The organism is Vagococcus sp. AM17-17 (assembly GCF_003471765.1).
GTDB lineage: Bacteria > Bacillota > Bacilli > Lactobacillales > Vagococcaceae > Vagococcus > Vagococcus teuberi.
The window spans coordinates 115,343-156,990 of the sequence record NZ_QRJY01000004.1 but is presented as its reverse complement, the minus strand read 5'-3'; the positions used below and the strand labels follow the sequence as shown (position 1 = coordinate 156,990).

The following is a 41,648-nucleotide window of genomic DNA, read 5'->3' as shown; positions in this document are numbered from 1 at the left end:
CACATTTGGTTTGTCTTACTTTGTTCAGTTTTCAAAGGTCTAAAATTTGTTGCATCAGCAACTTTTATATCATAACAACTATCGAAACGTTTGTCAACAACTTTTTTAAAAAAGTTTTTTAAAGGTTTGTTTCAATAATTTAGTATCGCTCGTAGCGACATGAATTAATATAACAATTATATCGCAATTCGTCAACAATTTATTTACAATTTTTTATAATTAATATTAACCTATCCTTTTTTAATAAAAAGTGGTAATTCAATCGCTTCATACATTTGTTTATCAAGTGTTGTTACCGTTACACCTACCAATCTAACATTAATAGTTTGCCAATTTAATTCTTCCCATAGCTGAGTTGCATAAAAGAATATATCTTCAGATTGATAAATATAATGATTAATTGTTATGCGTTTTGTTACTGTTTCATATAAATTATTTCTAATCTTCAATACTATTGTTTGAGCTTTTAATTCATTAGCAATTAGCTTCTTACTCACTTCTTCAGCCATTTCTCTAATATTTTTCAAAACATCTTGTTCTTGCATTAGCGTTTTAGAGAAAGTCCTCTCTCTACCAATTGATTTTCTCTCACGATTATTTTCTACTGGATCATTATGGATTCCTCTAACTTTACGATATAAGCTGTAGCCTTTTTTTCCAAACAAATCAATCAAGGTCATTTCTGGAATGTTATATAAATCTTTCCCTGTATATACCCCTAGATCATGCATTAACGGAATGGTTTTCTTTCCAATGCCATAAAATTTTTCTATTGGTAACTCAAACAAAAACTCTTGTGCTTGTTCTGGCAGGATAAGTGTTAATCCTTTTGGTTTTTCAAAATCTGATGCTATCTTGGCTAAAAATTTATTATAGCTTACACCAGCAGAACTAGTTAATTGGACTTTTTCATATATATCGGATTGAATCATTCTAGCGATTTTTATCGCACTTTTAATTCCTTTTTTATTATGTGTCACATCTAAGTATGCTTCATCTAAAGATAAAGGTTCAATAATATCAGTATATTCTTTAAATACTTCATGTATTTGTTTCGATATTTCCGAATAGTACTCTCTATTGCCTGCTACAAATGTGGCATGTGGACATAATTCATAAGCTTTCTTGGCACTCATAGCTGAATGAATCCCATATTTTCTTGCTTCATAATTTGCTGTTGTCACCACCCCTCGACCGTTTGTATCTTTGGGGTGTTTTGCGATGACTAATGGTTTTCCTTTGAGCTTTGGGTTATCTCTTTCTTCTATAGAAGCATAAAAAGCGTCCATATCAATATGAATAATTTTTCTTGATAAATCATTTATTAACGGAAATTTCAATCCATTTGACATTATTTGCCCTCCTAATAGAATGTGCGTTCGCTTTATTATATCATGAAGACACAAAAAAACCACCAAAGCCGTCGCTCTAGTGGAAATGAAGGTTGTAAATGATTCTATCTAAACTTAAATAGAAGTCAAAAACCAATTCGGGATAATTGGTATGCCATCCATCATACGACTTAAGACTTAAATAAATCTGACTATATGGTATCAATACACTAAAAAAAGAATGAGAATAATCTCATTCTTTAGAAATTCGTCCAAATCTCATCATCTTCTTCCACAACATCTTCTAAAAATTTCCCTTTAGATAAATCATCATAGAAAGCTGCTTTTGTTGCATTTATATATGGGTTTATCCATAAGAAACCTATCCCTACTGTCAACAAACCTAGAAGATACCAACCTAAAAAACTAACATCTAGCCAAAATAATCTTTCTTTATGACCATTCATTAAGTCACGGCTTTCAGTAATAAATGATGTTGCTCCCATACTACGAGTATCTCTTGTAGCTGCTAAGTCTTTATAAATAAAATTAGCTTGTGAATATGAATAAGCCTTGACAATACCTGGAATAATAAACAGTAATAACCATAAATATCGGAAAATATAAGTCAAAACGTTAATTAATAAAACTGGTACAAAGTCATGACCATTAAACAATCGAAAAGATTGTCTAAATGACAGCTCTGCTTCTTTACCTTTTCGAATAACATCAAGAAACGTAAAAGAAATACCAATTGTTAAAAAAGTCATGACAAAACTCATAATTGGACTAGCAAAGGGGATAGATGTTACTGAAGCAAAGACCTCTGAAACATTTGAACTAAAAGAATCATCATCATATTCATCTTCCCATGTGTATTCTTGTTGCGTGCTAAGATAATTACTATCGACTACATCTCTATTATCCGTCGCCATCAACCCAATAAATATCGTGATTCCTATTACCAGAAGCATCGAAATTATTTGAATAATGGATGGAATCAAATTTAATGCAACGGCTTCTTTCCAACGCCCTCTTAACGATTCCCTCGCCTGTTGTTTTAGCTCTTTAGATGACTTATACATCCTATCGCACCCTTCTCCTTTTTAATTTAAAATTTATTTTATCACTTTTTTAAATAAATGAACATCTTTTATATCATTTCTATAATATCTCCACTATTCAATAGTATTAAGTTAGATGACGTAACGGGGCGTTGGTAGATTTCTTCTAGAGCTAATTTATAAAGTGTCATCTGACCTTTATACCTGTCTTTTAATTTCTCTAAATCCTTTTGTGTACGTTGTTTAGGAACATAGTCTGTTTTAAAATCATATAAAATAAGCTCGTCATTAGTTAAAATAAAACCATCTATAATCCCGTGAATCAACACTTTATCATTTTTCTTTGTCACATAATTTTGATACAACTCTTTAGCTGGTAATAATAAAGAGAAAGGTTGCTCTCGCCTAATGACCTTATGATGATCAATCATGTATTGACCAAAATCTGATTTAAAAAACGTCTCAATAAGTTTTATAGGTAACCTGCTAGCTAATTCTTTTGTAAACACATCTTCATCAACGAAGTGCTGAACTAATTCTTCTAGTTCACTCATCGTGGGCTGTTTATCTAAAGGTAGCATTTGTAATAGTAAATGAATAGCCGATCCGATGTCTGTTGACTTAATAGCAACATCGCCTTGCATGAACTCTGGTTTTGCCATCTCTTTTACAACTTCACGATGAGCTTTTATTTGTCGTTCTTTCGAAAAATCAAGTGTTGGTAAATTTTTCATATCCGGATCTTCAAATAATCGTTTTACTTCTGATACTGATTGATAACTTGTTGTCATTGTGGCATCTTTTTCTGGATAAGAATAATTCAGTCGATCAACCACTTCTTTAAGTAACTGCACATTTGGTTCAATATCAGATTGTTTATACTCGATTTGTTCATCTTGTTGTAGTGTGTGATTAGCTAGAATAGCATCTTCCTCATAAAAATGAATGGAAAAATTACCGGGATGTTTTTTTAGTCCTGGTAGAACAGAAATTTCACTATCTGGAAAGAATTCTGCAAACCTTGGATGTCTAACTAGCGTCATCCCAACCCAATCCATTAAAGTGTCACTTGATTGTCTTGTTGCTGTTGGTAACACCATATGGTCTGTTTGTGCGGTTGTTTGCCATTTTTTGTAGGCTGAATCCATACTTTTATAGGAACCAACTAGATATAATTTGTCTTCGGCACGAGTTAAGGCCACATATAATTTACGCATCTCTTCAGCTAATAGCTTTTGTTTTTTATGCTCTCTAATCACACTAAATGGAAAGGTATCATATTCTAAACGTTTGGTTACATCTTTATACTTTATTCCCACACCAAGTTCTTCATCAAATACAAATTTTCGTTGTCTTACATCCATTAGATTAAATTGTTTGGTCATATCTAGTAAAAAGACAACAGGAAATTCTAATCCCTTGCTAGCATGAACAGTCATAACTCTCACCGCATCAGCTTCTTCATTAATATTAGATGCTTCAGCTAAGTCTTTGTTCTTTTGCTGCATTTTTTCAATGAAGCGAATAAATTGGAAAAGTCCTTTAAAACTCATCTCTTCATAACTAGATGCACGATGATACAACGCATGTAGATTGGCTTTTCTTTGTGCCCCTGAAGGTAGGCCAGCTACATAATCAAGTAAATCTGTGTCTTTATAGATACGCCATATCAATTCAACTAAGCGTTTCCTTCTTGCTAGTTCACGCCATTCGTTAAATTGTTGATTAAAGGTCTCAATTATCTGATATAACTCAGTTGTTGAGTCAGATTCTTTCAAAAATTGTTTCAGAGCATCATAATAATAGCCTTGCATATCATAACTTTTAATTAAAACCATATCGTTTTCCCCGATACCAACAATTGGTGAACGTAATATTGCCGCTAATGCGATATCTTGATATGGGTTATCTATCAATTGTAAAAGTGAAATCATGATTTTGATTTCAGTCGCTTGAAAATAGTTTTGTGTGTCATTAACCATCAATGGAATATCGTATTCTTTAAAAATATCAAGAATATCTAAATTATTTTTCTTAGTTGGTGTCAGTAACACAATATCTTTATAAGAAATCGGACGAGTCACTTTTTCTTTTTTATCAAACAATGGGAACTTTCCATCTATTAGTTCACGGATTTTTAGTGCAACTAAACGCAGTTCGCCTTCTGTTTTTCCGTCTAATTGAAATTCTAAAGAGTCTTCTACCTTATCTTCAGATTCCGTTTGATAAATCAATAATTCCGTATCATAATCCTGACTTTCTGGATAAGATTTATTTCCAACAATTAATTCAGCACTAGAATCATAATCTAACTGACCAAGTTCTTTATCCATTAATTGAGTAAAAACTAAATTGGTAAAATCTAGCACGTTACTTCGCGAACGGAAGTTTTCAGCCAAAATAATTCTACGACCATCATCTTCTGTAGCAAACTGCTCATATTTTTCTATAAAAAGAGTTGGGTCAGCTAAACGGAAACCATAAATTGATTGTTTTACGTCCCCTACCATAAACAAGTTTCCTTCATTCTTTGTAGGACGGCGTAACCAATATAAAATCGTTTCTTGTAGTCGGTTAATATCTTGGTACTCATCAACTAATATCTCGTTAAATTTATGACGGTAATAAGTCGATGCTTCCGACTCGACCCATTTACCGTCTTCAAATTTACGTAAAATAGCCAGTGTCAAATGTTCCAAATCATTAAAGTCGAGCACATGCCGTGTGTCTTTTTCTTTTGTAAATCGTTCAATAAACTGTTTGGTTACATGGATTAACTCGTGAATCAATGGTAGTGAAACTTCTAGTATCTCTAACATCTCTTTTGGACTTTGCTTAAAGTATTGTTTACGTATTTTTGAGATACTATCTTTCACTTCATCACGAGTTGATTTTATCTCTTGGTACTCCTCCATCACTTCTTCAGAGGCTGTTTTTTTAGATGGTGCTTTAATTCGTGAGAAAGATATGCTAGCTAGATACTCATAAAACTCATCCAATCGATCATCAGAGAATAAAGATAACAGTGTATCGATCATTTCTTTATCACTCATCATTGTTTCGAGAGTTTTTTTCAATTCTTCATCACCTTGACAACGATTAACTAGCTCATCAACAGTCGCTTGACTTAACACAAGCTGGTTCATCAGCTGAGGTTTCATATAGTCTTGATACAGTGATGACGCCACTAAACTATCACTTAACTGATAATTAATGAGTAAGCCATCCAACCATTTTTGTGGCTCTGAGTTGGCTTGAGCGAAAAGATGTAGAGAAAAAATGAGTTCCATAACCCCATTATCATTGCGATCATTTGAAAAATTCTCTGTTAATTGATAAAAAATTTCTCTTTCCTCACCATATAATTCTTCTCTTAATTCATCCCAAACATCTTCTTTTAACAAGAGATTTTCTGTTTCATCGGTTAGTAATCGAAAAACTGGATCAATATGAATCAAATAATAATATTTTTGAATGACTCGTAAACAAAAAGCATGCAATGTGCTAATCGTAGCTGTAGGTAATAAACCTAATTGTTTGACCAAATGTTCTTTTTGCTTGGTATCGACTTCTTCGGTAATGGCTGATTGGATTGCCACTTTTATTCGCTGTTTCATCTCTTTTGCTGCTGCTTCAGTGTACGTTACAATTAATAACTCATCGGCATTGACACCAGATTTTATTTTTTGAATCACACGTTCTACTAACACCGTTGTTTTACCAGAACCAGCAGAAGCAGAAATCAACAAATTATCCCCAGAATCATAAACAGCTTGCCACTGCTTGTCTGTAAAATGACTACTTTCGGGTTTTAACGGGATATTCACTTTACTCATTTGTCTCCTCCTTTAGCTCTGTTTGTATTTTTTCGATAATTATTTCTTTGTCTAGTGACTCTAAACGATGATAATTATTTTCTGGTAGCATCACATCAAACTGACAGACACTACGATAAGGACAAAATCCACATGCTATCCTCTTTTGTTCTTTATAAGCTGGGTTTAATTTTGTACTACCTTCGTATATTTTTTCGCCTGCTTCTTTAAAGTTTTCACGGTTATGCGTGACTAAACTAGATAAGTCGTCAGACGAAATAAAACTTGTCGACTTCATTTTGCCGCTCTTTAGTTGCTGATAAGGATACACTAATGATTTAACTTGTGGGTCTATGGTTTTATCTAAGTTTTCTAAAATCAACTCATCTTCAACCAATAAACCATTGTACTTGTATTCCTCCAATAACCTTTCATCTAAGGTATCAAGTGAAAATTTTTCGTCAACACTGATGACAGGATTTTTGATATGCATATATAATGCCCCAGCAGGTTTTGCCGTTTGTCCAACTAATTCAACAGCATTGGTTAAGGCAACATCAAGATACGTAATCATCTGCATAGCTAAACCGTAATAAGCGTCAACAAAATCAAAATTATGTTTACTTGATTTATAATCCACAACACTCAAATAAATATCATCTTCCAAGACCATTTTATCTAAACGGTCGATTTTCCCTCTAACTTTGACTTTCTTTTTATTATTTAAAACAATTTCTAAACTATTTAATCCAGCTTGTTTCAAAGACTCTCCAAATAAAACTTCTGTTTGAATTGGTGTCATATTACTTCTTTTTGCTTGTTCTTTTAACGATAAGCAAACTCGCTGAATTGTTTTTTCAAGCTGATAAGACACATATTTCATACGATTGGTCGTTGATAAAATAGAAAAACGCTTATCTCCCAGCACTTCTTGTAACACTGTTTGTGCCAAACGATTGACCTCGTCATCCGTCATATTTGTCAGTTGTACTTTTTGTTTAATCAATTCCTTAAAGAATAAATCTAGTGCTTCATGGTAAAATTCTCCCGCCGCAGCTGGTGATAACTCAAACTGCTCTCTTTCCTGTAAACCAAGACCATAACGTAAGAAGTATTTGTACTGACACTGGTAAAAATTCTCGATTTTAGAAACAGACGCATAAATCGTGTCACCATATAGTGTATCAACTGAATGATTATCCAATGTTTCTGGAATATTTTTATGTGTCAGACTAGCAAACAATCGTTTTGACGCCACTGGTAATTCTTTGTGAACACGTTTTTCTAATTGTAAGAATAACCACGGTACACATTCTTTATTTTCTTCATACGTTCTATACGCCCCTATTAAATCACTTAGTAGGATTTTATCTGTAGAAATAGAGTCTATTAATGTTTCATCAGCTACTAATCCTGCTTCTCTATGCTCGATTGGTATAGCAAAATGACGACTTAATTGCTCAACATATGGTGAGACTTTGACATCTTTTACTTGATCGCGATTTTTCGGTGCACTTAGCACAATTTTTTCTGTCGCTGATAATAAAGCTAAGTAAAAAATGAACGGCTCGTTTGCCATGGATTCAGTTAAACTATTATTTAAAAAGCTATCTGCTCTTAGTAATTGTGAAAAGACATCTCTTTCTTCATTACTTAACAATGTTTTATTATCAATTTTTTTAGGTAGCACTTGATCTGTGGCACCAAAAATAAACGTCGTACGATATTTTTTAGCACGTACTCTATCAAGAGATGTTACCACGACTTCATCAATCGAAGTTGGGACTTTACTATAGCTAACCCCTTCTAACCCACTAAGTAAGATTTCTTTAAATATCTCAAATTCAAAAACATCTTCACCTAATACATTATAATATTCATCCATTAAATCCATTAATGCTTGCCATGTTTGTTCGTGATTTTTTGCTTCGGTTAAATTACCACGTTCTATTTCTTGTTGTTGCATCGCTTGTAATTGTCTATCTACCCCAATAGCTAATAAAAACTGATAAAACAATACGATAGCTTCTTTATTGATTGTTGCTTGTTTGATTTCTTTGAAAAAATTTGGCAAGTAATCACGAATTAAATGCCTAATATCATTGGATTGCTCTTGAATGATTTGCTCGTTGTCTAAAGATTCTTCATCCGTATCGTATTGATATGTCACATATTCCCAATCTGATTTTTTTATCCAGTCAGATCCACTATAGCCATAAGCTAAGACCACATTTTCAGTGTAGTCAACCGCTTGTCTAAAGGCTTGCATCTTTTCTTCCCACGTTTCAAAATCTTTTGTCAATTCAACATCAGGAAAACACAGCTCTGTTCTTAAAAAACGCATGACATCTTTGTATTGATAAAACGACTCATCCATTTTAAAGAGTGAACGTAGCCATTCTACTAACGGGTGATTTACCATGTCTTCTTCCTCATTAATGTAATAAGGAATGTCCATATCACCAAATACTGACATAATTTCAGACGTGTACGTGTCGATATCTCGACTAATTAAGGCAATTTCTTCGTAACGATATCCTTCAGTAGAAACTAGTTCTCTAATTTTTGTTCCGATTGCTTTCACTTCTTGATATGTATCTGTGCAACTCCATAATGATAATACGTTCGTTACAAGATTGTCTTCTAATTTTTTAGGGACTAATTCTTGGAGGTTTTGCCATTCACTTGCAAGTTGTCTCATTGGTGTCATATTGGCTACTTTTTTTCGGTAATCAAACATCACAGGAATACTATTTTCTCTTGCTACATGATAAAGGCCTTGATACATTCTTGATGTATTATAAAATAATTGATAACTATCTAGTGTATTGTCCTTTGGTGCCTGATCTAGAACAAAATTCATTTTCACCTCACCAGCAACACGCATTAAAGTCTCGATTAGTTGTTTTTCAATCGCTGTAAAGTTAGTAAATCCTGATACAATAAATTGAACATGTGATAAATCTTTATCTTGTAAAAATAAAGCGAGTTCCGTCAATAAATCTTTATCAGCAATATGATGTGATATCAACATATCTTGATATGTTTGATAGATTAACTGAATATCCACTAATTTTGTGACATAGTCTTCTTGATTCGTTGACTCAAGAGTATCCACACTTTCTATTACCTCTTTTAATTCAAACGGGGAAATATTGCCTTGTTGCAATTCATTAAACAAATCTAATAACTGCTGAATAAATCCTGGACGATCTACTTCACGTTTAAATAAGGCTAGATCATCTTTACATGTGATCAAACTTTTTCTAATCAACATAAACTTCCCTGAATCACTTAGTCTAGTTGCTTGATAACTTTTTGTTTGCTGCATATAATACCACGCAAGCCTAGAAAAACTAAACACTTGTAGTCTCATGCTTGCCATATATTGTTGTGTACTGAATTTAGGTAGCGTATGCATTTTTTTCAGCACGTTAATCTCTGTTTCAAATTTGACATGGTTAGGCACTAAATAAAATACCTCATGATGCATAGATTTATCTAGCCATTCACCTGACATGGTTAGTAAGTCTTCTACAATGTCTTCATCTGCTGTATTTAATACAAACTGGAGACTCAATATAAACACCTCAATCCCTTTATTTATCTCCTTAATTTTAACATATCTCATCATTTAAAACTCTCTCATTACTTCTTTATAATTCATGAAATTTTCATTGAATTAATTGTTATTTATGATATATTGCTAATATTGAAATGGAGGTTTTATTATCGACGAGAAAAAACAATATGGTCTTTGGACCGCAATTGCGATGATTATCGGTATTTGTGTAGGGTCTGGAATCTTTTTTAAGGTAGGAAACATCCTAGCTTTTACCGGAGGTAACATTTTCTTAGGTGTGTTAGTTTTTATCATTGGGGCATTATGTATTATATTTGGTAGCCTATCTTTGACAAACCTAGCTGAACGCACCACTAAAAACGGTGGAATGGTTGCTTATTTTGAAGAATTCTTTTCAGAACCAGTAGCTAGTGCTTTTGGTTGGTATCAAACATTTTTATACTTTCCAACTATTGGTGTCGTGGTTTCATGGGCCGCTGGAACTTATACAACACTATTACTGAACTTGCCACAAACTCTTCCCTATCAAATGGGTATTGGATTTTGCTATATGGTTTTTTTCTATCTATTAAATATCGTATCTAGTCAATTTGCTGGATGGTTTCAAATTATTTCAACCATCACGAAACTAATTCCTTTAATTGGTATTGGATTAATCGCTATTTTCTGGACAAAAGATGTTCCCACTGTCCCTACTACTGCCACACTTATTGAGCCAACAGATGTTGGACTTGGTTGGTTAGCCGCCTTAGCTCCAATGGCTTTTTCATACGATGGTTGGCCTATTGCTCTATCTATTTCTCACGAAGTAAAAGGTGGTAGTCAAACGATGAAAAAAGCGTTGTGTTTTGGACCAGTTATTGTATTGGTCGTTTATCTGTCTTACTTTTTAGGATTGACACATATATTAGGACCAGAATATATTTTATCAATGGGTGAAGGTGCTGTCATGGAAATTGGTGAAATGCTATTTGGTCATATTGGCCAAAAAGTGATTTTACTCTTTATCTTAGTTGCGCTATTTGGTGTCATTAATGGCGTAACCTTAGGACATATTCGTATGCCTTATGCTTTAGCAACAAAAAATATGTTACCAAACAGTCAAAAAATTATAAACAATTATCATCATAAAAAATTTGTTAGTACTTCAGCTATTATTGCCCTATTAACTGGATGTGGTTGGTTTATCATTCACTACATCACACAAGCGTTCCAACTAATGGGACTAGGTGATATTGGGGAAATTGCCATTGTTTTTGGTTACATGTGGTATATGGCTCTTTACTTTAAAGTCATTCAACTTTATTTAGATAAAGACATCCAAGAAACCTTCACAGGACTTATTTCTCCTATCTTAGCTATTGTTGGTGGATTAATTATTCTGTTTGGTGGTTTCTATGAAAATCCTATATTTGAATTTGTATCATTTGGTATTTGCTTTTTATTTTGTTTAATGGGCTACATCACCTTTAAGAAAAATAGACAAAATTTGTTAAATAAATAAAAAACACTCTATTTAGTTTAGCAGCTAAATAGAGTGTTTTTCGTTATTTCATTAACCCTTCATGAATGGTATCTAAATTCCATTTCAACATCTCATAATAAGTATCTCCTGTTTCACCTTTTTTTGCTAATGAATCAGTAAATATCGTATCATAAATTGGAATACCTGTTTCTCGCGAGACAGTCTCCATACTGCGAGCATCCACACTTTGTTCAACAAATAGATTAGGCACTTTTGTTTGTTTAATCTTATCAATAATCTGACTCATCTGATCAGGTGTCCCTTGGTTTTCTGTGTTGATTTCCCAAATATACGCTGCATTTACCCCGTATGCTTTAGAGAAATATTTAAATGCGCCCTCACTCGTTACAAGCAGATTTTTATCTTTTGGAATATCTGCAAATCGACTGGTATTTTCATTGTGTAACGCTTCTAATTTTTCTGTATAGTCTTTGGCATTTTTTTCATAATCTTCTTTGTGCTTCTCATCTTTTTCCACTAGGACATCTTTAATATTATTCACATAGATAATCCCATTTTTTAATGATAGCCAGGCATGAGGATCTTGTTCGCTTTCTTGACCTTCACTTGTTAGATACATTGGCTCAACATTTTTACTGACAACAAAATAATCTTCATTTTCTTTTTTCTTACTGGTTTGCATTAACTTTAAAAACCAACCATTGCCACCTGTTTCAAGATTCAATCCATTATAAAAAATAACATCCGCATCGGTTGATTTTGAGATATCTTCAGGAAGTGGCTCATATTCATGTGGGTCTGTACCCCTTGAAACAATACTGTGAACTTCAACATGTTCCCCACCAACATTTTCAACCATATCTGCAATAATCGAATTCGTTGCAACGACTTTTAATTTATCGTTATCTACATTTTTTTCTGTAGAGGAACTTCCTGTTGAGCAACCAGCTAAAAATAATACCATTAAACCGGCAAGAATACTTGATAAAATAAGACTAGACTTCTTCAATGACAACTTCCTCTTTTCTTTTAAAAATAAATCCTTGTTTTGGTGAAAATATAAACGTAATGATAAAAAATACAACCGTGGTCAGAACAATAGTGGCTCCTGAAGCTAAGTTATAGGAATAGCTAAAGAATAAGCCAATCACGGCACTAATAGCACCTAAACTACTAGCAATTAAAATCATCGTTGATAGCTTATCCGTTAACAGATAAGCTGTAGCAGCAGGTGTCACAAGCATAGCAACTACTAAAATAGTTCCTACTGTTTGTAGAGATGACACTGCAACAAGTGTTAAGAAAAACATTAAAGCATAATGAATGACTTGAACTTTTAGTCCATAGGCTTGTGCCATGACTGGATCAAACGAGCTGACTAATAATTCTTTATAAAATAAAACCACAAATAAAATGACTGCAACTGCAACAGCTAATGTTGTGTACATATCACTTGGTCTAACTGCTAAAACATTTCCAAATAAAATATGATATAAATCGGTCGAGCTTTCGGCAAATGAGATTAAAATAATCCCTAAAGCAAAAAATGAACTAAAGACAATCCCGATAGCTGTATCATTTTTTAATTTACTTTTTTGTGTCACAAAGCCAATCAATCCTGCTGCCATTATTCCAAAAATTGATGCTCCTATCATGTAGCTACCACCAAGCATATAAGACACCGCAACTCCAGGTAATACTGCATGAGAAATCGCATCTCCCATCAGAGACATTCCTCTCAAAATAATAAAGCTCCCAATCACACCTGATACAACACCTACAATGACAGACGTGATTAAAGCGTTTTGTAGAAAATCATATTTTACTAAACCTTCAATAAAATGTTGTATCATTAGTCATTCACTCCTTTAATTACAATTTCACCCATTGTTTCCCCGTAAGCTTGTTGGATTGTTGAAGTCGTAAATGTTTTTGATACTGGACCACTGGCGATTAACTTTTTATTTAAAATAATTAAGTTGTCAAAGTACTCTTTGGTTTTATGTAAATCATGATGAACAATCACAATTGTTTTCCCTTCATCTCTCAACTCTTGTAATAGTTCAACAATTAATTTTTCACTCACCATGTCAATCCCTACAAATGGTTCGTCTAAAAAGATAATATCTGCATCTTGTGCTAAAGCTCTTGCAATAAACACGCGTTGTAATTGTCCACCTGATAGGTTTCCTATTTGTCGTTTTGCAAAGTTCTCCATTTTTACTTTTTCAAGCGACTCTTTTACTTTTTCTCGATCCTCTTTTTTAGGTCGACGGAATAATCCTAAATTAGGATATGTGCCTAACATGACCGTTTCATCAACTTTTATTGGAAAAGTTAAATCAATGGCACTTCGTTGTTCAACATAAGCCACTTTCTTTCTGATTAAATCAATGGACTGCCCACCTATCGTGACACGACCACTATCTGTTTTAATCAGTCCGATAATACTTTTTAAAAAAGTCGACTTGCCTGCACCATTAGGTCCGATAATCCCTGTGATTTTTCCAGGCTCAATGGATAAACTGATATCTTCTAAAGCTACTTTAGCTTGATATGATACTGATATATGTTGTACATCTATTGGCTCATGAGTTAAATACTCATAAGACATTGCCAATGCTTCTTCTTGCATTTCTTTCACCTCTTCTATTTTTTGGATTAATTTAAATATTTTTTAGGTTAACCTAAACTCAAAATCATTATAGCAAATGAGAATCGTTTTCACAACTCAATTGTTTATAAAAATACATAAAAAAATAGGCGACTATAACATACAGTCGCCTCAATAGATGTTTATTCAATTAAAAGAACCGCTTATATAAAAGAAATATATTCCTATCATAATAAAAATAATACTTATTATATATTGTTTAACCATGCTTGTATCTCTAAATAATAATAACCTAGTTTTAACCCACGATTGAGCTAATATACCAAAAATAATACCAATTATAATCGCAATAAAACCTATTAGACGATACATTTCTTCCATGATGCTTACACCTTTCTTAACTAATTAACTTAACAATCACTAAAAATAAACTAGATAAAATAGCTGTACTATTAAACAATAAATGGGCAATAACTGGTACCCAAATATTTTTTGATAGCAAATACATTAAACCAAATACCAAACCAGCGAAAGCATACGGCATACTAGCTATAAAACTGCCACCAAAATTATAGTAATGAGAAAAACCAAATAATATACTAGATAAAATTAACATGATAGATACTAACATCTTATTAGATTTGTATACATACATACCTTCATAGCGATAAGTTATTTCTTCAACAAAGGCTACAATTAAATCAACTATACCAGCTAATACAGAAAACAAAAGTCCTAATGCTGTATTAATATCATAAGCATAACTATACACCGGATTTTTTGGAATAAATTGATTAAAAAACGGTCTAGTGATTTGAATAATAAATGAAGCTAAAATTAATGTGATCACAACGTATAATATATGGCGCCATTTCATCTTTTTAAAGTCTTTCCATTGATGTGATAACATTTCTTTTTTTGTGTTAATATCTCTTAAAAATAAACCAATAAACCAAAATACTGAAATAAAAAAATAGATATAACCATTTGTCCCTGCTATCGTTCTTGACAAGGTTAATATTAGCAATGTTCCTATAAAAATAATGATGACTGATATAAAAGATTTTCTCATACTACTGTCTTTCATTGTTCATTTCTCCCTTCAAAAAACAACAAGTAAACCTAACTCACATAGTGTATCTAGGTTTGCTTATTATTTCAAGTATTTACTTTTAGATATAGAAAAGATTTTCTGATGAAAAGACTGGGTCACTGGTCACATTCATGCCCAATTTTTTAAGAACCTGTTCATCATCTTTGTTCAGCATAACGGTTGAGTGTGCTTCAACTCCGTCAAGATTAGCCAATTGTTCATAAGCTAGTTGAGCTGTTGGGTTCGTTACAGCGCTTATTGATAACGCAATTAGGACTTCATTGGCGTTTAAAGCAGTCATTTTATTGCCTAATTCGTCCACTTTCATTTTTTGGATGGTTTCTAAAATAACAGGAGACAATAATAAAATGTCATCTGAAATATTAGCTAAACGTTTAATTGAGTTTAAGATAGCAGCAGCTGAGGCATCCATCAAATCTGATGTACGACCTGTTACAATTTCTCCAGTTGATAATTCAAACGCCATAACTGACATTGGGTTAACAGCCTCTTCACCTTCAGTCATTTCTTTCAACTTGTCAGCATACTCTCTTGCAGGAAGTACTGGACGACGATCTTGTTTTTTAAGTTCCATCTCTTCCATAATAAGTTGAATACGATTAACCACGTCCTCGTCAACCATTCCACGTTTATAAAAACACTCTGTATCAAAGCAACGACGAATAATTTCTTCTTTTGAAGCTTCTTTAACCACATCATCATCAATTATACCAAAGCCAACTCGGTTTACACCCATATCTGTCGGTGATTTAAAGACTGACTCTTGGTTAGTGATTCGTTCAATAATTCGCTTAATAACTGGGAATGTTTCGATATCACGATTATAGTTAACTGCAACCTCACCATAGGCTTCAAAATGGAATGAATCAATCATATTCACATCTTTCAAATCCACAGTTGCCGCTTCATAAGCGATATTTAACGGGTGTTTTAATGGGATATTCCAAACTGGAAATGTTTCAAATTTTGAGTACCCTGCCACTCGTCCTAAACGATTTTCATGATAAATTTGGCTTAAACTTGTTGCCAATTTCCCACTACCAGCTCCTGGAGCCGTAATAACCACGATTGGTTTTGTTGTTGGAATATATGGATTTTTTCCAAAGCCTTCATCACTGACTATTTGGTCAATGTTATATGGGTAACCGTCAATTGCTTCATGCGTATAAACTTTAATATTTCGTTTTTCTAATTTGTTAATAAAGATTTTCGTTGAAGGTTGGCCACTGTAACGTGTGATTAACACACTGTTAACAGATAAGCCATACTCATTAAACTCATCAATTGATTTTAAGATATCCATGTCATATGTGATGTTGTAATCACCGCGAATTTTATTGCGCTCAATATCTCCAGCATACACACAAATAATGACTTCTGCTTTATCTTTTAATTTTTGTAGTATTTTGATTTTTGAGTCTTCATCAAAACCTGGCAACACACGTTTTGCATGTTTATCGCCGATTAATTTACCACCAAACTCTAAATATAATTTATCATAATTATTTACACGTTCTAAAATAAATTTTGATTGCTCTTCAATGTATTTCTGAGAATCAAATCCTAGCTTTTTCATGGTTTTCCTCCTTAAAAGTTAGGATAAATGGTAAAGTTGCAACCAACAATGATTAACACTTAACTTAACTTTTTCTCTAATTTTTTTAACATACCTTGTGTCGTTTATCTGGATCATAAAAAATGACAAATTTTTACTATTCTTTAGTACAATGTTAATCCTACTGCCCTTTTAATAATTTATCCCTAAACTAATCATTAATATAATACATACATTATCATACTCATTTTTTATAATCTAAGTATATCATGATAATATGTATTTTTTATTAACGTTCTAGTTATTTAAGCTAGCTCTAATAAATCCATTAAATAACGGATGACTTCTGTTTGGACGTGATTTGAACTCTGGGTGAAATTGACTTGCAACAAAGAAATCATTTGCTGGAATTTCAACTATTTCAACTAAACGATTGTCTGGTGAAACACCTGAAAAGACCATCCCCGCTTGTTCAAATGACTCGCGAAACGCATTATTAAATTCATAACGGTGGCGATGACGTTCACTGATTAACTCTTCACCATTATATAAGTCACGTGTTTTAGTGTCTGGTTTCAACTCGCATGGATAAGCTCCTAGACGTAACGTTCCTCCCATATCTTCTACACCTTCTTGATCTAACATTAAATCAATGATGTTATAAGGCGTTTCTGGTGCAGTTTCTTTTGAATCTGCTCCTTCAAGCATCAAGACGTTTCTTGCAAATTCAACACAGGCCATTTGCATACCCAAACAAATACCTAAGAATGGAATATTATTTTCTCTTGCAAAACGAATCGCTTCGATTTTTCCTTCAATTCCTCGGTCGCCAAATCCACCTGGCACAAGAACACCGTCTACTGTTGATAAATAATCAGAGACATTTTCTTTTGTGACATTTTCTGATTGAATCCACTCAATTTCGATGTTTGTATCATGTTCATATCCAGCATGTTTTAGTGCTTCCACAACTGATAAATAAGCATCAGGTAACTCAACATATTTCCCAACTAATGCAATACGTGTACTGTGTTTTAAGTTTAGCACGTGTTTTGCCATTTCTTGCCACTCTGTCATATCTGCTTTAGGCGCTTCAATCCCTAAATGATCACACACAATATCATCCAATCCTTGTGCTTCTAAATTTAGTGGAATATCGTACAATGTTTTCACATCTTTTGATTCAATAACTGCTTCTTCAGGCACATCGCAAAATTGTGCTAACTTTTGTTTCATTTCTTGTGGTACTTCTTCTTCTGTTCTAACAACTAGAATATCTGGTTGAATCCCAAGACTACGTAATTCTTTCACACTATGTTGTGTCGGTTTGGTTTTCATTTCCCCTGCTGCTCTTAAATAAGGAATCAATGTTGTGTGGATATATAATACATTATCTTTACCAACATCTGCTTTCATCTGTCTTAGTGCTTCTAAAAATGGTAAAGACTCAATATCCCCAACTGTTCCACCGACTTCAGTGATAATCACATCTGCTTCATTTGTATCAGCTGCTGCCATCATTTTTTCTTTGATTTCATTGGTAATATGTGGGATTACTTGGACTGTCGCACCAAGATATTCTCCTTTTCTTTCTTTTCTGATTACCTCAGAATAAACTTTTCCTGTGGTCACATTTGAGTGTTGATTTAAATTAATATCTATAAATCGCTCATAATGACCTAAATCTAAATCTGTTTCTGCCCCATCTTCAGTGACGAATACTTCACCATGTTGGTAAGGACTCATTGTTCCAGGATCAATGTTAATATAGGGATCAAATTTTTGAATAGTTACATTCAATCCACGATTTTTTAATAATCGACCTAACGATGCTGCTACAATCCCTTTTCCAATTGAAGATACCACTCCACCTGTTACAAAAATGTACTTTGTCATAACATTCGCCTCTTTTCATATATTTCTTGGGGAAGATACTTTTATAAAAAACAAAGAAAAGCCCCCTATTCGTATGAATAAGGGAGCTTTAATTTAAGTCTATCTGCCTCTATTTCTCAAGAGTGCCCAAAAAGTATGATACAAGGTTTTTGATGTTTCGTCAAGAATTTAATTATGAAATCCATCTAATTTTCATATCTTCCCCAACTTTTTCATAACCATCACTATCTAAATTAACCCCTTCTTTCTATGAACTGGTGTTGTTCTATTTCTAATATATTAATTATAGTATGATAATCATAAACACAACGGGTTTCACATAATGCTCTTGCAAAATCAATAGATAATAACAAAACAAACTCTTTAGTTTTTTAGTTTTTCTCTCTGTGATATAAAAATTATGATGAGTTCTCATTGCCTTTTTACTATTTTTTATTTAATTTTGTCAATAATATAAGTAATCCATTTAATACGACACCACACAAAATCCCAATTGCTAAGTTTCCTGTGTAAACAATAACAACGACAGTGACTACCATCGCAGTACTTTCAATCATTTCCCATGATTTTACTAACTGTAAACTTTTCCAATCAAATGTATCCCCTGCAACTGTTATCATAATCCCGATCAAAGCTGCCGTTGGAATCACCATCATGAGTGAGTTTAATACAAAAATAAACAGTAATAGTGTCGTACCTGATACAAATGTTGACAAACGTGTCCGTCCACCTGATTTAACATTTATGACAGCTTGCCCTATCATCGCACATCCAGCTTGGCCACCAAATAATCCCGTAATAAAATTAGCCAGTCCTTGTGCTTTCACTTCACGTTTACTATCACTAGTTGAGTTTGTCATCTCATCTACTATAGGAACTGTTAATAGTGTTTCCATTAGTCCGATAAACGTTAATGAAATGGCTGTTGGTAAGATTATCCACAGTGTTTCTAAACTCATTGGTACAAGTGGTAAGCCAAACGATACATCGAGTGAGGACATATCTCCTAAATCACCAACAGTAAAGAAACTTCCTTTAAAAACAAATGATAAGATAGTCATGACCGTAATAATAATAAGGGCTGGTGGCACAACTTTAATCACTTTGGGTAGTAAATATATAGCTAATATACTAACAATAACCATGACATAGCCAATCACATTTTGTTCAGGCAATTGTTGAACTTGTGCTAAAAAAATTGAAATCGCTAATCCATTAACAAAACCTATCATGACACTTTTAGGTATGTATTTCATGACTTTATGAATATTCAAATAACCTAAAATAAATTGAAATATACCTGTTAATATGGTAGCAGCAATCATATAGTTTAGCCCATGCGACTGTACTAATCCTGCAATTACTAAAGCCATCGATCCGGCTGCAGCAGATACCATAGCAGGTCTACCACCAGTTAACGTAATGACTAATAAGGTAATAGCTGAAGCAAATAATGCCGACATTGGATGCACTCCTGCTATAATGGCAAACCCTATTACTTCAGGTAAAATTGCGACCGATGACACTAATCCAGCAAAAATATTTTCACGTGGGTTCCCTACCCACTCATTCTTTTTTATACTAAGTAACACCTTTTTCTCTCCCTTAATTCTTTTCCAAGAAAATTATCATAACATATACTTTTGAATAATACACGTTTTAAAAATAAAAAAGCACCTCTGAAAAGAGATGCTTTATACGTCCGAACAAACAATGCTTTATTTAAAATTACATGTGAATTGGCATACCTAATGCTAACTCAGCTGTATCCATAACAGCTTCAGATAATGATGGATGTGAATGGATAGTTAAAGCGATATCTTCAGCATTCATTCCAGCTTCAACAGCTAAACCAATTTCTGCAATAATATCACTAGCACTAATACCAGCAACTTGTCCACCAACAATCACGTTGTCTTCTTTAGTTGTAACTAAACGTACAAATCCTTCAGTTTGGTTTAATGATAACGCACGACCATTTCCACCTAATGAGAATTTAGATGCTTTCACGTTTAACCCAGCTTCTTTTGCTTCTTTTTCTGTCATACCAACAGTTGCCAATTCAGGATCTGTAAAGGCCACAGCTGGCATTGCACGATAATCAACTGCTACTGGTTCACCCGCAATGGCTTCTGCAGCAATTTTAGCTTCATAACTTGCTTTGTGAGCAAGTGCAGCTCCAGGAACGATGTCACCAATTGCGAAAATACTTTTCACGTTAGTGCGTCCTTGGTTATCAACTTTTACTAATCCACGATCAGTCATCTCAACGCCTAAGATTTCTAAACCTAAATCATCAGTGTTTGGACGACGACCTACAGTTACCATAACGTAATCTGCTTCAACTTTTTCTTCTTTACCGTCAACTTCATAAGTTACAGTCACGCTATCGCCATTGTCAACAGCTTCTTTAGCCATTGCTTTTGTTACAACTTTGATACCTTTGTTGTCAAATTCTTTTTCAACAAGTTTAACCATATCTTTTTCAAATGTTGGTAAAATTTGTGGAGAACCTTCTAAAATTGTTACTTCAGCACCTAGGTTAGCATATGCTCCACCTAATTCAGCACCGATAACGCCACCACCGACGATCACTAATTTTTTAGGAACTTCAGTTAAGCTTAATCCACCAGTTGAATCAATAATACGTCCACCAAATTTAAAACCTTTAATTTCGATTGGACGACTACCAGTTGCAACGATAGCATGATTAAATGAATAAGTTTGTGCATGGTCACCATCGATAACACGTAGAGTGTTTTCATCAACAAAGAATGCTTCCCCACGGATAATTTCAACTTTATTTTTCTTAAGTAAGAATTCAACACCACCAGTTAATTTTGCAACTACTTGGTTGTTTTTCCATTCTTGAGTTTTAGAAAAATCAAGTGATACATTATCAGCAGTTACACCAAAGATAGCTGAATGCATTGCTTCTTGATATTTGTGTCCTGCACTAATTAGTGCTTTTGATGGAATACATCCGACGTTTAAACAAACGCCGCCGATGTATTCTCTTTCAATAATTGCTACTTTTTGGCCCATTTGTGCTGCACGAATTGCGGCAACATATCCACCAGGTCCTGCACCAATTACTACTGTATCTAATTCTAATGCGAAATCTCCTACAACCATTAACTATTCACCTTATCCTTCCATTAATAATAATTCTGGATCAGCTAATAAACGTTTAATATTGTTCATTGCTTTTTGTGCTGTTGCTCCATCAACGATACGGTGGTCAAAGCTTAATGATAATTTCATCATTCTTCCAACAACAATTTCTCCATCTTCGTTTACGACAGGTTGTTGTGTAATAGTACCAACACCTAAGATAGCAACTTCTGGGTAGTTAATAACTGGTGTAAACCACCCGCCACCAACAGAACCAATGTTACTAATTGTTACAGTACCATCACGCATATCAGCTGCAGTTAATTTACCTTCAATAGCTAAAGCTGCTTTTTCGTTAATTTCATCTGCAATATCAAACATGCTCTTAGTGTTAGCTTGTTTAACGTTTGGTACATATAAACCATGATCAGTATCAGTTGCGATACCAATGTTATAGTAATGTTTGTAAACAATTTCGTTTGTTGCGTCATCAATTGATGCGTTTAATGTTGGGAATTTTTGCATAGTTGCAGTTAATGCTTTAACAACATATGGCAAGAAAGTTAATTTAGTATTTCTTGTTGCTGCAACAGCTTTAAATTTCTTACGGTGATCCCATAATTTAGATACTTCAACATCATCATGTAATGTTACATGAGGAGCTGTATGTTTGCTGTTTACCATCGCTTTAGCAATTGCTTTACGTGTTGGAGTCATTTTTTCACGAACTTCAACTTCAGGCATACCAACAAATGGTGCTGCTGGTTTAGATGCTTCAGCTGCTGGTGCAACAGAAACTTTCTCTTCAGATACAGCAACTTTTTCAACTGATTGAGCGACTGGAGCTGAACCAAAGTTATCAATATCAGATTTAACCACACGTCCACCTTTACCTGTTGGTGTTACTAACGTAATATCAACACCTTTAGCACGAGCATATTGACGTACTGATGGCATTGCTAATACACGAGCACTTGGTTTACCAGTTGGCTCACTTGATGCTGCTGGTGTACTTGCAGTTGGAGCTGCAGCTGCTGGCGTTTCAGTAGCTGTTGCACTTGTTGCAGGAGCATCGTTATGTCCTGGTGCATCAATTTCTACCAATACATCACCAACATTTGCTACTGTTCCTTCAGGTACTAATACGTTAACTACTTTACCTGTTACAGGAGAAGGAATTTCTTCTACTGATTTATCATTTTGTACTTCTAATAATGTATCGTCTTCATTGATTGTATCTCCAGCAGAAACAAACCATTTTACGATTTCCCCTTCTGCGATACCTTCACCGATATCTGGTAATTTGAATTGGAATACTCCGCCTGTACTAGCTGCAGGAGCACTTGCCGCTGGTGCAGTTGCTTCTTCAGCTGGAGCGACTGTTTCTTCCTCATCTTCATGTCCTGGTGCGTCGATTTCAACTAATACGTCACCAACGTTTGCTACTGTTCCTTCTGAAACAAGAACTTTTAGTACTTTACCTGTTACAGGAGAAGGAATTTCTTCTACTGATTTATCATTTTGTACTTCTAATAACGTATCGTCTTCGTTGATTGTATCGCCTTCTTTAACAAACAATTTAACGATTTCGCCTTCTGCGATACCTTCACCAATGTCTGGTAATTTAAATTTAAAAGCCATCTGTTATTTCTCTCCTTCTGTTGTGCATTCAGTTAATTTCGATTAATTAGAATGAATGAATTTCTCTTACTTTTGCTTCGATATCTGATGCATTTGGTAACCATGCACCTTCTGCTTGACCAAATGGATAAACTGTATCAGGTGCTGACACACGTCCAATTGGTGCTTCTAAAGAAAGAACCGCTCTTTCTGAAATTTCTGAAACAACTTGAGCGCCAACTCCGGCTTGTCTTTGAGCTTCTTGAACGACTACAACACGTCCTGTTTTCTCAACAGAGGCAATAATTGTATCTACATCTAATGGTGCAACTGTTCTTAAGTCGATGATTTCAACAGAGATGCCATCTTTTTCTAACGCTTCTGCTGCTTTGATTGCTTCGCGAACCATTGCGCCGTAAGTAATAATTGAAACATCTGTCCCTTCACGAGTTACCGCTGCTTTATCTAAAGGAACTGTGTAAGCTTCTTCTGGAACTTCTTCACGGAATGAACGGTATAATTTCATGTGCTCTAAGAAAACAACTGGATCGTTGTCACGAATAGATGAAATTAATAATCCTTTTGCGTCATATGGATTACTTGGGATAACCACACGTACACCTGGTGATTGAGCGATTAAACCTTCTAAGTTATCCGCATGCATTTCAGGAGTATGAACCCCACCACCAAATGGTGCGCGGATTGTAACTGGAATATTACGAGTACCACTCATACGGTAACGAGTACGAGCCATTTGTCCGATAATTTCATCCATTACTTCAAATACGAAACCAAAGAATTGGATTTCTGCTACTGGACGGAAGTTTTCTAAAGCTAAACCGAATGCTAAACCACCGATACCTGATTCAGCTAATGGTGTATCAAATACACGATCTACACCAAATTTTTCTTGTAATCCTTCAGTGGCACGGAATACCCCACCGTTATTACCAACATCTTCACCAAATACTAATACATCTGGATTTGCTTCAAGTTCTATTGCTAAAGCATCTGTAATTGCTTGAATCATTGTTTTTTGTGCCATGATTTAGTTCGACTCCTTTGCTTCAAATGTGTCAATTTGTTCTTGGATTAATTTAGGTGTTACTTCAAACATGTTTTTCAAGAAATCTGAAACTTTTTGTTTTGGTGCGGCATCAGCTGCTTTGATAGCTGTTTTGATTTCCTCTTTAGTTTGTTCAATAATTTGTTCTTCTTTTTCTTCAGACCATAAACCTTTTTCTGTTAAGTAAATTCTGAAACGAGTTAATGGATCTTTTGCATGCCACTCATCTTCAACTTCTTGAGTACGGTATCTTGTTGGGTCGTCCCCTGATAATGTATGTGGTCCATAGCGGAATGTTAATGTTTCAATTAAAACTGGTCCGTTTCCTGCTGCTGCCCATTCACGAGCTGCTTTAGTTACTTTATATACTGCTAATGCATCCATACCATCTACTTGAATACTTGGAATACCAGCTGCAATACCTTTTTGAGCTAATGTATTAGCTGCTGTTTGTAATTCACGTGGAGTTGAGATTGCATAGCCATTGTTTTGAATAAAGAATACAGCGTTTGCTTTGTAAGCTCCTGCAAAGTTGATTCCTTCATAGAAGTCACCTTGTGAAGAACCACCATCACCCGTATAAGTAAATGCAACGTTTGGTTTGTTGCGTTTTTTAAGACCTAAAGCCACACCAGCTGCTTGCACATATTGTGCTCCGATAATGATTTGTGGTGGTAAAGCTTTTAAGCTTTCAGCATATTCACTACCTGCTGCATGTCCTCTTGACCATAAAAATGCATTTCTAAGTGGTAAACCATGTTGAATTAATTGTGGAACATCACGGTATCCTGGTAATAACACATCTTCTTTATCCATAGCAAATTGACTTGCTAATTGACTTGCTTCTTGACCAGCTGTTGGTGCGTAGAATCCTAAACGTCCTTGACGGTTTAATGCAGTTGAACGTTGATCTAAAACTCTTGCCCATACCATTCTTGTCATTAATTCTACTAATTCTTCATCTGATAAATCAGGTAATAAATCTTTATTAACAACCTTACCCTCTTTATCTAACACTTGAATCGTTGGAAAATCTGCGTTAATGTCTTCCATCAATGCTGCAAAATCAAGTGGGTTTACTTTTTTCTTAGCCATATTGTTACACATTCCTCTCTTTTTTTACGTAATCATATTGGTTTCTCAAACAGGAAAAAAAACTGTATTACTTTTTTTCAATTTGACAAATTCAATTTAACATGACTTTATTCACATTGCAAGCAATCCGCTTGAATTATTTTGCTTTATTAACTTAATGAATGACGCACCGAAAACATAGTGAAAAATATCACTTTCTAGTTTTATTTTAGTTCATTCTTTTTATCCTATGTTAAAACAGTCAAAACTGTATTACTTAATATGAAAATCTGTTATATATCACCTTTTGTAAAAACGCTATCTTATCTAGCTTTATTTTCTAAACTAAAAAACAAACGCATAAAATCATGGAGATATAAAAAAGAACTCCTAACACGTAAGAGTTCTTTTTTATTAGAAAACATTATTGTTTTTTTAAAAGAAAGTGATTTTTTTCACGTTATATCCATTCATGATATTTTTTAATGTATATTTTTTTGATTAATTGTTGTAAAACAAGATATGAAAAACTAATTCCTATTAACCATATCCAGTATTCACTAGGTAGTGCTCCAAAATCAAATGCTTGTCTGAGTGGTTCAAATAAAATAATAAATAATCCTGAACCAATTGCTAAACTACTCATAATTAACATAGGCGGACTGGCTATACTTTGAATGAATGGAATTTTTTCCGTACGAATGACATGCACAACCAGTGTTTGCGTAAATAATCCAACTAAGAACCAACCAGATTGGAAAACACTTTGCTGTGCAACTGTATTAGCTCCAATCACAAACCACATTACAGCAAACGTGATAATATCAAAAATACTACTGATTGGGCCAATAAAAAGAGTGAAATGCAACAGATTTTTTATATCAAATCTTACTGGTTTCATAATTTGCTCTTCATCGACATTATCCCACGGCATAGCAAGTTGTGAAATATCATAAACTAAATTCTGTATTAATAATTGAATTGATAACATTGGTAAGAATGGTAAAAAAGCACTCGCAACTAAAACAGAAAAGACATTCCCAAAGTTTGAACTAATCGTAATCATGATGTATTTCATCATATTTTTAAATACTTTACGTCCTTCTAACACACCATCTTCCAATACAACTAAACTTTTTTCAAGAAGAATGATGGAACTTGCTTCTTTTGTAATATCAGCCGCAGTATCAACTGAAATCCCAACATCTGCCGCTCTTAACGCTGGAGCATCATTAATCCCATCTCCCATAAACCCGACTGTTTCACCTTGATCTTTTAACGTATTAATAATTCGTGCTTTTTGCATGGGGTTTAACTTCGCAAATAGTTGCACTTCATTCACTGCTTGTTTTAATTCGTCATCATCCATAGTGTCTATGTCTGTTCCAATATATGATTTATCAACTTCAATGCCAACATCACGACACACTTTTCGAGACACAATTTCATTGTCTCCGGTTAAGACTTTTACATTGACTCCATGTTGATGCAATGAAGAAATCGCTGTAACTGCTGATTGTTTTGCTGGGTCTAAGAATCCAACAAACCCAACCAGTATCATATCTGACTCATCACTAACAGCATAAGTTGGCGTGTTATGGACATCTCGTTTATAAGCAACAGTAATCACACGCATCCCTTGTTCATTCATTCGTCTGTTTACATCTGACATTTGTTCAATCAACTCATCAGTGAGCGGAACAATTTCATCATCAATTTCAACAGATGAACAAATTGCCGCCATCTCTTCAACGGCTCCTTTTGTTATCATCAGTTGATGGCCGTCTCTTTTTAGCGCAACTGTCAAACGACGTCTAGAAAAATCAAATGGAATCTCATCTATTTTTTCAATTTTATCTGTTATCATTTTATCTGGATTGGTTTCATAATAATTAATAATGGCGTGATCCATTAAGTTTTTCCAACCTGTTTGATAGTTTGAATTGAGATAGGCCATATCTAATACTTTTTGATTTGAATCACCTAAAGGACTAACATGTTCTACTAATACCACTCTATCTTCTGTAATAGTTCCTGTCTTATCAGTACAAAGAACGGTCATAGACCCTAAGTTTTGAATAGCATTTAATTCTTTTACAATTACTTTTTTCTTAGCTAGTGTTTGTGACCCTTTAGCTAAGTTACTAGTCACAATCATTGGCAACATTTCTGGTGTTAACCCAACTGCAACTGCTATCGCAAAGAAGAACGCTTGTGTCCAATCCCCTTTCGATAAACCATTTATCAAAAATACGACCGGGAACAATACTGTGACCATCTTTAGTAATAATTTACTGATACGATTTAAATCACGGTCAAAACTTGTTAACGCACGGGCTGTACTAGCAGATTTCGCAATATCCCCAAAGAATGTATCTTGACCTGTTCTTAAAATAATGACTTCACCTTGACCACTCAAGATATCTGTCCCCATAAATACTAAATTATTTAAATCAATCGCTGAAGTATCTTCATCAACTTTTACATCGACTTTATCTGACTCAAATTTTTCAACTGGCATTGACTCCCCTGTTAAAGAAGACTGATTAACGAACAAGTCTTTCGTCCAAATAAGAACCCCATCTGCTGGTATCATATCTCCAGCTGATAAATACACAATATCTCCAGGTACCACATCTTCCATTGGACGTTCTTTTATCTCGCCATCTCTTTTAACCGCACTAGTATGTTTCACCAAATTTTGTAATGACAGTGACTCTTTTTGTGCTTTAAAGTCTTGCGTAAAACGAATAAAAGCACTGATTAAAATCATCGTAGTCATCACAAGAACCGCTTCAAAATCTTTTGTTAAAGCTGAAACGATTAATAATGCTGCTAAAACATAAATAAATGGATCCATGAATGATTCAAATAACACTCTATACCAAGGTTTAGTTTTTTGCACATTCACTTTGTTCTCACCAAATTCATCTAGCCGTTTTTCAGCATCTTCTGAACTAAGTCCATCAGGTGAGGTTCGAAACTCCATCATCAACTCTCGAACACTTAGATTAGACAGTTTTTTTAGTTCATCATTTTTTTTATTGACTGCTTCTTCTTTTGCCATGTGCATTCCTCCTACAACTAAATTCTCCTCCTTATCATAACATGCATCAGTATTCTTTTCATTTAATCTGAGTTTTTATAAATAAAGTGTACATTTTTTGTAAAAAACTAGATAAAAACCTTAATTATCCAACTTATAAAACAAACCATTGCGTTTACTAATCATTTTATAACAGACTAATAGATTTATTAACTAATACTTAACCTCTAGATGAAAACAAAAAACAACCACAGCCTATTGACCATGATTGTTTTAAGATATTATTCTTCTGTTTGTAATAATGTTTTTGCAATTACTGCCGCAATCAATCCACCAACTAATGGTGCTAAGATGTATAACCATAATTGACTCATAGCATCGCCACCTACAAATAAGGCTGGTGACATACTTCTAACTGGGTTAACTGACATACCTGTTAATGGTACACCGATAAAATGTAGCATTGTTAAAGTTAAACCAATTGCTAAACCATTATATGATGTTTCACCTTTTTTACTTGTTACAGACATAATCACAAATACCAAAATGGCTGTTAGTGTCATTTCAATGATGAATGCACCAGCTGTTGAAATATCTTGATAAGTTGTTTGAGCTAAGTTCTCTACACCTAAATCAGTCATTCCTAAAATTAATCTTAATAGACCAGTACCGAGTATTGCGCCAATCATTTGTCCAACAACATAAACAACAAATTCTTTGACATCCATACGTTTGTTCACTAAAAATGCTAATGTCACAGCTGGGTTTAAATGTGCCCCAGAAATTTGACCGATTGTATTAGCCGCAACCATAATAGCTAAACCAAAACCTAATCCAATACCTAATGTTCCAACGACATTACCACTTAAGACTGCTGTACCTGTACCAATAAAGACTAAAAAGAATGTCCCTATTACTTCTGCTAAACCTTTTTTTACCAAAATACTTCCCCCTATTTTACATTTACCTTATAATTCTTTCTCTAGAACGCTCTAGAGTGTCTACCTTTTCTTTACCCTCTTGGTCCCACTGAATCATACGATAAAAGGCATCATGATAGAAAATAAATTTATAATTGTTTTCATATGCTTCTTTTAACCATTTTTCTTTATTTGCTATGGATGTCATTGGGTAATCATCATAAGCGAGTACCCATAAAGGATTTTGATGAGCGTGAGTTGGCATGATATCTGCCATATGAATCATCGTCTCACCATTTTGTTCAAGTTTAATGACAGAGTGTCCATTACTATGTCCACCTGTATGTATCATTGTAATTCCTAGAGCCACTTCAATTTCGTCATCATAAATCGCTACTTGATCTACGATTGGTTCCCAATTATAGGCCCAATAAGTACTCTTCGAGCGTATATTAGGATGTTGCATTTCTTCCCACTCAATGGCTTGAACATATATTTTTGCATTTGGAAAGACAGATACATAACCACCATCGTCAGTTGGTTTAGTTAATCCAGTTGCATGGTCAAAGTGCATGTGAGTCATTAAAAGAACGTCAACGTCTTCAAAAGTCAATCCTAATTCTTTTAAAGATGACTCAACTTCAGACTCCCAAGCAACACCGAAAATCTTCTTTTGTTTATCCGTAAATTTTCCATTTCCTACACCAGCGTCAATCAAGTAATTTTTACCTTGATATTGAATTAATATAGGGTCTGTCGGTAACTCAATCTGATTTTTTTCGTTCACTGGATATTTTCTTGTCCAGACTGGTTTTGGTACAACGCCAAACATCGCTCCACCATCCAAACAAGTCATTCCACCTTCTAACCAGGTTAATGTCATATCATGAAACGTTAATGTATCCATCTGATTTCCTCCTAGTAGTTGATTACATATAGTTCATTTCTTTAGCTTTTGCTTTTAATTCATCTCTAAATTTAGGATGAGCAATATTGATTAATCTTTCAGTTCGTTCAAAAATTGTACTCCCCTTTAATTCTGCACTACCATATTCAGTTACAACTGTATCAATATCATTTTTTGATGTTGCCACAGGAGCCCCTTCAAATAAAGTTGGTACGATTGTCGAAATCTCATCATTTTTAGCTGTCGAGTATAAACAAATAATTCCAGTACCACTCTCTGTTAAACGTACCCCTTTCATAAAATCAGATTGGCCACCAGTTGATGAATAATAAAACCCTTTCACTCGTTCTGAGTTACATTGACCAAGAAAATCCACTTCAATAGCAGAATTAATCGCAAATAAGTGTTTCATCTGACTAATTGTGTCAAAACTATTTGTGTAGTCACACGGTAACATTAAAATGTCTGGGTTATTATTCATGAATTCATAAAGTCGCTTGCTTCCGATGGCAAAAGTCGCAACTGACTTACCATTATGAATTTCTTTTTTACTATTATCAATAACGCCTTTTTCAGTTAAGTCAACTAATTTTTCAGGAAGCATTTCTGTATGCAATCCTAAATGTTTTTTCTCTGTCAAATATTCCATTACAGCATTAGGCATTGCACCAAAACCAATTTGCAATGTGTCACCATCTTTTACTTTTTTCGCAATTTCACGACCAACAGCTAAATCTTTTTCATTTGGTGTTGGACTAACAAGTTCTGGTAACTCAACATTATTTTCAATTAAAGCATCGACTTGGCTGATGTGAATTGTATTTTTTTCACCAAATGTTCTTGGCATATTTTCGTTCACTTCTAAAACAATTCGTTTAGCACCTTCGACTAATGAGGCAACGTAAGATGGACTAGTACCTAATGAAAAGTTTCCATCTTCATCCATTGGCGATACTGTTGCCATAATGATTAATTTGTCACCTTCACGTTTTTTCAAAATAGAAGGGATGTCAGAAAAATGATTTGGTAGCAAATCAATGTTTCCTGCATTCATTCCTTTTCTATCCATGCCTGATAAAAAGATTGAAATTTGGCGTAATTTTGATTTTTCTACATCAACTGTTGGAAAACTAGGTAGCATACGATATAAAGAGTTACCCTCTAATGTATCCATTTCACGAATAGCATCTAATAATGCGGGTGGTTCACCCGGCATTATAGGGAAAACAATCGCGTCTCCTGGTTCAACGACGCTGACTGCATCTTTTGCTGACTTTATTTTTTCATTATATAAGTTATCGTAATTCATGGTTAAACTCTCCTTATTATTGTCAGTTTTTTCTGAATTTTCAGTTTTTTTCAAATTTAGGTTTACGTTTGTTAATGAAAGCGTCCATGCCTTCTGTTTGATCTTTCGTTGAAAACAGCGAGCCAAATACTTCTGCTTCAAGTCTTAATCCATTTGATAAGCTCATTTCAATTCCTGCATCAATGACTTCTTTGCTTAATTCTACTGCAAGTGGTGCATTCTTTTTAACTTGGTTTGCTAATTCCATTGCTTCGTTTTGCAAACTATCAAAACTAACCACTTTATTAACTAATCCCATAATTAGTGCATCTTCAGCTGAAACAATTTTTCCAGTAAAGATTAATTCTTTTGCTATACCTGTACCAACTAAACGAGATAAACGTTGTGTTCCACCAAATCCAGGAATAATTCCTAAACCAACTTCTGGTTGACCGAATTTTGCATTATCTGAAGCAATTCTCATATCACATGCTAAAGCTAATTCACATCCACCACCAAGTGCAAAACCATTGACACAAGCAATTGTCGGTTGTCTTAATGTACTTAATTTCATAAATACATCATTTCCAATTTCTGAAAACGCACGTCCTTCAAAAACTGTTTTGTCTTTCATCTCAGCAATATCTGCTCCTGCAACAAATGCTCTATCACCTGTTCCTGTAACAAGTAAGACATCAATATCTTGACGAGAGCTGACTTCATCAATTGCTTTACTAATTTCTTCTAAAACACCTGTACTTAATGCGTTTAACATTTTAGGGCGTTCAATTTTTAACGTTCCAACACCGTTTTCGACAGATAAACTTAGATATTTATATGATTTCATAACTGATTCCTCCCATTATTTTTTATAGTCGTAAAAGCCTTTTCTAGTTTTGTTACCTAACCATCCTGCTTCAACATATTTTTTAAGTAGTGGAGCTGGACGATATTTAGAATCATTAAATCCATCATATAATACGTTCATGATAGCTAAACATGTATCTAAACCAATGTAGTCAGCTAGAGCTAAAGGCCCCATTGGGTGATTTGCACCTAATGTCATTGATTCATCAATTTCTGCTGCTGTTGCAATGCCTTCACCTAGTACAAAAATGGCTTCATTGATCATAGGAATTAAAATACGGTTTACCGCAAATCCTGGTGAATCTTTAATATCGATTGATACTTTTCTCATTTTGCTCGCTACATCTAAAATAGATTTTGCTGTTTCATCACTTGTTGCCAGACCATGGTTAATCTCAACTAATTTCATCAGTGGTACTGGATTAAAGAAATGCATTCCGACTATTTTTTCTGGTCTACTTGTTACTGAAGCGATTTCAGTAATTGATAAAGAAGATGTGTTTGTGGCTAAAATTGTATGTTCTGGTACAATCACGTCTAACTGTCTAAAAATATCTAATTTGATTTTTTTATTTTCAGTAGCTGCTTCAATTGCTAAATCAACATTTTTTGCATCTTCATAAGATGTTGATAGGGTAATTCTATCTAAAATTTCTTTTACTTCGTCTTCTGTTTTAGATCCGCGTTTAACTGACTTTTCTAGAAACCTTTTAATTTTATCCAATCCGTTTTGTGTTGCAGTATCGTTAATGTCGTTCATATAAACGTTGTATCCAACTGTCGCTAATACTTGAACAATCCCATTACCCATTTGTCCTGCTCCAACAACCATTACATTTTTAATATCCATTTTATTCTTCCTTTACTTTACATTTTTTATTTACCCATGGTTTTGCTATGATACTTCTTAATCTATCTGAAGATGAGCCGTAGATGGCTGTGATTTTAGCATCACGCACGAAACGTTCAATGTCGTTATTTCGCATATACCCATAACCACCACTCATATTAATAATGCTCTCAGTTGTTTCTATAGCGAGATTTGACGCTGTCAGTTTCGTCATCGCAACCATTCTCTCGTCTTGTTCTTGCCTTGAATTGATGACTTGCATCAATAATGATCTGGCAGAATAAATCCCTGTTTCAATATCAGCTAGTTTATATTGAATCGAAGCCATATCGATTAAGCGTTTTCCTAAATTTCTATTATAAGAAACATATTTCAACCCTCTATCTAATGCCCCACCAGCAATACCTAGCGATTGAGCTGCAACTGCTAAGCGGTTTCTATTTAAAATTGAGTCGATTTGTGGTAAGCCATTTACCACCCCACCAAGTAGATTATCATCAGTCAATTGAACCTTATCAAGTTGAACGCTTGCTACTGGAAGAGCCTTAATACCCATTTTCTCTTCAAGTTCGCCAACTTTTAAGCCATTTGTTTTTTTGTCTATAACAAAGATGGCATATCCTTGTGTTCCATCCAATGCAATTGTTTTTGCAGCAATTAATAAAACACTCGCTATTGGTGAGTTGGAGATATAATCTTTATTACCAGATAACACCCATCCTGTTTCAGTTTGGTGTGCAACTGTTTTCATTTCTTCAATCTCACTACCTGTAATTGGCTCATTTAGAGCAAAGCATCCATAGATTTCTCCATGTAATGCTTTTTCTAAATAGCGTTCTTTTTGTTGTGTTGTTCCAAATGTTGAAATAGGCCAAACACAATGGCTTTCTTGAGTTAACAAAATACTTCCAAGTGCGGGGAAATTCTTTGAGACTAGGCGAATGACACTTAAGTAATCATGGTACGTTAAGTCATTTAGATTTTTATACAAACTAGGGAGAATCGCCAGACTAAACAAATGAATCATTTGTTCTTCTGGAAATTTGTCCACGGTGTCGTAATATCTTGCTGCTTTAGCAAGCTCTTGATGAGAGTAATCAGTCACTTGTAATACCAACTCATTTCTTTTATCCATTGTGTTGACTCCTTTACTTCAATAATTAGCCACGTTTAACAACTAAAGCAATACCTTGTCCGCCACCAATACATAGTGTTGCTAAACCATTTTTCGCATCACGTTTTTTCATTTCATGTAGTAATGTTACTAAGATACGTGCACCACTTGCTCCGATTGGATGTCCTAGAGCAATTGCGCCACCATTAACGTTTGTAATGTCTTCATTTAATCCTAATTCTTGCGCTACGCTCATTGCTTGAGACGCAAATGCTTCATTTGATTCAACTAAATCTAAATCATCAACTGTTAAACCAGCTTTTTCCAATGCTTTTTTAGTTGCAGGAATTGGTCCAGTTCCCATAATCGTTGGATCCACACCAGCAGAAGCATATGATTCAATTGATGCTAAAACTTCTAGACCTAACTCATCTGCTTTTTCACGTGACATTAATACTAAGATTGCTGCACCGTCATTTACGCCTGAAGCATTACCTGCTGTAACTGTCCCGTCTTTTTTAAATGCTGGACGTAAGTTTGATAATTTTTCTGCTGTAGAACCAAAACGTGGAAATTCATCATCTTTAAAAATGACTGGTTCACCTTTACGTTGTGGAATTTCGATTTCAACGATTTCTTCTTTGAAACGACCTGATGTTACGGCTGCTTCAGCTTTGTTTTGGCTTTTAGCTGCAAATTCATCTTGCTGTTCTCTTGTGAAACCAAATTTTTCTGCAATGTTCTCTGCTGTGATTCCCATATGAATTCCGTGGAAAGCATCTACTAAACCATCTGATAACATTGTATCGATTACTTTAGCATCTCCCATACGTTTACCCCAGCGTTCACTTTCTAAAATGTAAGGTGCTTGACTCATACTTTCAGTTCCGCCAGCAACAACAATCTCATTGTCACCTAACATGATAGATTGAGCAGCAAGAACGACTGTTTTTAATCCTGAACCACAGACTTTATTAATTGTAAAAGCCGATTTTTCTTGAGGAATGCCAGCATTAATCGCCACTTGACGAGAAACGTTTTGACCTAATCCACTTGATAAAACATTTCCTAAAATAACTTCATCAACTAATGATGGATCAAGGTTAATATCTTTAAGTGATGCTTCCAAAACTTTTTTGCCTAATTCAACTGCGTTCATGTTTTTTAGGCTTCCACCAAAACTTCCGATTGGACTTCTTCTTGCTGATACGATTACTACTTCTTTCACTTATGTTTCCTCCTATAGCGTCAATTAATAAAGCGCTTCATTTACACTTATTATTTTATCCTTAATTCTAGTAAAAATCTAACAAGTAAATATAATTCAAACTATTAGTTAAACTAATAGTTGTTTTATACTTTTAAAAATCAAGGTTTTATCACATACTTTTACCAAACAGTACCATTTTATCTATAAATTTTTTTAATAATTGATTAACTGTTTCTTTTAAAAATAAAAAGAACAAAAGACTAATCTCGTCTCGTGTTCTCTTATTATACTTTAAATTATTGGTTGATAGAAATAACTTAATATTGATTCATACACTTTACTCTCAACTTCTGAATAATTTGATTTTATCGGGCGACATAATAAGACGTTAAACGGAATGGGATCTTTAAACGGAATCTCTTTAAATAGCGATTTGTCCATCGTGCGTTCAATAGGTGATGGCAATACTGTTACTATTTTAGATTCTTGTGTTGCTTCAACTAGATAATCCCACGAAGATGATTGGAACATAATCTTCGCCTTACTTTTTATTTTTGCTAATTTATTTCTTACTAATTCATTTGTAGTAAAGCTGTCATTGAAGGTACCGATTGGATAAGGCTCTAAATCTTCCCAATTCAACATTTTTTTATAAGCCAGTGGATGATCATGGTAAACAAATGCTGTCATTTCATCAATTTGAATGACATGTTCTTCAAATGCTTTCGGATCTAAACTTGTCGGCTCAATTAAAATAGCATAGTCTAAATCATTTTGAAACAACATTTTTCTTAGCTGATTACTACCACCCTCGATAATTTCAATTTGAATATCTGGGTTGGCTAGAGTGAATTTCGGGAAAAATGAAGAAAAGAAAATACGTAAAATCAGCGAAGGAAGTCCTATACGAATCGTTCCTTTTTGCTTTGCCGCCTCTTTTCTTACCATATCATTCATCTGTTCATGTAGTTTTGTTATTTGTTGGGCGTAAGCATATAGCTTTTCCCCACTTGGTGTCAAAGAATCCAAACGTCCATTTTTCCTGTAAAATAACACTAACTCTTCATTTGCTTCAAAATTTATTATCAACTGACTCAAAGCTGATTGTGTAATATGTATTTTTTTTGCAGCTAACGACAAATTACATCCACACTCGACAATATTCATAAAATAATACAACTGTTGAATATCCATACCTTTATCCCCTTTACTTTCCTATGTTTTAAGAATACTCATACACTCAAAAAAAGGCAACACAAACGCGTTTTTTACATAAAAAAGCTGCTAAATCCATGACTAATTTAGCAGCTTATACTCTTATTTAATTCAAAATTTTATTGATAATTGGAAAATTTAATTTAATGATTAAAGATTAAACAAATGCACCTTGTCCAGTTAAGTAACGTCCAACAATTAGTGCGTTGATTTCGTGAGTTCCTTCGTAAGAGTAAATTGCTTCACCATCAGCGAAGAAACGAGCTACGTCCGTTTCTAATGTAATTCCGTTACCACCACATACTTCACGACCTAAAGCAACTGTTTCTCTCATTCTTAATGCATTATGCATTTTAGCTAATGCAGAGTTTTCTTCTAAGAATTCACCTTTTTCTTGCAAGTTAGCTAATTGTACAGAGTATGCTAATGTTGCGACAACGTTTGCTTCCATACGGGCTAATTTTTCTTGAACTAATTGGAATGAAGAAACTTTTTTACCAAATTGGTCACGCTCTTTAACATATTTAAGTGCAGCTTCTAAAGAACCATAAGTCATACCCATTGCTAAATGAGCGATGTCAGCACGTGTTGCGCGTAAAATACGGGCAACATCTTTAAATCCATTAACATTTGCTAAGCGAGTGCTGTCGTCAACTTCAACGTTATCTAAGTAGATATGTCCGTTTTGAACTTCTCTTAATGCTACTTTATTTTGGATAACATCAACTCTAAGCCCTTTTGAACCACCAGGTACGATGAAACACTTAATTTTGTTATCAGTTTTATCACGAGCAAAAATTGGTAAGATATCAGCAGTGTTTGCTCCACCAATCCAACGTTTTTCTCCGTTAATAACCCATTTATCGCCTTTTTTCTCAGCAGTTGTTGCAAGTCCACCCGCAATATCTGATCCATGATCTGGTTCAGTTAAACCAAAACATCCTTGCCATTCAAATGACGCCACTTTTGGTGCGTAATGAGCGATTTGTTCTTCACTACCACCCATTAAGATTGTATTGTAGCATAATCCACCATGAACTGTATAAAATGTTGCGATTGAAGCATCTAATTTAGCAAGTTCTAAATATAAAAAGGCATTATATAATTCACTTGGTTTACGTTTACCTTTGCGCCCTTCAAATAATAATGAACTGTTCATTACACCAACTTTAGCAATTTCACCGAACGCTTCAAATGGGAATTCAGCTTTTTCCCAGTGCTCATTAATAACCGGTTTTACTTTTTCTTCTAGAACTTTTCGTAAATTTTTAAGAACAGTGAATTCACCTTCAGTTAACCCTCTTGAGAAGGCATACAAATCTAACGGATAAAACTCTTTCAATTCTTCTATATAGGACATGTTGTGTTCCTCCAAAAATTTATTTTTTGTTATTTCCTGCTTACAACCAAATAATAATCCGTTTTCACAAACATTACTACTTAACAAAAATTATGTAAACTATTAGTTTTATTAATACTTTTTATAAAACCCTTTCATATAAAGCCTTTATTCTATAGAAGTCTAACTATTAGGGGGTTAAAAATATTACACATTTAAATTATAATAATTATCAAATGATACTAATTACTTGAAAACGGATAAATTTATGATATGATTGAGATATAAAATAACATTGGAGGAATAAAAAATGACGTTTGATTTTACTGATAGAGGACAAAAACCTGTTGTAGAAAATGTTGAAGAATGGACTTTGGCTAATGATAATTACCGCACAACTGTATGGACTGGTAAGAAAATACAAATGACGTTGATGTCTATCCAACCAGGTGATGATATTGGCCTTGAAGTTCATCATGGCATTGATCAATTTTTACGTATTGAAGAAGGTAAAGGACTTTGTAGAATGGGAGATGCAGAAGATAATTTAACTTTTGTTAAAAAAGTGTCAGATGATGATGCGATTTTCGTTCCTGCTGATATGTGGCATAATGTAGAAAATATCGGTGACAAACCTTTAAAACTGTATACATTGTATGCTGGTCCTGATCATGTTCCTGGAACAGTTCATAAAACTCATCAAGATGCTATTGATGACCCTAATGAAGACTAAATAAATAACAAAATCCCACAGAAAAAATTTATCTGTGGGATTATTTTTAAGGCAAAAAAAATAAGCTCAAGGCTTATATTAAATTCAGACACATGGCGGCACCAACTTAGTGCTGCTTCCTTCCAGATCTGACACGCTTCATCGGCCCACCATTGTCCTAGCCATAACGGCAAGTATTATTGTACAACATTTTGCGTTATATTGCTAGCCTTTTTTTCTTCTTTCTTTTTTTGACGAATTGTTCTAAAAAAATTGGTTAAAATAGACGAACATTCTTCTTCTAAAATCCCTTTCTCTACATAACAAAAATGATTAAATCGATTATCTTGTAACAAATTCATTAATGATCCTACTGTCCCACCTTTAGGATCCATTGCACCAAAAAAAACTTGGTCAATTCTGGATAGTAAAATCGCACCACTACACATAGGGCAAGGTTCAAGCGTAACAAATATTTGCGCTTTTTCGAGCCGCCAACTCTCCACGTTTCGATTTGCTTCTCTAATTGCAACCATTTCTGCATGCGTCGTTGCGTCTTGTGAAAACTCACGGACATTATGTCCTCTACCGATAACTTTACCATCTAATACCACAACAGCACCAATTGGAACTTCTCCCATTAATTCTGCTTTTTTTGCTTCTATTAGCGCTTCTTTCATAAATTTTTCTTTGTCATCAGTTGACAGTACTACTTCTCTTAGAAACATGATTAACCCCTCTATAAAAAAATAATTTTGGTGCCCATATTTATGATAGAATAGCTTTAACGAAAAATAAAGGGTGAGTTACTTTGGACAGTCAATCTCTTCAAGCCTTATTTCCAAACGGCACAGTTGAATCAGTCTATAGAGAGACAAAAACACATTTAGTTATCCCTCTTGATAGTGGCTATTTTTATCTAAATAAAGATGATTTATCTCCTAGAGAGATTGTATTAATTACAGAATTACTGATAAACAAGCAACCCAAAAAACAGGTAAATAATCATGTTTGGTATAATATTTTATTTAATCATGGTGAATTACCAAGTACACCTAAACATTACCGTATTATTCAAATGAATTTAAGGAAAAATACGAGTAACAAAGATAGTTGGCTAGCCCATTTTTCTAGTTTATTTGACTGTGTAGTAGATTCCTTCTTTGTTGATGACACCACAGCCATTATTGTCGAAGAACAAACAAGTATCTTCTACTCAAAGGAAGACATTAAATCAATGATACTAACACTGGAAGCTGAGTTTTTAATTCAAGCAACTATTTTTGTTGGAAAATACCAAGCTATATCTCATGATTTTATCGACTGCTTTAATGAAGAAACGACCATTTTCAAACTATATAATACTTCGTTTCATGCAAATGATGTGTTTGAATTTCAAGATGTTGCTCTTAAGTATTTAACAAAAAAAGCCATCAAGGATAGTCCTTTGATGACTAGTTTATACAATACAACGAATTTCGATGAAGAAACGATACGAATGATAAAAACCTTATGGCAAGAGCAAGGTAACATCACTTCAAGTGCTAAAAAGCTCTATACTCACCGTAACACGTTACAATATAAGTTAGATAAATTTTCAGAGCAAACAGGTATTTCATTAAAAAATATGACTGATTTGACTCTTTATTATCTACTTATTCTCTCACTCTAGTTTCTATTATTGTTACCAAATAATAGAAATAGACGTAGTACTTGGAGTAATGAAGCAACTGCTGCTGCCACATAGGTTAAGGCTGCTGCAATAAGAACTTTTCTAGCCATCGCTAACTCATCATCATCTAAGATATGATTATCACTTAAAATAGCTAGTGCTCGTTTAGATGCATTAAATTCAACTGGTAATGTCACGACTTGAAATAAAAATGTTAAGGCAAAACACCATAAACCAATTGTCACCAAAGCTGGTGTTGCGCTGAAGAAGATAGCACCAATCAAGATTAATGGAATCGATATTTTAGCACCAAAATTCACGACAGGGACTAAAGCAATTCTTAACTTTAATGGTGCGTAATGTTTTTGGTCCTGTACCGCATGACCACACTCATGAGCTGCAACACCTATTGCTGCAACAGATCTTGAATCTGCTACAGTTTGTGATAAACTCAGTATCTTCGTACTTGAATTGTAATTATCCGTCAAATCTCCTGATATTTGTTGCACACCAACATTATGGATACCAGAGTCTTGTAAAATCAAACGAGCGACATCTGTTGCTGTGTAACCTTTTCTGTTCATTACTTTGTCAAATTTCCGATAAGTACTGTTGACATAACTTGATGCCAACATCGAAATAAGCATCCCAATAATAACTAGAATATACGTACTATCAAAAAACGGGTAAAACATTATATAAGCCTCCTTGCTATTAATCATACTGTCATTGTAACAGATTTTATAAAAAACGTTTATAAATTACAGTTGAAAAATAACCAAACATACATATTTAATGGTGTTTTAATAAATTCTTAATATAAAGCCAACTCTTCTTTATTAAGTAGATTTCTTATACAAAATAAGGTATCTTAATAAGAGACGGATCTAGTAAAATGTTATAATATATATGCACTTATTATGAAAGGAATACATCTATGCGCGAACTTCTTGATACACCCACTCAACGTAGAATTCATATTTTAGAACAATTAAATGAAGTCTCAGATTGGATTAGTTCTAACGAATTGGCAAAAAGTAATAATGCTTCACTAAGAACAATAAATAACGACGTAAGCTACCTGAAAGAAAATTGGTATCCCCATCTATTAATTGAAACGTCAAAAAAAAATGGGGTTAGGCTTCAAACACAACCCAGTAGCCATATTGAGGTTGT

31 protein-coding genes and 1 other RNA gene (1 of these 32 cut by a window edge) are annotated in these 41,648 nt (G+C 34.1%); 4 read left to right on the top strand and 28 right to left on the bottom strand.

Annotated features, from left to right (window positions below; translation table 11 throughout):
* Nucleotides 1-230: 230 nt before the first annotated feature.
* From dinB to DW196_RS07525, 4 genes are all read right to left on the bottom strand, one after another.
* Entirely contained in the window at nucleotides 231-1,352 is a 1,122-nt protein-coding gene (gene dinB, locus DW196_RS07540; RefSeq protein ID WP_118250823.1) for a DNA polymerase IV, read from the bottom strand.
* Between the two features lie 239 nt (nucleotides 1,353-1,591).
* Nucleotides 1,592-2,416: a DUF975 family protein gene (locus DW196_RS07535; protein ID WP_118250822.1), complete on the bottom strand. Its 825-nt coding sequence runs from the start codon at nucleotides 2,414-2,416 to the stop codon at nucleotides 1,592-1,594.
* 68 nt (nucleotides 2,417-2,484) lie between these two features.
* Entirely contained in the window at nucleotides 2,485-6,231 is a 3,747-nt protein-coding gene (addA, locus tag DW196_RS07530; protein ID WP_118250821.1) for a helicase-exonuclease AddAB subunit AddA, read from the bottom strand.
* Nucleotides 6,224-9,790, bottom strand: coding sequence for a PD-(D/E)XK nuclease family protein (locus tag DW196_RS07525; RefSeq protein ID WP_158563547.1), 3,567 nt, complete (start codon nucleotides 9,788-9,790; stop codon nucleotides 6,224-6,226). The genes addA and DW196_RS07525 overlap by 8 nt, the downstream gene beginning before the upstream one ends.
* A 148-nt stretch (nucleotides 9,791-9,938) precedes the next feature.
* On the opposite strand from DW196_RS07525, the gene DW196_RS07520 reads away from it, so the two are divergent.
* Nucleotides 9,939-11,297 carry an amino acid permease gene (locus DW196_RS07520; RefSeq protein ID WP_338115228.1) on the top strand — a complete coding sequence of 453 codons (1,359 nt, stop codon included), beginning with the start codon at nucleotides 9,939-9,941 and terminating at the stop codon, nucleotides 11,295-11,297.
* A 43-nt stretch (nucleotides 11,298-11,340) separates the two neighbouring features.
* On the opposite strand, the gene DW196_RS07515 is transcribed toward DW196_RS07520, so the two are convergent.
* The 21 genes from DW196_RS07515 to DW196_RS07410 form a co-directional block, all read right to left on the bottom strand.
* A complete protein-coding gene (locus DW196_RS07515) occupies nucleotides 11,341-12,288 on the bottom strand; it encodes a metal ABC transporter substrate-binding protein (protein ID WP_276528563.1) in 948 nt (315 codons plus the stop codon).
* Complete coding sequence (locus DW196_RS07510) at nucleotides 12,275-13,132, bottom strand: metal ABC transporter permease (protein ID WP_071457401.1); 858 nt, start codon at nucleotides 13,130-13,132, stop codon at nucleotides 12,275-12,277. Before DW196_RS07510 ends, DW196_RS07515 begins: the two co-directional genes overlap by 14 nt.
* Nucleotides 13,132-13,914, bottom strand: coding sequence for a metal ABC transporter ATP-binding protein (locus DW196_RS07505; protein ID WP_233541937.1), 783 nt, complete (start codon nucleotides 13,912-13,914; stop codon nucleotides 13,132-13,134). The genes DW196_RS07510 and DW196_RS07505 overlap by 1 nt, the downstream gene beginning before the upstream one ends.
* A 376-nt stretch (nucleotides 13,915-14,290) precedes the next feature.
* Complete coding sequence (locus tag DW196_RS07495) at nucleotides 14,291-14,980, bottom strand: CPBP family intramembrane glutamic endopeptidase (RefSeq protein WP_118250817.1); 690 nt, start codon at nucleotides 14,978-14,980, stop codon at nucleotides 14,291-14,293.
* Between the two features lie 85 nt (nucleotides 14,981-15,065).
* Nucleotides 15,066-16,583, bottom strand: a complete 1,518-nt coding sequence (locus tag DW196_RS07490) for a DUF1846 domain-containing protein (RefSeq protein ID WP_118250816.1) — start codon at nucleotides 16,581-16,583, stop codon at nucleotides 15,066-15,068.
* A gap of 276 nt (nucleotides 16,584-16,859) precedes the next feature.
* Complete coding sequence (locus DW196_RS07485) at nucleotides 16,860-18,458, bottom strand: CTP synthase (protein ID WP_118250815.1); 1,599 nt, start codon at nucleotides 18,456-18,458, stop codon at nucleotides 16,860-16,862.
* A 425-nt stretch (nucleotides 18,459-18,883) separates the two neighbouring features.
* Entirely contained in the window at nucleotides 18,884-20,050 is a 1,167-nt protein-coding gene (locus DW196_RS07480; protein ID WP_071457405.1) for a SulP family inorganic anion transporter, read from the bottom strand.
* A 136-nt stretch (nucleotides 20,051-20,186) separates the two neighbouring features.
* Nucleotides 20,187-21,593 carry a dihydrolipoyl dehydrogenase gene (gene lpdA, locus DW196_RS07475; protein ID WP_118250814.1) on the bottom strand — a complete coding sequence of 469 codons (1,407 nt, stop codon included), beginning with the start codon at nucleotides 21,591-21,593 and terminating at the stop codon, nucleotides 20,187-20,189.
* 12 nt (nucleotides 21,594-21,605) lie between these two features.
* A complete protein-coding gene (locus DW196_RS07470; protein WP_118250813.1) occupies nucleotides 21,606-23,213 on the bottom strand; it encodes a dihydrolipoyllysine-residue acetyltransferase in 1,608 nt (535 codons plus the stop codon).
* A gap of 46 nt (nucleotides 23,214-23,259) precedes the next feature.
* Nucleotides 23,260-24,237: an alpha-ketoacid dehydrogenase subunit beta gene (locus DW196_RS07465; RefSeq protein WP_071457408.1), complete on the bottom strand. Its 978-nt coding sequence runs from the start codon at nucleotides 24,235-24,237 to the stop codon at nucleotides 23,260-23,262.
* 3 nt (nucleotides 24,238-24,240) lie between these two features.
* Nucleotides 24,241-25,353, bottom strand: a complete 1,113-nt coding sequence (gene pdhA / locus DW196_RS07460) for a pyruvate dehydrogenase (acetyl-transferring) E1 component subunit alpha (protein WP_118250812.1) — start codon at nucleotides 25,351-25,353, stop codon at nucleotides 24,241-24,243.
* Nucleotides 25,354-25,792: 439 nt separating this feature from the next.
* Complete coding sequence (mgtA, locus tag DW196_RS07455) at nucleotides 25,793-28,399, bottom strand: magnesium-translocating P-type ATPase (protein WP_118250811.1); 2,607 nt, start codon at nucleotides 28,397-28,399, stop codon at nucleotides 25,793-25,795.
* A 260-nt stretch (nucleotides 28,400-28,659) separates the two neighbouring features.
* Nucleotides 28,660-29,319 (bottom strand): MIP/aquaporin family protein, encoded by a 660-nt coding sequence (locus DW196_RS07450; protein ID WP_071457411.1) that lies wholly within the window; start codon nucleotides 29,317-29,319, stop codon nucleotides 28,660-28,662.
* 22 nt (nucleotides 29,320-29,341) lie between these two features.
* The gene (locus DW196_RS07445) at nucleotides 29,342-30,205 is read right to left on the bottom strand and encodes an MBL fold metallo-hydrolase (protein WP_118250810.1); all 864 of its coding nucleotides are present in this window, start codon (nucleotides 30,203-30,205) and stop codon (nucleotides 29,342-29,344) included.
* A gap of 22 nt (nucleotides 30,206-30,227) precedes the next feature.
* Entirely contained in the window at nucleotides 30,228-31,514 is a 1,287-nt protein-coding gene (locus DW196_RS07440) for an acetyl-CoA hydrolase/transferase family protein (protein ID WP_118250809.1), read from the bottom strand.
* Between the two features lie 40 nt (nucleotides 31,515-31,554).
* Entirely contained in the window at nucleotides 31,555-32,340 is a 786-nt protein-coding gene (locus DW196_RS07435) for an enoyl-CoA hydratase-related protein (protein WP_118250808.1), read from the bottom strand.
* 15 nt (nucleotides 32,341-32,355) lie between these two features.
* The gene (locus DW196_RS07430) at nucleotides 32,356-33,210 is read right to left on the bottom strand and encodes a 3-hydroxybutyryl-CoA dehydrogenase (protein WP_118250807.1); all 855 of its coding nucleotides are present in this window, start codon (nucleotides 33,208-33,210) and stop codon (nucleotides 32,356-32,358) included.
* A 1-nt stretch (nucleotide 33,211) separates the two neighbouring features.
* Nucleotides 33,212-34,345: an acyl-CoA dehydrogenase family protein gene (locus DW196_RS07425; protein ID WP_118250806.1), complete on the bottom strand. Its 1,134-nt coding sequence runs from the start codon at nucleotides 34,343-34,345 to the stop codon at nucleotides 33,212-33,214.
* A 25-nt stretch (nucleotides 34,346-34,370) separates the two neighbouring features.
* Nucleotides 34,371-35,552 carry an acetyl-CoA C-acetyltransferase gene (locus DW196_RS07420; RefSeq protein ID WP_071457417.1) on the bottom strand — a complete coding sequence of 394 codons (1,182 nt, stop codon included), beginning with the start codon at nucleotides 35,550-35,552 and terminating at the stop codon, nucleotides 34,371-34,373.
* A gap of 273 nt (nucleotides 35,553-35,825) precedes the next feature.
* Nucleotides 35,826-36,728 carry a LysR family transcriptional regulator gene (locus DW196_RS07415; protein WP_118250805.1) on the bottom strand — a complete coding sequence of 301 codons (903 nt, stop codon included), beginning with the start codon at nucleotides 36,726-36,728 and terminating at the stop codon, nucleotides 35,826-35,828.
* 178 nt (nucleotides 36,729-36,906) lie between these two features.
* Nucleotides 36,907-38,109 (bottom strand): acyl-CoA dehydrogenase family protein, encoded by a 1,203-nt coding sequence (locus DW196_RS07410; RefSeq protein ID WP_118250804.1) that lies wholly within the window; start codon nucleotides 38,107-38,109, stop codon nucleotides 36,907-36,909.
* A 289-nt stretch (nucleotides 38,110-38,398) separates the two neighbouring features.
* Here DW196_RS07410 and DW196_RS07405 point away from each other — a divergent pair, with 289 nt between their 5' ends.
* Nucleotides 38,399-38,821 (top strand): cupin domain-containing protein, encoded by a 423-nt coding sequence (locus DW196_RS07405; RefSeq protein WP_118250803.1) that lies wholly within the window; start codon nucleotides 38,399-38,401, stop codon nucleotides 38,819-38,821.
* Nucleotides 38,822-38,891: 70 nt separating this feature from the next.
* Here DW196_RS07405 and ffs read toward each other — a convergent pair.
* Both ffs and tadA read right to left on the bottom strand, forming a co-directional pair.
* An RNA gene (gene ffs / locus DW196_RS07400) (signal recognition particle sRNA small type) lies at nucleotides 38,892-38,990 on the bottom strand.
* Between the two features lie 7 nt (nucleotides 38,991-38,997).
* A complete protein-coding gene (tadA, locus tag DW196_RS07395; protein WP_071457420.1) occupies nucleotides 38,998-39,528 on the bottom strand; it encodes a tRNA adenosine(34) deaminase TadA in 531 nt (176 codons plus the stop codon).
* Nucleotides 39,529-39,611: 83 nt separating this feature from the next.
* Between tadA and DW196_RS07390 the strand changes: the two genes are divergently transcribed.
* Nucleotides 39,612-40,472, top strand: coding sequence for a helix-turn-helix domain-containing protein (locus DW196_RS07390; protein ID WP_071457421.1), 861 nt, complete (start codon nucleotides 39,612-39,614; stop codon nucleotides 40,470-40,472).
* Here the strand turns inward: DW196_RS07390 and DW196_RS07385 are convergent.
* Nucleotides 40,469-41,167 (bottom strand): zinc metallopeptidase, encoded by a 699-nt coding sequence (locus tag DW196_RS07385; protein ID WP_071457422.1) that lies wholly within the window; start codon nucleotides 41,165-41,167, stop codon nucleotides 40,469-40,471. The genes DW196_RS07390 and DW196_RS07385 overlap by 4 nt on opposite strands.
* Nucleotides 41,168-41,409: 242 nt before the next feature.
* Between DW196_RS07385 and DW196_RS07380 the strand changes: the two genes are divergently transcribed.
* A protein-coding gene (locus DW196_RS07380; protein WP_118250802.1) for a helix-turn-helix domain-containing protein crosses the window boundary here: on the top strand, nucleotides 41,410-41,648 show its beginning. It continues 1,267 nt past the right edge of the window; 239 of the gene's 1,506 nt are visible here — the first part of the coding sequence; it begins with the start codon at nucleotides 41,410-41,412; its stop codon lies beyond the right edge, outside the window.

What these genes read in the sequence shown, in the direction of transcription:
- DW196_RS07505 (WP_233541937.1), bottom strand. Translation starts at nt 13,914, where the DNA reads ATGCAAGAAGAAGCATTGGCAATGTCTTATGAGTATTTAACTCATGAG.
- DW196_RS07430 (WP_118250807.1), bottom strand. Translation starts at nt 33,210, where the DNA reads ATGGATATTAAAAATGTAATGGTTGTTGGAGCAGGACAAATGGGTAAT.
- DW196_RS07465 (WP_071457408.1), bottom strand. Translation starts at nt 24,237, where the DNA reads ATGGCACAAAAAACAATGATTCAAGCAATTACAGATGCTTTAGCAATA.
- mgtA (WP_118250811.1), bottom strand. Translation starts at nt 28,399, where the DNA reads ATGGCAAAAGAAGAAGCAGTCAATAAAAAAAATGATGAACTAAAAAAA.
- dinB (WP_118250823.1), bottom strand. Translation starts at nt 1,352, where the DNA reads ATGTCAAATGGATTGAAATTTCCGTTAATAAATGATTTATCAAGAAAA.
- DW196_RS07535 (WP_118250822.1), bottom strand. Translation starts at nt 2,416, where the DNA reads ATGTATAAGTCATCTAAAGAGCTAAAACAACAGGCGAGGGAATCGTTA.
- DW196_RS07495 (WP_118250817.1), bottom strand. Translation starts at nt 14,980, where the DNA reads ATGAAAGACAGTAGTATGAGAAAATCTTTTATATCAGTCATCATTATT.
- DW196_RS07470 (WP_118250813.1), bottom strand. Translation starts at nt 23,213, where the DNA reads ATGGCTTTTAAATTTAAATTACCAGACATTGGTGAAGGTATCGCAGAA.
- DW196_RS07445 (WP_118250810.1), bottom strand. Translation starts at nt 30,205, where the DNA reads ATGGATACATTAACGTTTCATGATATGACATTAACCTGGTTAGAAGGT.
- DW196_RS07485 (WP_118250815.1), bottom strand. Translation starts at nt 18,458, where the DNA reads ATGACAAAGTACATTTTTGTAACAGGTGGAGTGGTATCTTCAATTGGA.
- DW196_RS07385 (WP_071457422.1), bottom strand. Translation starts at nt 41,167, where the DNA reads ATGTTTTACCCGTTTTTTGATAGTACGTATATTCTAGTTATTATTGGG.
- DW196_RS07435 (WP_118250808.1), bottom strand. Translation starts at nt 32,340, where the DNA reads ATGAAATCATATAAATATCTAAGTTTATCTGTCGAAAACGGTGTTGGA.
- DW196_RS07510 (WP_071457401.1), bottom strand. Translation starts at nt 13,132, where the DNA reads ATGATACAACATTTTATTGAAGGTTTAGTAAAATATGATTTTCTACAA.
- pdhA (WP_118250812.1), bottom strand. Translation starts at nt 25,353, where the DNA reads ATGGCTAAGAAAAAAGTAAACCCACTTGATTTTGCAGCATTGATGGAA.
- lpdA (WP_118250814.1), bottom strand. Translation starts at nt 21,593, where the DNA reads ATGGTTGTAGGAGATTTCGCATTAGAATTAGATACAGTAGTAATTGGT.
- DW196_RS07490 (WP_118250816.1), bottom strand. Translation starts at nt 16,583, where the DNA reads ATGAAAAAGCTAGGATTTGATTCTCAGAAATACATTGAAGAGCAATCA.
- tadA (WP_071457420.1), bottom strand. Translation starts at nt 39,528, where the DNA reads ATGTTTCTAAGAGAAGTAGTACTGTCAACTGATGACAAAGAAAAATTT.
- DW196_RS07440 (WP_118250809.1), bottom strand. Translation starts at nt 31,514, where the DNA reads ATGAATTACGATAACTTATATAATGAAAAAATAAAGTCAGCAAAAGAT.
- addA (WP_118250821.1), bottom strand. Translation starts at nt 6,231, where the DNA reads ATGAGTAAAGTGAATATCCCGTTAAAACCCGAAAGTAGTCATTTTACA.
- DW196_RS07415 (WP_118250805.1), bottom strand. Translation starts at nt 36,728, where the DNA reads ATGGATATTCAACAGTTGTATTATTTTATGAATATTGTCGAGTGTGGA.
- DW196_RS07405 (WP_118250803.1), top strand. Translation starts at nt 38,399, where the DNA reads ATGACGTTTGATTTTACTGATAGAGGACAAAAACCTGTTGTAGAAAAT.
- DW196_RS07410 (WP_118250804.1), bottom strand. Translation starts at nt 38,109, where the DNA reads ATGTCCTATATAGAAGAATTGAAAGAGTTTTATCCGTTAGATTTGTAT.
- DW196_RS07425 (WP_118250806.1), bottom strand. Translation starts at nt 34,345, where the DNA reads ATGGATAAAAGAAATGAGTTGGTATTACAAGTGACTGATTACTCTCAT.